The 57671-nt window shown below is 40.6% G+C and carries 49 protein-coding genes and 1 pseudogene (2 of these 50 cut by a window edge); 40 read left to right on the top strand and 10 right to left on the bottom strand.

The window, feature by feature from the left end; all coding sequences use genetic code 11:
• Positions 1-330, top strand: the final stretch of a protein-coding gene (locus C825_RS02915; RefSeq protein ID WP_081615922.1) for a lipopolysaccharide kinase InaA family protein. The gene continues 378 nt to the left of window position 1, outside the view; the window shows 330 of its 708 coding nt (coding positions 379-708); its start codon lies beyond the left edge, outside the window; it ends in the stop codon at positions 328-330.
• Positions 331-555: 225 nt separating this feature from the next.
• Positions 556-1275 (top strand): hypothetical protein, encoded by a 720-nt coding sequence (locus tag C825_RS02920; RefSeq protein WP_044215000.1) that lies wholly within the window; start codon positions 556-558, stop codon positions 1273-1275.
• Positions 1276-2695: 1420 nt separating this feature from the next.
• On the opposite strand, the gene C825_RS02925 is transcribed toward C825_RS02920, so the two are convergent.
• The 3 genes from C825_RS02925 to C825_RS02935 are packed head-to-tail and all read right to left on the bottom strand — an operon-like array spanning position 2696 to position 5007.
• Entirely contained in the window at positions 2696-3451 is a 756-nt protein-coding gene (locus C825_RS02925) for a hypothetical protein (RefSeq protein WP_010801350.1), read from the bottom strand.
• Positions 3452-3459: 8 nt separating this feature from the next.
• Positions 3460-4233 carry a glycosyltransferase family 2 protein gene (locus C825_RS02930; protein ID WP_010801351.1) on the bottom strand — a complete coding sequence of 258 codons (774 nt, stop codon included), beginning with the start codon at positions 4231-4233 and terminating at the stop codon, positions 3460-3462.
• A 6-nt stretch (positions 4234-4239) separates the two neighbouring features.
• Positions 4240-5007 carry a DUF5672 family protein gene (locus C825_RS02935; RefSeq protein WP_010801352.1) on the bottom strand — a complete coding sequence of 256 codons (768 nt, stop codon included), beginning with the start codon at positions 5005-5007 and terminating at the stop codon, positions 4240-4242.
• A gap of 99 nt (positions 5008-5106) precedes the next feature.
• Between C825_RS02935 and C825_RS02940 the strand changes: the two genes are divergently transcribed.
• Both C825_RS02940 and C825_RS02945 read left to right on the top strand, forming a co-directional pair.
• Positions 5107-6399 (top strand): nucleotide sugar dehydrogenase, encoded by a 1293-nt coding sequence (locus C825_RS02940; RefSeq protein WP_010801353.1) that lies wholly within the window; start codon positions 5107-5109, stop codon positions 6397-6399.
• A gap of 21 nt (positions 6400-6420) precedes the next feature.
• A complete protein-coding gene (locus tag C825_RS02945) occupies positions 6421-7281 on the top strand; it encodes a hypothetical protein (RefSeq protein WP_010801354.1) in 861 nt (286 codons plus the stop codon).
• A 27-nt stretch (positions 7282-7308) separates the two neighbouring features.
• Here the strand turns inward: C825_RS02945 and C825_RS02950 are convergent, their stop codons facing one another.
• Positions 7309-7944, bottom strand: coding sequence for a ribonuclease H1 domain-containing protein (locus C825_RS02950; RefSeq protein ID WP_010801355.1), 636 nt, complete (start codon positions 7942-7944; stop codon positions 7309-7311).
• 113 nt (positions 7945-8057) lie between these two features.
• Between C825_RS02950 and C825_RS02955 the strand changes: the two genes are divergently transcribed.
• The 10 genes from C825_RS02955 to C825_RS03000 all read left to right on the top strand — a co-directional run bounded on the left by C825_RS02955 (position 8058) and on the right by C825_RS03000 (position 23029).
• Positions 8058-8579 (top strand): shikimate kinase, encoded by a 522-nt coding sequence (locus tag C825_RS02955; RefSeq protein WP_010801356.1) that lies wholly within the window; start codon positions 8058-8060, stop codon positions 8577-8579.
• 46 nt (positions 8580-8625) lie between these two features.
• Positions 8626-9837, top strand: a complete 1212-nt coding sequence (locus tag C825_RS02960; RefSeq protein WP_010801357.1) for an alanine dehydrogenase — start codon at positions 8626-8628, stop codon at positions 9835-9837.
• A gap of 87 nt (positions 9838-9924) precedes the next feature.
• Positions 9925-11778 (top strand): 2-oxoacid:acceptor oxidoreductase subunit alpha, encoded by a 1854-nt coding sequence (locus C825_RS02965; RefSeq protein WP_010801358.1) that lies wholly within the window; start codon positions 9925-9927, stop codon positions 11776-11778.
• Positions 11779-11781: 3 nt separating this feature from the next.
• Positions 11782-12792, top strand: coding sequence for a 2-oxoacid:ferredoxin oxidoreductase subunit beta (locus C825_RS02970; protein WP_009860693.1), 1011 nt, complete (start codon positions 11782-11784; stop codon positions 12790-12792).
• 123 nt (positions 12793-12915) lie between these two features.
• A complete protein-coding gene (locus C825_RS02975; protein ID WP_010801359.1) occupies positions 12916-14118 on the top strand; it encodes a FecR family protein in 1203 nt (400 codons plus the stop codon).
• A 243-nt stretch (positions 14119-14361) separates the two neighbouring features.
• A complete protein-coding gene (locus tag C825_RS02980; protein WP_232434145.1) occupies positions 14362-17670 on the top strand; it encodes a TonB-dependent receptor in 3309 nt (1102 codons plus the stop codon).
• 11 nt (positions 17671-17681) lie between these two features.
• Positions 17682-19538 carry a RagB/SusD family nutrient uptake outer membrane protein gene (locus C825_RS02985; RefSeq protein WP_009860701.1) on the top strand — a complete coding sequence of 619 codons (1857 nt, stop codon included), beginning with the start codon at positions 17682-17684 and terminating at the stop codon, positions 19536-19538.
• A gap of 15 nt (positions 19539-19553) precedes the next feature.
• A complete protein-coding gene (locus tag C825_RS02990) occupies positions 19554-20963 on the top strand; it encodes a BT_3987 domain-containing protein (RefSeq protein ID WP_010801361.1) in 1410 nt (469 codons plus the stop codon).
• A gap of 11 nt (positions 20964-20974) precedes the next feature.
• Complete coding sequence (locus C825_RS02995) at positions 20975-22315, top strand: Gfo/Idh/MocA family protein (protein ID WP_009860703.1); 1341 nt, start codon at positions 20975-20977, stop codon at positions 22313-22315.
• A 21-nt stretch (positions 22316-22336) separates the two neighbouring features.
• Positions 22337-23029, top strand: coding sequence for a 3-keto-disaccharide hydrolase (locus C825_RS03000; protein WP_010801362.1), 693 nt, complete (start codon positions 22337-22339; stop codon positions 23027-23029).
• A gap of 67 nt (positions 23030-23096) precedes the next feature.
• Here C825_RS03000 and C825_RS03005 read toward each other — a convergent pair whose 3' ends face one another.
• Positions 23097-23690 (bottom strand): RNA polymerase sigma factor, encoded by a 594-nt coding sequence (locus C825_RS03005; RefSeq protein ID WP_228100060.1) that lies wholly within the window; start codon positions 23688-23690, stop codon positions 23097-23099.
• Between the two features lie 390 nt (positions 23691-24080).
• Here C825_RS03005 and pckA point away from each other — a divergent pair, with 390 nt between their 5' ends.
• The 26 genes and pseudogenes from pckA to C825_RS03135 all read left to right on the top strand — a co-directional run bounded on the left by pckA (position 24081) and on the right by C825_RS03135 (position 53568).
• A complete protein-coding gene (gene pckA / locus C825_RS03010; protein ID WP_009860706.1) occupies positions 24081-25688 on the top strand; it encodes a phosphoenolpyruvate carboxykinase (ATP) in 1608 nt (535 codons plus the stop codon).
• A gap of 181 nt (positions 25689-25869) precedes the next feature.
• Positions 25870-26973 carry a TlpA disulfide reductase family protein gene (locus tag C825_RS03015; protein ID WP_009860707.1) on the top strand — a complete coding sequence of 368 codons (1104 nt, stop codon included), beginning with the start codon at positions 25870-25872 and terminating at the stop codon, positions 26971-26973.
• Between the two features lie 38 nt (positions 26974-27011).
• Positions 27012-28550 (top strand): YifB family Mg chelatase-like AAA ATPase, encoded by a 1539-nt coding sequence (locus tag C825_RS03020; RefSeq protein ID WP_009860708.1) that lies wholly within the window; start codon positions 27012-27014, stop codon positions 28548-28550.
• Positions 28551-28593: 43 nt separating this feature from the next.
• On the top strand, positions 28594-30633 hold the full coding sequence (gene metG / locus C825_RS03025) for a methionine--tRNA ligase (RefSeq protein WP_010801364.1): 2040 nt from the start codon (positions 28594-28596) through the stop codon (positions 30631-30633).
• 217 nt (positions 30634-30850) lie between these two features.
• Positions 30851-32020 (top strand): DegT/DnrJ/EryC1/StrS family aminotransferase, encoded by a 1170-nt coding sequence (locus tag C825_RS03030; protein WP_044214995.1) that lies wholly within the window; start codon positions 30851-30853, stop codon positions 32018-32020.
• Positions 32017-33036 (top strand): Gfo/Idh/MocA family protein, encoded by a 1020-nt coding sequence (locus C825_RS03035; protein WP_010801366.1) that lies wholly within the window; start codon positions 32017-32019, stop codon positions 33034-33036. The genes C825_RS03030 and C825_RS03035 overlap by 4 nt, the downstream gene beginning before the upstream one ends.
• Before the next feature lie 196 nt (positions 33037-33232).
• On the top strand, positions 33233-34162 hold the full coding sequence (locus tag C825_RS03040; protein ID WP_009860713.1) for a UDP-glucuronic acid decarboxylase family protein: 930 nt from the start codon (positions 33233-33235) through the stop codon (positions 34160-34162).
• Between the two features lie 22 nt (positions 34163-34184).
• Positions 34185-35498 (top strand): UDP-glucose dehydrogenase family protein, encoded by a 1314-nt coding sequence (locus C825_RS03045; RefSeq protein ID WP_010801367.1) that lies wholly within the window; start codon positions 34185-34187, stop codon positions 35496-35498.
• Positions 35499-35529: 31 nt separating this feature from the next.
• Entirely contained in the window at positions 35530-36072 is a 543-nt protein-coding gene (locus C825_RS03050; protein ID WP_010801368.1) for an ORF6N domain-containing protein, read from the top strand.
• Between the two features lie 539 nt (positions 36073-36611).
• A pseudogene (locus tag C825_RS03055) lies at positions 36612-36895 on the top strand (BRO family protein); the annotation flags it as partial.
• 67 nt (positions 36896-36962) lie between these two features.
• On the top strand, positions 36963-38399 hold the full coding sequence (locus tag C825_RS03060; protein WP_009860717.1) for a lipopolysaccharide biosynthesis protein: 1437 nt from the start codon (positions 36963-36965) through the stop codon (positions 38397-38399).
• 18 nt (positions 38400-38417) lie between these two features.
• Positions 38418-39245 carry a class I SAM-dependent methyltransferase gene (locus C825_RS03065; RefSeq protein WP_009860718.1) on the top strand — a complete coding sequence of 276 codons (828 nt, stop codon included), beginning with the start codon at positions 38418-38420 and terminating at the stop codon, positions 39243-39245.
• 1 nt (position 39246) lies between these two features.
• Positions 39247-40092, top strand: coding sequence for a glycosyltransferase family protein (locus C825_RS03070; RefSeq protein ID WP_009860719.1), 846 nt, complete (start codon positions 39247-39249; stop codon positions 40090-40092).
• Positions 40092-41177, top strand: coding sequence for a glycosyltransferase WbsX family protein (locus C825_RS03075; RefSeq protein WP_009860720.1), 1086 nt, complete (start codon positions 40092-40094; stop codon positions 41175-41177). The genes C825_RS03070 and C825_RS03075 overlap by 1 nt, the downstream gene beginning before the upstream one ends.
• A 5-nt stretch (positions 41178-41182) precedes the next feature.
• Positions 41183-42085: a hypothetical protein gene (locus C825_RS03080; RefSeq protein WP_009860721.1), complete on the top strand. Its 903-nt coding sequence runs from the start codon at positions 41183-41185 to the stop codon at positions 42083-42085.
• A gap of 18 nt (positions 42086-42103) precedes the next feature.
• Positions 42104-43537 (top strand): NDP-hexose 2,3-dehydratase family protein, encoded by a 1434-nt coding sequence (locus C825_RS03085; RefSeq protein WP_009860722.1) that lies wholly within the window; start codon positions 42104-42106, stop codon positions 43535-43537.
• 1 nt (position 43538) lies between these two features.
• A complete protein-coding gene (locus C825_RS03090) occupies positions 43539-44507 on the top strand; it encodes a Gfo/Idh/MocA family protein (protein ID WP_009860723.1) in 969 nt (322 codons plus the stop codon).
• 9 nt (positions 44508-44516) lie between these two features.
• A complete protein-coding gene (locus C825_RS03095) occupies positions 44517-45401 on the top strand; it encodes an NAD-dependent epimerase/dehydratase family protein (RefSeq protein WP_010801369.1) in 885 nt (294 codons plus the stop codon).
• A 17-nt stretch (positions 45402-45418) separates the two neighbouring features.
• Positions 45419-46684, top strand: a complete 1266-nt coding sequence (locus tag C825_RS03100; RefSeq protein ID WP_009860725.1) for a glycosyltransferase — start codon at positions 45419-45421, stop codon at positions 46682-46684.
• A gap of 39 nt (positions 46685-46723) precedes the next feature.
• Positions 46724-47659 (top strand): hypothetical protein, encoded by a 936-nt coding sequence (locus C825_RS03105; RefSeq protein ID WP_228100059.1) that lies wholly within the window; start codon positions 46724-46726, stop codon positions 47657-47659.
• A gap of 81 nt (positions 47660-47740) precedes the next feature.
• A complete protein-coding gene (locus tag C825_RS03110) occupies positions 47741-48499 on the top strand; it encodes a glycosyltransferase family 2 protein (RefSeq protein WP_010801370.1) in 759 nt (252 codons plus the stop codon).
• A 26-nt stretch (positions 48500-48525) separates the two neighbouring features.
• The gene (locus C825_RS03115; RefSeq protein WP_010801371.1) at positions 48526-51042 is read left to right on the top strand and encodes a YfhO family protein; all 2517 of its coding nucleotides are present in this window, start codon (positions 48526-48528) and stop codon (positions 51040-51042) included.
• Positions 51039-51887 carry an AlbA family DNA-binding domain-containing protein gene (locus tag C825_RS03120; protein WP_010801372.1) on the top strand — a complete coding sequence of 283 codons (849 nt, stop codon included), beginning with the start codon at positions 51039-51041 and terminating at the stop codon, positions 51885-51887. Before C825_RS03115 ends, C825_RS03120 begins: the two co-directional genes overlap by 4 nt.
• Complete coding sequence (locus C825_RS03125; protein WP_010801373.1) at positions 51872-52300, top strand: hypothetical protein; 429 nt, start codon at positions 51872-51874, stop codon at positions 52298-52300. Before C825_RS03120 ends, C825_RS03125 begins: the two co-directional genes overlap by 16 nt.
• 51 nt (positions 52301-52351) lie before the next feature.
• Complete coding sequence (locus C825_RS03130) at positions 52352-52561, top strand: hypothetical protein (protein WP_135033535.1); 210 nt, start codon at positions 52352-52354, stop codon at positions 52559-52561.
• A 5-nt stretch (positions 52562-52566) separates the two neighbouring features.
• Positions 52567-53568 carry a glycosyltransferase gene (locus C825_RS03135; protein ID WP_010801374.1) on the top strand — a complete coding sequence of 334 codons (1002 nt, stop codon included), beginning with the start codon at positions 52567-52569 and terminating at the stop codon, positions 53566-53568.
• Here the strand turns inward: C825_RS03135 and C825_RS03140 are convergent.
• The 5 genes from C825_RS03140 to ahcY form a co-directional block, all read right to left on the bottom strand.
• Complete coding sequence (locus C825_RS03140) at positions 53550-54095, bottom strand: D-glycero-alpha-D-manno-heptose-1,7-bisphosphate 7-phosphatase (RefSeq protein WP_010801375.1); 546 nt, start codon at positions 54093-54095, stop codon at positions 53550-53552. The two genes, C825_RS03135 and C825_RS03140, sit on opposite strands and share 19 nt — an antisense overlap.
• A complete protein-coding gene (locus C825_RS03145) occupies positions 54073-54777 on the bottom strand; it encodes a nucleotidyltransferase family protein (protein ID WP_010801376.1) in 705 nt (234 codons plus the stop codon). The genes C825_RS03140 and C825_RS03145 overlap by 23 nt, the downstream gene beginning before the upstream one ends.
• Before the next feature lie 3 nt (positions 54778-54780).
• Positions 54781-55368 (bottom strand): D-sedoheptulose-7-phosphate isomerase, encoded by a 588-nt coding sequence (locus C825_RS03150; protein ID WP_009860734.1) that lies wholly within the window; start codon positions 55366-55368, stop codon positions 54781-54783.
• Positions 55350-56384, bottom strand: a complete 1035-nt coding sequence (locus C825_RS03155) for a GHMP family kinase ATP-binding protein (protein ID WP_010801377.1) — start codon at positions 56382-56384, stop codon at positions 55350-55352. Before C825_RS03155 ends, C825_RS03150 begins: the two co-directional genes overlap by 19 nt.
• A 147-nt stretch (positions 56385-56531) precedes the next feature.
• Positions 56532-57671 carry the 3' portion of an adenosylhomocysteinase gene (ahcY, locus tag C825_RS03160; RefSeq protein ID WP_010801378.1) on the bottom strand. 279 nt of this gene lie beyond the right edge of the window, so the window shows 1140 of its 1419 coding nt (coding positions 280-1419); its start codon lies beyond the right edge, outside the window; its stop codon occupies positions 56532-56534.

A 57671-nucleotide genomic window follows, 5' to 3' on the forward strand; every position in this document is an offset into this window, starting at 1 on the left:
GAGATAGGAGAACGGCGTCCCGTATTAAAAGAATTTGGGATATTTACAGCACAGATGCATGAGAAGGGCATTTTGCATCTTGACTATTCTGCTGGGAATGTTCTTTTTGGTATGAAAGATGGAAATGTTTCTTTTGATATAATAGATATTAATAGGATGCGTTTTGATAAGGTATCAGAGGAGGTTGGATATAAAAATTTTGCACCTTTATGGTTGACAGATGATGCTTATGTAGAGATTGCAAGAGCGTATGCAAAAGAAAGAGGTTTTAATGAAAATAAGGCGGTAGAGCGAATTTTATATTATAAGAATCAGTTTATGGGAAAATAGGAGTTGAATAGATGTAAAAAGAACCAAAAAAAGAGTAAAATGGATGAATCTTCGTAAGTTTAAAGGCTTATCTTTGACATAATAATTAAAAATAAAATATGATGAAAAAAAAAGGCATTTTATTGGGCGTTTTCTCTTTTTGCAGTAAGTTTAATTTCTTGTAATCAAGAAATAGATGAATCTATAAAAAAATTAGAGTTAGATGTTGCTCAGAGTACAAGATCTTTGAATATAGTAAAAGAAGACACCTTGGTTCAGAATTATGAATTCTTGTATAAGGGAAAAGCTTATGAAACATCTTTATTGGTTGTTGATGATTCGATTGTGTCTGTTGAAAATAAAGAGGTTGAGGATTTGTTTCTAAGTTTAAATGCATTACCTGATTTGGTTACTTACGTACATCGTAATGGTGAAATTGAATATTTTGATGATAGGGAAGAACTTCTTTTGGTGTTACCATCTATAGTTAAAAATGAAGAAAATGATGTTAAACTATCTAAGGTGATATCTAATGGAATTGTAGACAACCCGGCTTGTGATCCTATAATGAATGGCTATTATGCTAATTTGTTTTTGTGTGATGATCATAATTATGGAGGAAAGGTTCGTCATGTCCTTTTATCTACAGCAAATAGGGATACTGTTGTCAATCATTTGAAGCCTGGCTATGATATGAATGATAAGACTACTGCTTTTTGTGCTTATAGTTTCGGTGGAAATACTTTGTTTGAATTATATGAAGATGATCATTTGAAAAGTCATTGTTTGTCTTTTACATGTTATAGTAAAGATGCACAAGTTATGAATGGTCCATACTCGACGTCGTTTCAATGGTTGCCTTATGGAGCTGTTATTGCTCCAAATCTGAAAAATATACAGGTAGAGGGAACAAAGAGGTCTACTTGGAATGATCGAATAACTTCAGTAAAAATAACTAGGCTTTAATTAGACAAAGTGGAAATTTAGTGGAAGGATGCAATAGAAAGTAGTATCTTGAAGGTTTAAAGTCAAGTATAAAAAACAGGCTCATAAAAGTTTTTACAACTTTCGGAGTCATGCCTTCATTGAAATGATTTTATAGTATGATATTCAATACACACATGGGGTATGCTACCTTTTTTTCGGCGTCACCTTGGCTTTGGAGAGGTGACATTGTAGGGTGACGCTGAAAAAGAGGAATGGAGTCTTTGTTTATATAATGAAAATCAAAAGGTTTGATTAAAAAGATGAAGGGCGACGCTGAAATTTGTATAAACATTTATTGTGTAGATAGGTAGGAGTGGCGAACAAGTACCTACCTGTTCGTTATTCTCTGCCTACCCGTTGGAAGAAAAGCGTAAGTTTCTCAAAAACTGACAAGTGATTTTAGGAATAGACTTCATATCCTATCAGCGCATACCCTAATAAAGTATGGTTCAATATTCTATAAAAAGTGAGGGCGTACGTTATAGGTAATGCAAACAGTATCCTTATCAAATTCTCTAAGCTATATTGGAAACAATAGAAATTGAGTGAAGATAGGCGTATGTTCAGGGCAACCACACCAAATTGTTTGAAAAGGGGGCAGCAAAGACTTTTGGAGATTCAAAAAGCCCTCGTTTTTTGTAAAAAATCAATCTCCCAATGGAGTTTTATAAATTTAATTTCACCTTTCACTGCCTATAACATATTGTAAAGCAGTTATTTGCTGTGAAGGGAGAGTGAAGGGGTGATAAATGTTGTTTCGAACAAAAGCGTACGGCTTTTCCCAAGAATACGTACGGTTTTTCCCCTATATTCCGGCAGATTATACCCTGTAAAGTAGCGTCCGGTCCCCTATATCCTATTGGTATGTACGTTACATCATGCTGGTACTACTATCCCATCCGGTCGGCATCGTAGTGTCAGCACAACTTACATGACTGTGTGAAGGAGGGTGGTTTCCCAACGGACAGGCATCGGTTGGCCAACGGATAACTATCCGTCCCTAAACGGATGCCTACTCACCGGAAGGTTTCCTGTTACGGTTCACCAAACAGTAGTAAAAAGGCTGGGTTTACTACAAGAAGTTATAATACAGTATGTTACATGTGTGAAGGGAGAAGTGTGAAAATCATGGAGGGGGAAGATTGTTTCCGTCGCGGACTTTCTTATGGCTTTAAACTACCATTTCAATCATATAAAACGGTGTTTTGTGTCGGCAAAAACGGCACTTATCAGAAAAAGAACAGTTCCCCATCCGTTTTCTTTCGGGCGAGAACTGTTTTGGTGCGGTTGCCCTGGCGTATGTTTGGGTGTATTTCAATTATTCAGAAACTAGGTGTAAAAAATAATGATCTCGCAAAACAAAGATTTGTATAGGTAGGCATATGTATGTTTTTTCTCCTTATATCCGGTAGGTTATGCTTCTAATCTTTTTCAGCATGGGGTTTTGGGGAAAGTTTTGATGAATATAACTGACTTGTTTGTGGGTAAGGCGTTTCATTTCATGATTTCTCATAAAGCTATCGACTCTTTTTTCAAATAATTCTCCACCATATACAGGATATCTGCTGGACTCTTCATTATATTCATTATAAATGGGTTGTTTGAATATGTCGTTTTTAACCAGGTAGCATTGGTCTGAAAAACCATATCCAATATAAAAGTTTTCTGTTTCATCAATGGATTCGTGTGCAGCTTCTTTATATTTATGGTTCCATACAGGATTGGCAACGGCAAAGTCCGTATGTTCGTTCATTAGTTTGATTGCCTCTGAAATCCAATCAGTAGAAGGTGCTTTCTCCATTCTTGCGTCACTTGAGAAATGTAGATGATAAGTTGTTTTACTTAGGTAAATCCCAACAAGTTCAGCTATCGAATAGTAATATCCTTTTCCAAATGAATTTTTGTCAATCTGAAAGAAATCAAGAGCTTCCTGGGCATAATTTTCAGCAACATAGTAGGCGTCGATAACTCCTTTTCTAATTTTCTTATCTGCGAATTTGCATACCAAAGGAAGGTCGTTGACATTATTGATAATTAATTGTTTATGTTGAAATACCGTATTACATCTTTGTATCATTTGATCCAAATAGGGAGTTTGTAAAAGGAACTCCCAGTCATTCTCATAACATTTGGTTTCGAAAGTAATTGTATCCATTTTCTATTTTATTTTAATTCCGGGTCTATCTCGTTTTCAGAAATTCTGGATTCCCATATTTTGGCAATAGTTGCAAATTTATAAAATGCATTTAATCCGCAATAAGTTAATCCAGCTTTGCCATCTCGAAAACCACCTTTTAATATATAAAGTTTGAAAAAGCGAAAAGTCGTTTCTCCGATTAATGACCAGAAAGGATATTTATTGTTTTTGCGCTTATCCAATTCATTGTCAGTATATTGGTTGGTTTTTCGTATATTTGTTGAAACAGAATCATTTGCCAGATGTATAAAAGCCAGGTCTTTTCTATTTGAAGGGATGACTTCTATTTTCCCTTTTATTTGTGGCTGAGAATGTATGGAAGAAGGCCAATAAGTATTTTCCTTTTTTACAAAACGCAGCAAGTAACTTGGATAAACACAATGCATAAAGCGTCCCATGAAATAATTTTTCATAGGGATGCGAATACCAGAAAGACAGTTTTCTTCTTGAATTCGTTTGTATAAATAATCTTTTAATGCTGGAGGAACTATTTCGTCTGCATCAATGATCAATACCCAAGGATATTTGGCAGATTGTATAGCGTAATTACGTGCAGGCTCAACATATCCGATATTCTCGTGATAGATAATTTTGCAATTATATTTTTGTGCAATTGGAATTGTATTATCTGTACTGTACATATCACAGATAAGTATTTCGTCAAATCCTTTTACAGCTTTTAATACTCTTTCGAGATATTTTTCTGCATTATAAGTATTTATGACAACGGAGATTTTCATATTTGATCAAAATTGTATAATCGGTTTCCAAAACTTTTTCATTTTTCTTTTGTACCATGAATGACATCCGAAGGGGAGTTGATGGTTGTTTAATTTATAGCAATATCTCGGATATTTATCGAAAGCAAATCGAAGGGCTTCCTTTACTTCCGGATAAATAAAGCCGTCTGCTTCAGTTGCCCAGAATACATCTTCATTATAAAGATGATGCCGCTTTTGTGACAAGTAAAAACGGATTAAGTCAACCTGTTCTTGAGTGACTCGGTAATGGCTGGCTACTTTGCGTAAAGATAGTCCTCCATTGCCTATTTTATTGTATAAGTCTTGTTTGGATGGTTTGCCTGTTGATTTTTGATACCGATGTATAAGAGACATAATGATTGAAATAATCGGCAATCGGTAGACCGGTTTTTGAAGCCAGGGAGCACCGATATAATCATATCCTTTATTACACCAATCCGACAGCTCGTCATGAAAGACAAACGCATCTAATTGATAAATCAGTATGTATTGGCTGTCAAGAAAACGTTCGTAAAACTCGGATGTGAGCATCAAATGGTTGTAACCGCTGATTCCTTTGAAATAGTTATCATCGAATGAGGTTACTATCAATTTCGGAAATTCAACTTGTAATTCAGACAGGTTCAGGGAAAAAGGTTTGATTACAACTAATGGATAAGAATGCAAAACTTCGTATGCCTGCGTTAATGAACGCATTTCCATTTTGGAAAACGTATTCTTATAAATGGGTATGACAACTTTCACTAAATCCACTTTTGTTCTTGTTAAATAACTTGTTATTGAGGACAAAGATATAGTTTTTCTTTGTTTTAATTATCTTTGTGCAATTTTGATATGAAAGTTTCATATATAATGGACAAAATGAGAATAGCAATTATCGGCCTCGGATATGTAGGTTTGCCATTAGCGCGTTTGTTTGCTACTAAATATTCGGTTGTTGGTTTCGATGTGAAACAAGAACGGGTTTCAGCGTTGAGTTTAGGGGAAGATACCACGAAGGAGGTGTCGGAAGAGTCGTTGAAATCGGTTTTATCAGACCATTTGCCGGAAGAAGGGGAAACAGGACTTTATTTTACTTCTGATCCGGAAGATCTGGTTTCCTGTAATTATTATGTAGTGGCTGTTCCTACGCCAGTCGATACGCATCACAGTCCTGATCTGACCCCATTGTACCGTGCCAGTGAAACTGTAGGTAAAGTTTTGAAGAAAGGGGATATTGTTATCTATGAATCAACTGTTTGTCCGGGCATTACAGAAGAGGAATGCGTTCCGATTCTTGCAAAGACTTCAGGATTGGTATATAATGAAGACTTTTTTGCCGGTTATTCTCCTGAGCGTATCAATCCGGGGGATAAGGAACATACGGTAGAGAAAATTATGAAAGTAACCTCCGGCTCCACACCGGATGCGGCGGAGAAGGTAGATGCGCTATACCGTTCTGTAATTACAGCCGGAACATTTCCGGTATCCAGTATCCGCGTGGCAGAAGCATCTAAAGTGATTGAAAATACGCAGCGGGATATTAATATTGCTTTTGTAAACGAGTTATCTAAAATTTTCCATCTGTTGGATATAGATACAAACGAAGTGTTGGCTGCTGCCGGAACGAAATGGAACTTTCTGCCGTTCAGACCGGGGCTGGTTGGAGGTCACTGCATTGGTGTCGACCCTTATTACCTGATCCGGAAAGCGCAGGATTACGGATATCATCCCGGTCTGATCCTGTATGGGCGTCGTATCAATGATACGATGGGCGAATATATAGCTAACCGTGTGGTGAAATGTATGATTAAAAAGGATGTACCGGTTAAGAATGCGGAAGTGCTGGTGCTGGGTTTTACATTCAAGGAAAATTGTCCGGATGTGAGGAATACAAAAGTAGGGGATGTTGTCCGTGTATTGAAAGATTACGGCATCAATGTCTCCGTGTATGATCCTTGGGCTCGTGCGGAAGAAGTCCGGGATGAATATGGAATAGAGTTGACCGGCTCTTTATCCAAAGGCAGGAAGTATGATGTGATTGTACTGGCTGTGGCTCATAAAGAATTTCTGGAACTTGACATCCCGTCGCTTGTCAGTGAAAATCACGTAGTATATGATGTAAAAGGTTGTCTGAATCCGGAATGGGTGGACGATCGGCTGTAAATTAAATCCACAACATATAGAATGAAAACAAACATACTTTTTTCCTTCCTTGTTTTTTGCTGTAGCTTTTTTACAATCTTTCCTGCCAATGCAGATTGGAGGGATAAAATACCCTTGTTAAAGTATTCTCCCCGTTATTTTGGAGCGAATGCCTTCCCTTTTCCGGAATTGATGGGCGGGAAGTTATCTCCGCGCTGGGAGGTCGAATTAAGAGGTGAATATCATAAAATGACCGGGGATAAGACGAAAGACGTTTTTGCCCGTTTGTATATCCCTATAGCCAAAGGACGTGCCGGTGTATCGCTTTACGGGGTGATTCAGGAATGGTACGAAACATCACCGGAAGTGCGTGACGAGCGTAATGCTGTCGATGTGAAATCTCCGATCCCTTGTCATGGGGATTTTATATTGAGTTGCCATTATCAGGTGCTGAAAAGTGAGAAATGGGTGGATATCGTGGTAAATGCAACTCTGAGAACAGCCAGTGGGGGACGTTTGTGTGATGCCCGTTATACAGATGCGGCTGCTTATTGGTTCGATTGTAATATCGGACGGACGTTGTGGCAGAATCCGGAAAAAAATGCGTCTGTCCGTTTACAGGGAATGGCCGGTTTTTACTGCTGGATGACGAACGATCTGATACATCGGCAGAATGATGCTTTGACATATGCGATAGGGGCACAGGCTACTTATCGTGGTTTTACATTGAATTGTGACTATACAGGCATAAAGGGGTACAGAGGAGACGGGGACAAACCGATGATTGTCCGCTCAAAACTCAATTATGAGATAAAAAAGAACATTATCTCTTTCGGTTATAAACACGGTATACAAGATTATCTTTACGATAGTTTTTCGTTGGCCTATATCCGCTGTTTCTGAAAACCATCTTGAAGGAGGATTTTTCTGTTATTTCCGTCCGAAATCAGCCGGAATTTCCCCCCACACCGAAGTCTCCCATTTCAGGATCGTTGTAGTATAGGTGTTTGTATTCAGCCATTTCTCGGCACGTTCGATCAGATCGAAGATTTGCTCGTTGACAGGTTCACGTTCCAGCAGAGTCTTGCATTTCTTCTTTTTGACCCAACTGATCGCATTACGGCTATCCGAATAAATAGGCAGGTTGCTTCCTTTTTGCTTTAACAGTGCCAGGCCATGAACGAGTGCCAGAAACTCGCCGACGTTGTTTGTCCCTTTTTTCAAAGGTCCGATATGGAAAATCTCTTGTCCGGTGGCTGTGTAAACACCCCGGTATTCCATATCCCCCGGATTTCCGCTACAGGCGGCATCTACCGCCAGGCTTTCGTTGATCGGTTTTCCGACAGGTGCTTTCGGTGCCAGATTGGCGGCAGCTTTGGCTGACGAAGCAGTTCTCAGGTAATGGGTATATCCTTTCTCAAAGGCTTCAACGGCCTCTTCGCGGGTTTCGAACGATTTGTATTTCGCTCCTTCTTGTCCTTCCACCTGCATTTTACACTCTGCCCAGTTGTCGTAAACACCTGGGTTAAGTCCTTTCCACACGACATAATATTTGTTCTTCGCCATCTTCTGTATTCTTCGGATATGATTTGCAAAGGTAATATTTTGTTACTTTTCTATTGAAAGAAAAGTAATGAAGAAAAAAAACTTTACATTTGCGGTAAACAATCATATACGAGATGAAGCGTATTTTTTTGATAGGTTATATGGGAGCCGGAAAGACGACGGTCGGCAAAGACCTGGCCAAACGAATGGGGCTTTCTTTTATTGACCTGGACTGTTACATAGAAGCCCGCTACCATAGAACGGTCGGGCAGATATTTGCTGAAAAAGGGGAGGCGGCTTTCCGTGATATTGAACGGCGGATGCTCCACGAAGTGGCCATGTTTGAAGATGTACTGATCTCCACTGGCGGTGGTGCTCCCTGCTTTTTTGACAATATGGAGTTTATGAACGAAACAGGCTCAACCGTTTATCTGAAGGTGTCGGTGGAAGAGTTGGCTAAACGTCTTGAAATCTGTAAATCGACTCGCCCCGTACTGAAAGGACGTTCCGGTGATGAGTTGGTTGCATTTATTGCCGAAAGCCTGGAGAAAAGAACTCCCCATTATATGAAAGCTTCAATCGTGTTTGATGCCGAAGTGATGTTGACGGAAACGGATGTGCATGAGATTTCGGAAGCATTGGAAAAAATAGTATAATATATAATGTAAGGCAGTTAGGAATTGCCGGCCGTGGAATCGTATTATGGAAGCAACAGGAGACAAACAGCTTCAGGGTTCATATATTACCCAGGAACTGTTGAAGGAATTGAATAAGGTAGGTAATCGTTTACTGATTGGTATCCCTTGTGAACGGAAAGAGGGGGAAAAGCGGCTTGCGCTTACTCCTGAGGCTGTTGACATGTTGACCGATCGCGGACATCGTGTATTGGTAGAGTCGGGTGCCGGGTTGGGGATCAATTACTCCGATAATCACTATTCCGAGGCTGGTGCCGAGATTGTCGCTACTCCGGCGGAAGTTTTTCAGGCGGATATTATTTTGAAGATACTTCCTCCTTTACCTCAGGAAATCCTGTTGATGAAACCTCGTTCTACTGTCTTTTCCATGGTGCAACTCAATCTGTTTGCTCAGGAAGCTTTTGAACTGATGATGGCCAAACGTATTACGGCAATCGCTTATGAACTGATGTCGGACGATCAGAAAAGGTGTCCTATCCTGAATGTTATTTCAGAGATAGAAGGGACAGCTTCTATTACCATTGCTTCCGAATTGCTGAGTAATACCCAGGGAGGAAAAGGTATTTTGCTGGGAGGAATCCCCGGAGTGTCACCGACTGAGATTGTGATCGTCGGTGCAGGAAATGCAGGAACCGTGGCTGCCCGTGCTGCTTTGGCGCTAGGTGCATCCGTTAAGGTTTTCGATGATGATATCAACAAGCTGCGCACGATTCAGCAAGTATTGGGGCAAGGTTTGTTTACTTCGACTTTTCATCCGAATGTATTGCATAATGCTTTCCGTACGGCGGATGTAGTGATCGGAGCTATGCGGTATATCAATACACGTTACCGTTATGTGATTGCGGAAGAATTGGTCAGGACTATGAAACGGGGTTCTCTGGTGATTGATCTGCGTATCAGTCAGGGTGGTTGTTTCGAGACAACCTGCTGTCTGGCTAAATCCGATCCGACCGTTTTTGAGCAATACGGTGTATTACATTATTGTATACCTAATATAAGTAATCGGGTGGCACGTACCACCTCGATGGCTTTCAGTAATATATTTGTACCCATCTTTCTTGCTTTGGGAGATGCCGGGACAGTCCAGAATATGATAAAGTCGGATGATGGCTTTCGTTCAGGTGTTTACATGTATTGTGGGAAACCTGTAAACAATTACGTGTCTAATCATTTTAATTTATCATCAAATAACCTGGATCTATATCTTTCTGCTTTTTAAGCCTCAAAAGTTTTGAACAAGCCAAGTTTATTCTTTACTTTGCGGAAATCTAACTACAAACAAGCGATTAAGCTAATATAAATAATTATGGCAGAACAAACAAAAGTAACAACGTTGGAGAAGGTTGTGATCCGTTTTTCGGGTGACTCCGGAGACGGTATGCAGTTAACCGGAACGATCTTTTCTAATCTGTCGGCTATTTTTGGAAATGAGATTTCTACATTTCCCGACTATCCGGCGGAAGTACGTGCTCCTCAGGGAACACTGAGTGGTGTATCAGGATTCCAGGTGCATCTGGGATCACGTAAAATTTTTACTCCTGGTGATAAGGCGGACGTTTTAGTCGCTATGAATCCCGCCGCTCTGAAAGTGAATGTGAAGCATATCAAACCAAATGCAATTGTTATTATCGATACCGATTCATTCAAGAAGAGTGATCTGGATAAGGCTTTGTACACAACGGACGATCCGTTCAAAGAACTGGGTCTGAACAGTGTGCAGGTTGTCGCTGCCCCGATCTCTACGATGGTGAAAGACGGTTTGGCAGAGTTTGGTTTGGATAACAAGTCTGCGCTCCGTTCAAAGAATATGTTTGCCCTGGGCCTTGTTTGCTGGTTGTTTGACCGTCCTTTGGAAGAAGCCATGAACATGCTTCAGAATAAATTCGCCAAGAAGCCGGTGATCGCACAGGCTAATATCAAGGCGTTGACAGACGGTTATAACTATGGTCACAATATCCATGCGTCAGTTTCTACTTATCGTATTGAAAGTAAGAAAGCTGAACCGGGATTCTATACGGATGTAAATGGAAATAAGGCTACTTCCTACGGTCTGATTGCTGCTGCCGAAAAAGCCGGCCTGCAACTTTTCCTGGGTAGTTATCCTATTACTCCGGCGACTGATATTTTGCATGAATTATCTAAACGGAAAGATTTGGGCGTAATTACCGTTCAGGCTGAAGATGAAATTGCCGGTATTTGTACGGCTATCGGTGGTAGTTTTGCCGGTTGTCTGGCTGCTACATCGACTTCCGGTCCGGGTTTGGCGTTGAAGAGTGAAGCGATCGGTCTGGCTGTAATAGCTGAATTGCCGCTGGTTATCATCGACGTACAGCGTGGAGGTCCATCAACAGGTATGCCGACAAAGAGTGAGCAGACCGACCTGATGCAGGCGCTTTACGGACGTAACGGTGAAAGTCCGCTGGTAGTGATTGCCGCTTCTACTCCGACAGACTGTTTCGATGCAGCTTACTGGGCTGGTAAGCTGGCTGTAGAACATATGACTCCGGTTATCCTGATGACGGATGCTTTCATTGCAAACGGTTCGTCTGCCTGGAGATTACCTGACCTGGACAACTATCCGGAAATCAAACCGAACTACGTGTCCAACTATCAGGGAGAAAAGCCCTGGAAGGCATATCGTCGTGATAAAGATACACAGGTTCGTTACTGGGCTATCCCGGGTATGGAAGGATTTGCACACCGTTTGGGTGGTCTGGAGAAAGATTACGATACAAGTGCTATCTCGACCGATCCTATCAACCATCAGAAGATGGTTACCACCCGCCAGGCAAAGATCGACAAAATTGCTGATTTCATCCCGGAACTGGAAGTGCTCGGAGATCCCGATGCCGACCTGTTGCTGGTAGGCTGGGGCGGTACATACGGTCATCTGTATGAAGCAATGGAAACAATGCATGAACAAGGCAAGAAAGTGGCTTTGGCCCACTTCAAATTTATCAGTCCGCTTCCGAAGAATACGGTAGAGGTACTTTCCAAATATAAGAAAGTGGTTGTTGCTGAACAGAATAACGGACAGTTTGCCAACTACCTGCGTGGTAAAGTTCCCGGATTCAATCCGTACAGATTCAACCGCGTGAAAGGACAGCCTTTCGTTGTTGCGAGATTAGTTGAGGAATTCACTAAAATATTGGAGGCTTAAAAAATGACAGATATAAAATTCGAACCGAAAGATTATAAAAGCGACCAGTATGTACGTTGGTGTCCGGGTTGTGGAGACCATGCCGTATTGAACTGCTTACACAAAGCGATGGCGGAAGTAGGAGTGGCTCCTCATAATATGGCCGTTATCTCGGGTATCGGGTGTTCTTCCCGCTTACCTTATTATATGAATACATACGGTTTCCATACCATCCACGGACGTGGTGCTGCAATAGCAACAGGTGTGAAGACTGCCCGTCCCGACCTGAGTGTCTGGCTGATCACCGGCGACGGCGACTGTCTGGCTATCGGTGGTAACCATTTTATCCATGCCGTACGTCGTAATGTCGACCTGAACATAGTTCTTTTCAACAATAAAATTTATGGTCTGACCAAAGGACAATACTCCCCGACTTCCGAACGTGGCTTCGTTTCCAAAAGTTCTCCTTACGGAACAGTGGAAGACCCGTTTATCCCGGCTGAACTGGCTTTGGGAGCACGCGGAAACTTCTTTGCCCGGGTGATCGATGTGGATTTGAAGAATACAACTGAAGTATTGGCTGCTTCTGCACGCCATAAAGGTGCTTCTGTCACGGAAGTGCTGGTAAACTGTGTAATTTTCAATGACGGCATTCATAAGAGTATCGTTGATAAGGAATATCGTGCAGACCGTACCATCTTCCTTCGCCACGGCGAAAAGATGATTTTCGGAAAAGAAGGTAACAAAGGTCTTGTGTTGGATGGTCTTAAACTGAAAGCCGTTACGATCGGTGAAGGTGGCTACACAATGGATGATGTGCTGGTTCATGATGCCCATGAAAAAGATACGACACTTCATATGATGCTGGCTATGATGAAAGATGATATGCCTATTGCCCTGGGTGTTATCCGCGATGTGGATGCTCCGGTATACGATGAAGCCGTTCATCAACAGATCGAAGAGGTACAGGCAAAGAATCCTACCCGTAAACTGAAAGACTTCTTAATGAAGGGTGAAGTTTGGGAGGTGAAATAAGATTTTATTATAATAACTGGAATAGGAGGGGTGATCATATGGTCATCCCTTTTTATTTTTATAAGAAAAAGTGAGTATAAATGATCGAAACCTGTGTTTTGAAAGAAAAACGTTATTGGAACAATGAATAAAGATTATACAAAATATACTGCGGAAAAATTGTTGGAAGATGATTTTTTTATCAAATCCAATACTTCTCCGACGTTGGATACGATCAATTTCTGGAAAAGACAGGTTGTAGACGGACTGGATGAACAGGAATATCAGTTAGCTATATTCTTTTTGCGTTCCATAAAGGTAAAAAAAGAACAAATGACAAATGAACGGCAGGATTTATTATGGACAAAGATCAAGGATTCGAATAAGATCCTGCAACTGCAGCGTAGCCGTCGCTTTCGTTCTTTTATGTGGATGGCTGCCGCTAGTGTCGCTGTTTTGATTATATTCTCTATTTCATATATATATACCAATGTAAATAAGACTCCGGATGTAGAAGCTGTTGCCCGGGAAATGGCTGTTACTCCGGATGAGGGAGAGATACAATTGGTTTTATCCGACAAGCAGATTCCGATTAGCGGACAGGAATCTCAAATCGAATATGATGCGAAAGGGACAGTGGCCGTTAATTCGGAAAAGATTGTTGATGTATCTCTGAATTCTGCCAATTCCTCTAAACGGTTGTCAGAGTTTAATCAGTTGATTGTCCCGAATGGAAAACGTTCCACCCTGATTTTAGAAGATGGGACTAAACTCTGGGTGAATGCCGGCAGCCGGATTGTGTACCCGGTTACATTCGCTGATAAAAAAAGGGAGATCTATGTAAACGGCGAAGTTTTTCTGGAAGTGACACCGGATAAAAAAAGGCCTTTTATCGTAAAAACGAAAGAGATGGATGTACAGGTTTTGGGTACTTCTTTTAATGTAATGGCATACGAAACGGACGAATCTTCTTCAGTTGTCCTGGTTACAGGGGCTGTACAGGTGGATACTAAGGATGACGAAGATTTCCGTTTGGAACCTAACAGGATGTTCTCTTATTACCAGGGAGAATGTGACATAAAGGAGGTTAATGTGAATGATTATATTTTATGGAAAGATGGGTTATATACATACAGAAGTGAACATTTGTCAGTAATCCTGGATCGTTTATCCCGTTACTATGGAAAAAAGATTAGCTATAAATTTGATGTGGCAGATTTAAAGTGCTCGGGAAAACTTGATATGCAGGAGGATCTGGAGGTTGTCCTAGATGGGCTGAGCCAAACAGCCCCGATTCTCTATAAGAAAATAGATGAAGAGTATATAGTAGTCAAAGAAGGTAAATAAAAGATTGTATATTAGGTTATTAATTTTTGAATCATATATGTTAACAACTTAAATTGGAAAGCCTATGGAAAAAGCTCGGATGGAAAAATGACAGATCTGTAAATACTAACAAAACCGGATAACACTGCCATGTTATCCGGTTGGATCTCTAAATTAACTAGTTGAAAATAACCATTTAAAAATCAATACAAAGATATGGTAAATAAACGATTCTCCAATCCCTGGAGTGTTAAATATCGAATTATGAAAATCGCTGCCCTATTCCTGATCTTAGGAATAAATGCAAGTTTGGCCAGCAGCACTTATTCGCAATCGGCAACATTGTCTTTGAAAGCGAATAATAAGACAGTGCAGGAGATCTTCTCTGAAATAGAAAAACAAAGCGAATATGTTTTTTTCTATTATGACGGCATATTGGATGTAAACCGGAAAGTGAAATTAGATATCACTGATCAGACTGTGGATATTATATTAAATCTGTTGTTTACAGGAACGGATAATACCTATGTAATTAAAGACCGCCAGATATTTATATCAAAGAAAAAGAATACCGGTTTGATCGGCCCATTGCCATTGAAAGCCCAGGACAGAAGTTCTTTTCGGGGAAAGGTACTGGATGATTTGGGCGAACCTTTGCCGGGAGCGGCTATCCTGGTTGCAGGAAGTACCCGCGGGGTGACGACTGACCTGGACGGTTCCTTTGAACTGGAAGTAAATAAATCGGATAAACTGGTCATTTCTTATTTGGGGATGGAAGATCAGGAAATCGTTATCGGTAATCAGAATGATGTTGTGATCAGAATGAAGCCAAAGGCCGATGAACTGGAAGAAGTGACTGTTGTAGCTTATGGTAAGCAAAAGAAAACCAGTGTGATAGGTGCTATATCAACTATCACCTCCGAACAACTTCAGGTACCGGTTGCGAAACTGAGTACAAGCCTGGCCGGACAGATGGCCGGTATCGTTGCCATACAACGTACCGGTGAGCCTGGTGCCGGAGCAGATTTCTGGATACGGGGTATTAGTTCTTTCGGGGCAAACAATACACCGCTTATACTGGTGGATGGAATAGAACGTTCGATGGATTTGGTTGATCCGGAAGATATTGCTACTTTTTCAATATTGAAGGATGCGACTGCTACGGCTTTGTATGGGGTTCGTGGTGCAAACGGGATTGTTCTGATTACGACAAAGCGAGGAAGGGAAGCCAAGCCTGCTATCAATGCCCGGGTGGAATACGGAATTTCCAATCCGACCGTAACTCCCAAAATGGCGAATGCCTCTCAATGGATGGATTATTATAATGATATCACATTGCAGGGGAACGGACAACTGGCTTATCAGCCAGTAGAATATGATAAACACGTCAATCATACGGATCCTGATTTATATCCGAATGTGGACTGGTGGGATACTACTTTCCGCAATATATCCAACAATATCCGTGCGAATGTAAATGTTTCGGGAGGTGGAAAAAGTGTCCGCTATTATGTTGCCGGTTCGTTTTATAGTGAAAATGGCATTTTTAAACCGGTAAAAAATCCTCAGTATGATCCTCAGGTCGGATATAAGAAAATTAATTTTCGGGCCAATGTCGATATCAATGTAACCCGTCTGACAGAACTGAGCCTTTCGTTGTCGAACCAATATGAAATAAAAAATCGCCTCGGGGTTGCAATGGAAAGTGTTTATAATAATACGCTGGCTGTCCCTTCTGTTGCTGTTGTGCCCGTATTTTCAGATGGTAGTTTATCCCGCCCTATTGTAGGTACTAATCCTTATCTGGACTTGAACTATACAGGGTATTCCGCTGATTTCTGGAACAATGCCCAATCTTTGATCAGCTTGACACAGGATTTTTCATTCATTACTCCCGGCTTGAAAGGAAATGCAAAATTCTCGTGGGATGCCCGTAATGAATCGACGCTGGATAAACGTAAGTCGCCGGTTACGTACGATGCCCTGGGAAGGGATAAGGAAGGAAATCTGATTTTACATCAGAACCGCGACGGTAATGATTTTCTTTCTCTGGCTCGTTCTAACAGAGGGGCACAAACCTGGAATTTTGAAACATCGCTTACTTATGATCAGGTATTCAACGATGATCATCGGGTGAACGGCCTGTTTTTATTCAATATCCGGGAATATACCAACAATTTCCCGACTGATTATATTGCAGCTTTTGCCAATAGAAATATCGGTATTGCAGGTCGTGCTGCCTATTCCTTCAGGGATAAGTATTTCGCTGAATTTAATTTTGGTTATAATGGTTCTGAAAACTTCGCTCCTGGAAAACGTTTCGGTTTTTTCCCTTCAGGTGCTTTGGGCTATATGATCAGCAATGAAGATTTTTGGAAATCCCTGTCGTCTGTGATCTCCTTATTGAAGATTAAAGGCTCTTACGGAGAGATCGGAAATGATAAGATCGGCGGTGATCGTCGTTTTGCTTATAATACCGAGATGCAGTATACGGGAGGTTGGAATTTCGGACGTGATCAGGCAAAGTGGATCGGAGGTATCGCAACCGGACATCCCGGTAACCCGAATGTATCCTGGGAAACTGCCAAGAAGACGGATGTCGGTTTTGAATTGGGACTGTTCCATCGTATTAAACTGAGTGCCGATTATTTTAAAGAAAAACGCGAAGGTATTTATATTCAGCAACAAAGTATTCCTTCGGTAGTCGGTATTAACGTGACGCAGTATGTGAATTTAGGTAAGATGCAGAATCAGGGGATAGATATGACGCTGGAATATGAACAGCAGGTAAATGATGAGTTATATATATCCGGACGTGGAAACTTTACCTTTAACCGTAATAAAGTATTGTATGATGATAAACCGAGTCAGCAATGGCCTTATTTGAATGATGTAGGTTTTCCGATGGATCAACATAGGGGGCTGGTTGCTATTGGTTTGTTTGAGTCGGAGAAAGATATAGCGAACAGTCCGACACAAACCTTCGGTCCGGTACGTCCGGGAGATATCAAATACCGGGATATAGACGGGAACGGGATTATCGACTCAAACGACCGGGTTCCGATGGGATATACGACAATCCCTGAGATCAACTATGGTTTCGGTGTGAGCCTGCGATGGAGACGTTTTGATTTATCCGTATTCTTTCAGGGAGCTACCCATGTAGGGCGTATGATCGGAGGAAGCCAGGTGTACGGTAGTGACGGCAGTATTCTGTCTCTTGGAAACTTCTATGAAGAGGTAGCAGAGAACCGTTGGACTGAATGGAATCCGGATCCGAATGCGAAATATCCCCGTATGTGGATGTCTGCTTTCGACAATAATAAGCAACAGTCCTCCTATTGGTGGCGTGATATGAGCTATATCCGTTTGAAAAATGCGGAGATAGGATATTCATTGCCTAAAGAACTGATACAAAAGATAGGTCTTTCGACAATACGTTTTTATATACAGGGTGTCAATCTTCTGACGTTTAGCGGCTTCAAATTATGGGATCCGGAACTGAATACCGGAACCGGAGGGTTATATCCTCAAATGCGTACGGCTGCTATAGGAATGAATGTTAACTTTTAATTATTAAGCATATGAAAAAATATAAGCATAAATATACAGTAATCAGTCTGTTATACATGATTGGTATGTTGTTTACCGGTTGTGACGGTTTTCTGGATGTAGAGTTGGATAATCAGATTAAACTGGAGGAAGTATTCAATAAACGTTCCACAACCGAACAATATCTGGCACAGGTGTATGGCTTTGTTCCACAGACATATAATTGGCACGAAAATGCAGTCGGAGCTAGTGTTCCCATGAGTGATGAAGCTTTGTTTTCCTGGATGTCCGGGTTGGGGTATCATAGTTTTTTGAATGGAACATGGAGTGTCACGACAACTTCCTATGCAATCTGGAAAAATATGTATCAGGCCATTAATCAGGCTACCGTATTTATGAACCACGTAGATGAGTGTGTGGAGTTGACCCAGAAAGAAAAAGATATAATGAAGGCGGAGGCTCGTTTTTTGAGAGCTTATTTCTATACGCTCTTAATAAATCAGTACGGACCTGTTTATGTTTGGGGAGATCAGGATTCTGATTCCAGCATTCATGCGGAAGATATTGATCGCCACCCGCTGGAAGCAAATGTACAGTTCGTGCTGGAAGAATATGATAAGGCTGCAGAGGTTTTACCTTTACAGATAACGGATCTCAGTTGGTACGGACGTGTAACGAAAGGAGTTGTGTTAGCTGCTAAGGCCCGTTTCTTGTTGTATATGGCGAGTCCGTTGTTTAATGGTTGCTCTTTATATCAAGGGATGCAGAATAAAGACGGAGAATTATTGTTCCCGCAGTCACCAGACCTTGAAAAGTGGCAAAAGGCGGCTGATGCAGCTAAAGCTGTCATCGATCTGGGAATTTATGATCTGGTACGGAATACGGCGGAGACTGATCCGTTCAAACGGGCAATCCGGTCATATATGGGGGTAACATTGGAAAAGTGGAATAAAGAGGTTATCTGGGGGCAATGGCAGACTGATGGAATGTTCATTGTGGTCCGCTGTAATCCTCCTAAGTTCTGTAAGACCGGCTACGGTGGATATTGTCCTTCTATCCGTTTGGTCGATACTTATCCTATGGCTGCTTCGGGGCGCTTCCCTGTCACGGGATATAATGCGGATGGTTCTCCGGTCATAGATCCGAAGTCCGGTTATGTGGAGGATGGTTTTAAGGATAGTTATAAACACCCGTTAGATACTTTCCTACTTGTAAAAGCACATAACAGCTGCGTCGGACGTGATGCCCGTTTTTATGCTTCTGTTTTGGCGAATGGATTTCCTTGGCTGAATCCGGCGATGAGAAAAGATGCTGTTACATTTTTTGATGGAGGTACTTCTTCCTATTCAGGTAGTGGCGATTGTGTAAAGGCCGGATATTCCTGGCGCAGAATGACCGACCCGACTTTGAATACGGACCAGGGTAACTGGGGGCAATTGGTCGCTCTGATCTTTCGTTTAGGTGAAATTTATCTGAACTATGCGGAAGCCTGTAACGAAAAACCGAACCGGGATGAGGCCGAAGCTTTGAAGTATATCAACCTGATCCGTGAACGTTCCGGTTTGAATAAATTGGAGGATGCTTATCCGGAAGTCAAAGGGAATAAAAACTTACTTCGTGAGCTGATCCAGAAAGAACGTATGGTCGAATTGGCTTTCGAGACACTCCGGCTATCGGATCTTCGTCGGTGGATGACCGCTAAAGATGTTCTGAACGGAAAAGTATGGACAAGGAATGTCGCTGCGAAAAATTATGAAGACTCATGGCACAGGACTACGTCTATCTGGGCTTCAGGAGACAGGGTATTCACAGACAAAAATTATCTGTTCCCTATTCCTCAGGAGCAATTGAATGAAATGCAGAATTTGACACAAAATTATGGTTGGTAATAAAAAATGAAGAATATGAAATTCAAATATAATATATTTCTGATGGCCTTATCGGTATTCTCGTTGTGGTTTGTTTCATGTGACGAATACAGGGATGCCGATGAACTGGATGATCAGCTTTACCTGCAAAAATCGGGTTTGCTGGAAGCTAAGGTTTTTAATTGGGGTACTTTTACCTATGAACTGCCTGTGATAAAGAGTGGTAAAGGAAATCATTCCGCAACCGTCCGCCTGTCGGTGGATGAATCCGTTTTGGCTGCTTATAACGAAACGAACGGTACCGATTATAAACTAATGCCGGATAATTGTTATTCGCTGAAAGAGGGAAGTTTATCTTTTACGGAAGATGATTACAGAAAGTTCTTTCTGATTGATTTTGATCCCGCCTCCCTGACTGATCTGGGCAACGATGGTTTGCAATATGTACTGCCCTGTTTGTTAGTGACCGATAACGCGGATATTCGGATTGCAGAGGAGGGTAAGGCGCAGATTTTGATCAAGCCTTCTGTCTATCAGCCTTATATTGGTTTCGAAACTCCGGGTATATACAGGACGGGATCTGAGTTCAGCATAAAAACGGATGACGATGATGTTCTGGTCATTTATCCTAAGGTACAGGTCAATTATTATAATGACTGGGATATTTCTTATGATGTCGAGGTCAATTCAGCTGCACTGGATGAATATAACGGTTCCCTGAGTGCAGGTGCCCGAAAATATAAATTACTGCCGGAAGGTGCGTATACGATAGATCGTTCGACTTGTATCCTGAATAAGAACCGGGATTATGAATATCTAAAGATCACATTGGAGGAGAAAGCATTTAAAGTGGATGAAAATAATTATGCTTTCGGGTACTATGCCCTTCCTCTCAAAATAGCTTCTGTCTCAAAGTATGGAATCGATCCGGAGGCGGATGTGACAATCTATCCGATTTCTATCCAACCCCCGGTTATGGAGAAAACCGGCTGGACGATAGAAGAGTGTAATTCTATTATTACGGATGAAGTCGAGAACGCTTCGTCGATGGATATACCGGATAATCTACTGGATAATAATAATAACACTTATTGGTGTACAAGAGCTATCAAGCCGATAGAATTTCCTTATTTTGTCACTATAAACTTGCAGGAGAATTGTAGTTTGTATCGTTTGGGATTCCAGTTGCCGGAAGATGAATCACTTGGAAATATCAAATCAGGTTATTTTGAAGTTAGCACAGATGGTGAGAATTGGACAAAAATTGTAGATTGGAGCCGCAAAAGCAATCTGGAGGATCGTTCGATGGAACTGGATTTCTCAATGCAACAAGCCAATTATATCCGTTTTGTTATTACGGATGCGTTTGAATATGCAGATCCGGCATTGGGCAAAGCAAGTGGTGCGGTTTGCCAGGTTGCAGAGATTAATGGTTGGGGTATTTAATAACAGATGTTATGTCAAATAGAAGAACTTTTATTAAACAAATGATGGCTGGAGGTATATTATTACCTTCAGCTCCCCAACTTCTGGCGGAGGGAAACTCTTCCGGAGTGGTTGGAAATGGGGAATCTGTCGGTTCCAGCGAGATACGCATTGCTTTAATCGGTAAAGGCGGAATGGGGACTGCTGATGCGAATTGTGCTTTACGGGTACCAGGGGTAAAGATCACGGCCGTATGTGATGTTTATGAAACGCGTTTGGAGGATGCTAAAAAACAGTGGGGAGATCATATTTTCATAACAAAAGATTATAATGATATTCTGAAACGTAGTGATGTCGATGCCGTACTGATCGGAACTCCCGACCATTGGCATCAACCCATTGCCATTGCAGCCATGAAAGCTGGTAAGCATGTATATTGTGAAAAACCGGTTATCCATAAAATAAGTGAGGCGGAAAAACTGATTGATGCGCAGCGGGTAAGCGGTATGTATTTTCAGGCCGGGAGTCAGGGTATGGCTTCTTTAGGGAATAGAAAAGCCCGGCAACTGTTGCGATCCGGAGCTATCGGCAAAGTTAATTTCATAGATGGGCAGTTTACGGGTGCTCCGGGAACATTGGGATATTATCCGGTAGCTGATAATGCGTCTGAAAAAACAATCTGGTGGAAACGGTTTTTAGGAAATGCACCTAAGCATAAATTCGATCCCCAACGTTTCTTTTATTGGAGGAACTGGAAAGATTACGGAACCGGCATTGCCGGAGATCTGTTCGTGCATGTGCTGGCAAGCCTTCACTATATAACTGATGCTATTGGTCCGGAAAAAGTTTATACGACAGGTGGTATCCGGCATTATACAGACGGATACCGGGATACTCCTGATGTGATGCTTGCTTATCTGGATTATCCGGACAGGGAGGATCTGGGAGCGTTCACCGTACAGTTGGGTGCAAACTATGTCGACGGTGTTTCGCGTAAATGGGGAAGTATGGACTTTCGTATTGTCGGTTCGGAAGGAACTCTCGATGTGGCATGGGATAAGGTCACTTTGAAAACGTTGCATAAGGCTGATACAGCTTTCTTGCAGGCATTGGAACCGATTGGGCAGGGGATCGATACGCCGGTTGTCAAATCGGAAAAGGAGATAGAATTCATTGCTTCATCGGACTATAAGGGGGGGCATTATGATCATTTTGAAAACTTTTTTACGGGTATCCGTAATAAAACCCCGCTTGTTTGTGATGTCATGTTTTCTGTAAGATCTGCTGCTCCGGCCTTATTAAGTTATGAAAGTTATGAACGGGGAGAGGCCGTTTATTGGGATGCTGAGAATCTGAAAGAAAGAAAAAAATAAACTTAAAAAAGAGATTTGTCTATGAAAATTATAGGATATGCAGTCTTGTTGTTGCTAATAAGCTGTCCTTTGTTCGCATCGAATCCGGTTCTTTCGTCGACAGCGGAAACAGTTGTCCCATACCGGTTATCGGAGCAGGAGAAGAAAGATGGTTACCGGTTGTTGTTTGACGGAACTACTCTGGATGGATGGATTAACAACTCTGATGAGTATATATTGGAAAACGGTTGTATTGCTAAAAAAGCCTCGGGATTCGGAAATCTTTATTCGGAAGATAGTTTCTGTAACTTTGTATTGAAGTTTGAATTTCAACTGACACCCGGAGCAAATAACGGATTGGGGCTTCGGCACATCATAGTTCCGGAAGGTTATTTGGGAATGGAACTTCAGATACTGGATAATGACGATCCTCAATATAAGGATCTGAAGCCCTACCAGTATCACGGAGGTTTATATAATTATGCTCCGGCCAAACGCGGGTATTTAAAACCAGTGGGCGAATGGAATCAACAGGAAGTGATAGCTCGGGGAGCCAATATTAAGATCATTTTGAATGGGACCGTCATTCTCGATACGAATATCAAGAAAGTGATTAAGGATATTCCGTATGATAAGGTACAGTCCGGATTGCGGAACTCATGTGGTCACATCGCTTTCTTGGGGCATGACTCGGTAGTCAGGTTCAGATATATCCGTATAAAAGTTCTCGAGTGAGAACCACGCAATTGCTTATAAAACAACGACAGACTACTGATTGACTTGTTTTATAGGCAATTGTAAGTTACATGCTGATAAGAAGGAGCAGGACAAATTGCATTTCTGCCTGTGAGAAAGTGGTACGTAGCTTTTTTAAAGACCTTTGTATCAGATTCTGGGTAGATTGGTAATTCATATCCATGATCTGGCAAATCTCTTCATAAGATAATCCTTCTACAAAACGATAATAGATGATTTCTTTCTGGCGTGGCGATAAAACCTCGAGCATCCGGATCATTTTCTCATTCAGGAATTGTTCTCTTTCATTTTCGATAATCTCATCCTCAATCGTATATTCTGCCGCAAAAACAGGTTCCAGCGAATCGATCTGACTGTATTTTATGTCTTTTCTGAATATATTGAATAGCTTGTTTTTCAAGGCAATAAAAAGGTATAGTTTGATGTTGTCTGTAGACTGGAGGTGTCTGCGGTTCTGAAATATCTTTATAAACACATCCTGTATACAATCCTCTACCAGCCCTTTATCAGAGGTAAAATGCATGCCATAAGCATATAGCGCCTGCGAGTACTCTCTATAAATATATGTATAAGCTTCATCATCTCCACAAAGAAAATTCTCCCAGATTATCTGATCTGAGTTTCTCTTTTTTGTAGTCATGGGGGTTGACTCAGTGTTTTTTCTCATAAGAATGCTACGTGGTTAGACCTTGTTCAGAATCAGAACACAAAAATTTGGGAAAACTACTCATCTTTTTCTGTAAATATATTCACTTTTTTCTAAGTGACTACTTTAGTTGACACTTCTGTCGCAGATTGTAAAGTCTAGTTGACAAATAGACTGCCCGGATTGTTAATTGCATGGAAAAGAGCAATTATTACTGAAAAATTTCCTTAATAGAGTACCAGCTATAAAAAAATGTATTACTTTTGTACCGGTCTTAACAAGGCGCGATAATAGCAAGTTAGATGTAGGTATTGGAGCCCTGTTATTTTAATTTCGCGAGAGAGAAAAGTTATATAAAGTCAATCATTTAAATTATTATCAAGAATGGCTAATTTAGATTTAAGCAAGTACGGAATTACCGGTGTAACAGAAATTTTACACAATCCGTCTTATGATGTTCTGTTCGCAGAAGAAACAAAACCATCTTTGGAAGGTTTTGAAAAAGGTCAGGTAACAGAACTGGGTGCTGTAAACGTAATGACAGGTGTTTACACAGGTCGTTCACCTAAGGATAAATTCTTTGTAAAGAATGAAGCCAGCGAAGACTCAGTATGGTGGACTTCTGAAGAATATAAAAATGATAACAAGCCTTGTACTGAAGAAGCATGGGCTGATCTGAAAGCTAAAGCTGTAAAACAATTGTCAGGCAAACGTCTGTTCGTTGTCGATACATTCTGCGGTGCAAACGAAGCAACTCGTATGAAAGTTCGTTTCATCATGGAAGTAGCTTGGCAGGCACATTTCGTAACTAACATGTTTATCCGTCCGACAGCTGAAGAACTGGCTAACTACGGTGAACCTGATTTCGTTTGTTTCAACGCTTCTAAAGCAAAAGTTGACAACTTCAAAGAACTGGGTCTGAACTCTGAAACTGCTACAGTTTTCAACTTGAAGACTAAAGAACAGGTTATCCTGAACACTTGGTACGGTGGTGAAATGAAGAAAGGTATGTTCTCTATCATGAACTACATGAACCCGCTTCGTGGTATCGCTTCTATGCACTGCTCTGCTAACACGGATAAAGAAGGAACTAGTTCAGCTATCTTCTTCGGTCTGTCTGGTACAGGTAAGACTACTTTGTCAACTGACCCGAAACGTCTGTTGATCGGTGATGACGAACACGGATGGGATAACGAAGGTGTATTTAACTACGAAGGTGGTTGCTATGCTAAGGTTATCAACCTGGACAAAGAAAGCGAACCGGATATCTACAACGCTATCAAACGCGATGCTCTGTTGGAAAACGTAACAGTTGCTGCTGACGGTACTATTGACTTCGCAGATAAGAGCGTAACAGAAAATACTCGCGTTTCTTATCCTATCTATCACATTGAAAACATCGTTAAGCCGGTATCTAAAGGTCCGCACGCAAAACAGGTTATTTTCCTGTCTGCTGATGCATTCGGTGTATTGCCTCCGGTATCTATCCTGACTCCGGAACAAACTCAGTACTACTTCCTTTCTGGTTTCACAGCTAAATTGGCAGGTACAGAACGTGGTATCACTGAACCGACTCCTACATTCTCTGCTTGTTTCGGTGCTGCATTCTTGTCATTACACCCGACTAAATACGGTGAAGAACTGGTTAAGAAAATGGAAATGACTGGTGCTAAGGCTTATCTGGTTAACACTGGATGGAATGGTAGCGGTAAGCGTATCTCTATCAAAGATACAAGAGGTATCATCGATGCTATCCTGGATGGCTCTATCGACAAAGCTCCGACTAAGGTTATTCCTTACTTCGACTTCGTTGTTCCGACAGAACTTCCGGGTGTTGATCCGAAAATCCTTGATCCTCGTGACACTTACGCTGATGCTGCTCAGTGGGATGAAAAAGCTAAAGATTTGGCTGCTCGCTTCCAGAAGAACTTCGCTAAGTTCACAGGTAACGAAGCTGGTAAGGCTTTGGTTTCTGCCGGTCCGAAATTGTAATTCAAACGCCGGAGGTAAATCTTACCAAAGGTTAAGAATAATATCATCAAAAAGCGTGGAACATACCGTTCTGCGCTTTTTTTTGTATATCTACTTAATTTTATCATAAATGTTAGTTTGTTTTAAAATCTATTGTTATCTTTACCGCGTATTATCCGTTAATGTGTGGGTTTAAGGTATAATGATAAAACGTTTATTACTGATTTTAGGAGTCGCATTGTTTTTGTCGTCGTGCGGCAAGGACGTCTCTTACCGAATTGAAGGCAAGTTGTCTAATTTGGAAGATGAGACGCTATATGCTGTTTTTGAGAATGACAATTATAAAGTTGTTGATACCATCACTTGCGAGAAACCCGGACAATTCTCCCTGAAACGGAACGAAGGAGACTTCAATACCGTAACGATTTTCTTCGATAATAAAAAAAGCTGGACCACGGCTTACCTGATGAAAGGAGAGAAAGTCACCATAACCGGTGATGCTCTTTATCCGGCTTTGCTTCAGGTGAAAGGCGGACGTGTCAACGACCAGTTGAATTCTTTTCGTAAAAGTGTTACTCCCCTGCTGAAGGAGCAGGCAGACCTGATCAAGATATTAACGAGTAAAAGCAGTCAAACAAATACAACGGAAGATACTGATATTCCTTCTCGTCTGACGAATGTAAACCATACCCTGAGTGAACGGGCGATGGAATATATACAAGAACATCCGGATGAAGAAGCTTCGGCTGTTTTATTGCAATATTATTTTATGAATCCGGATGATACCCGCAAAATGGATGAATTGCTGGCTGTGTTAAGTCCGAAATTGAAAGATTTTTATCTGATTCGTAAAATGCAGGATTACAGTATGAAAGCACAGCGAACTTCTTTGGGCGCGGAAGCTCCGGGTTTTAATGTAAAGAATGTATATGGACATACTGTGAGTCTGGATTCGTTCCCGCAGCGATATTTGTTACTTGCTTTTACGGCTCCTTGGTGCGATATGTGCCAGACAGAAGATCTGTTTTTGGATAAGGTTGCGATGAAGTACCCGAAAGAGAAAGTCGATATGCTGTTGATCAGTCTCGATGACGACCCGCAGGAGGTACGCAAGTTGTTGGCAAAGGATAGTATCAACTGGAATTTGGTAACCGATTCTGCCGGACAAGCAACAATGCTGGTTGATCTGTATAATGTGAATGCACTTCCTCGCTGTTTTCTGATCGATGAGGAAGGAAAGATCATTATGAAAACGGACAATGGTGTAGAAATAGAACAAACACTTGAAAAACTGGTAGAAAAATGAGATAACGAATTATAAACTTCCAACCAAAATCATTAATTATGTTAGTAAAATCTTATGCCGCCGCGGTGCAGGGCATCTCTGCAACCATTGTCACCATTGAAGTAAATTGTACAAAGGGAATCCAATTCTTTTTGGTAGGTCTTCCCGATGTTGCTGTGCGTGAAAGCCACGAACGTATCATTTCTGCGCTTCAGGTGAGTGGATATAAATTCCCCCGTAATCGAATTGTGATTAATATGGCACCTGCCGATATCCGGAAGGAAGGTTCTGCTTATGATCTGCCACTGGCTGTCGGGATACTGGCAGCCGCCGAGGAATTGGACGCTTCGCGGCTGGATAAGTTTATCCTGATGGGCGAACTATCGTTGGACGGAAGCCTGCAACCGGTAAAAGGCGTGCTCCCTATTGCTATTAAAGCGAGGGAGGAAGGCTTTAAGGGTTTCATACTGCCCAGACAGAATGCCCGTGAGGCCGCTGTGGTTAATAATCTGGAGGTCTATGGAGCCGATAATATCAAAGAGGTGATTGAATTCATGGGCGGAAAACGCGAACTGGAACAGACTGTTGTTGATACGAGGAAAGAGTTTTATGCCCGTCAGGAGCAATTCGAGTTTGATTTTTCAGATGTACGCGGCCAGGAAAATGTAAAACGAGCTTTGGAAGTCGCTGCGGCAGGAGGCCATAATCTGATTATGATCGGTCCGCCGGGAAGCGGAAAATCAATGTTGGCCAAACGACTGTCCACGATCCTTCCACCATTCACCTTACACGAATCGTTGGAGACGACTAAGATACATTCTGTAGCCGGAAAGATAGGGGTGGAGACTTCCCTGATGGTGCAACGTCCCTTCCGTTCGCCGCATCATACCATTTCAAATGTAGCAATGGTGGGAGGCGGTGCCTATCCTCAACCGGGTGAAGTGAGTCTGGCTCATAACGGCGTGCTGTTCCTCGATGAATTACCGGAATTCAACCGGAGTGTTTTGGAGGTGATGCGACAACCGTTGGAAGATCGAAAGATTACTGTTTCTCGTGCCCGTTTCTCGGTCGATTATCCGGCCAGCTTTATGCTGGTTGCCTCGATGAATCCTTGTCCCTGCGGTTATTATAACCATCCGGACAGGGCTTGCCTTTGCCCTCCGGGGGCAGTACAGAAATATATGAACCGTGTATCCGGCCCGTTGCTCGACCGTATCGACATACAGGTGGAGATTGTACCTGTTCCTTTTGAAAAGATATCCGAACAACGTCCGTCTGAACCCAGTGCTGCTGTTCGTGAACGGGTTGTTAATGCCCGTGCAATTCAGGAAAAACGTTTTGCCGACAACGAAGGTGTATATTGCAATGCACAGATGACCACGCAACTTCTGCATAAATATGCCGTACCCGACGCCGCTTGCCTGTCTCTTCTTAAAACGGCCATGCAACGTCTGAGCCTTTCCGCCCGTGCTTACGACCGTATCCTGAAAGTAGCCCGTACCATTGCTGACCTTGATGCCTCTGAAAAGATAGAAACACGCCATCTTGCCGAAGCCATTAATTACCGGAATCTGGACAGGGAGAGCTGGGGATTGTAAAAATTATTCCGTACCTTTGCCCCTCAAAAAGAGAACACAAGGTATGGAAAAACATTTTAAGAGAACGCTGATAACTACGGCGTTGCCGTATGCGAACGGACCGGTACATATCGGACATCTGGCCGGGGTGTATGTACCGGCCGATATTTATGCCCGCTACCTTCGTCTGAAGGGGGAAGAGGTATTGATGATCGGGGGATCGGACGAACATGGTGTGCCTATTACCCTCCGTGCTAAGAAAGAAGGTGTTACACCGCAGGATGTGGTGGACCGTTTTCATGGCATTATCAAGAAGTCTTTCGAGGAGTTCGGCATCTCGTTCGATATCTATTCACGCACAACTTCGTCTACTCATCGTCAGGTAGCGTCGGACTTTTTCCGTACCCTGTATGAAAAAGGAGAGTTTATCGAGAAGACCAGCGAACAATATTACGACGAGGAAGCCAAACAATTCCTTGCCGACCGTTATATAACCGGTACATGTCCGCATTGCGGTAACGAAAAGGCTTATGGTGACCAGTGCGAAGCCTGCGGTACATCGTTGAATGCTACAGACCTGATCAACCCGAAGTCTGCCATTAGTGGTAGCGAACCGGTGATGAAGGAGACCAAACACTGGTATCTGCCCTTGGATAAGCATGAACCGTTCCTGCGCAAATGGATTCTGGAAGATCATAAAGAATGGAAACCGAATGTGTACGGACAGTGCAAGAGCTGGCTGGACATGGGATTGCAACCGCGTGCCGTAAGCCGCGACCTGGACTGGGGTATCCCTGTTCCGGTAGAAGGAGCGGAAGGCAAAGTGCTTTACGTATGGTTCGATGCCCCGATCGGTTATATCTCCAATACAAAAGAATTACTTCCCGACAGTTGGGAGACCTGGTGGAAAGATCCTGAAACCAAGATGGTACATTTCATCGGAAAGGATAATATCGTGTTCCATTGCATCGTATTCCCAGCCATGTTGAAGGCGGAAGGTACTTTCAATCTGCCGGAGAATGTGCCAGCCAATGAATTTCTGAACCTGGAAGGCGACAAGATCTCTACTTCCCGCAACTGGGCGGTATGGTTGAACGAATATCTGGTGGATATGCCGGGAAAACAGGACGTGTTACGTTATGTCCTGACCGCCAATGCTCCGGAAACAAAAGATAACGACTTTACCTGGAAAGACTTCCAGGCACGCAATAACAACGAGTTGGTTGCCATCCTGGGTAACTTTGTAAACCGTGCTCTGGTGCTGACTGAGAAATATTTCGAAGGAAAAGTGCCGGCAGTAAGCGAACTGACTGACTATGACCGTCAGACTTTGAAAGATTTCGAAGATGTAAAAGCAAATGTGGAACGTCTGCTCGACACCTATCATTTCCGTGATGCCCAGAAAGAAGCCATGAACCTGGCCCGTATCGGTAACAAATACCTGGCAGATACGGAACCCTGGAAGCTGGCAAAGACGGATATGCCCCGTGTGGCAACGATCATGAACATCGCTTTGCAGATCACAGCCAACCTGGCTATTGCTTTCGAACCCTTCCTACCGTTCAGCATGGAGAAACTCAACAAGATGCTGAATGTAGAACCGTTAGGCTGGAGCCGTCTGGGTGCAACCGACTTGTTGGAAGCCGGACATCAGCTAGGCAAATCCGAACTGTTGTTTGAAAAGATCGAAGACAGTGTGATCGAAGCGCAGGTTCAGAAGTTGCTGGATACAAAGAAAGCGAACGAAGAAGCCAACTATAAAGCGAAACCGATACGCGAAAACATCGCGTTCGATGATTTCACAAAACTGGATATCCGTGTGGGAACGATCCTGGAATGTACAAAGGTGCCTAAGGCCGACAAGTTGTTGCAGTTCCGTATCGATGACGGTCTGGAGAAACGTACGATCGTTTCCGGTATCGCCCAGCATTATTCTCCCGAAGAGTTGGTCGGAAAACAAGTTTGCTTTATTGCCAATCTTGCTCCGCGTAAGTTGAAAGGCATCGTATCGGAAGGTATGATCCTCTCTGCTGAAAACTTCGATGGCAAGCTGTCTGTCATCACTCCGGAAAAGGAAGTGAAACCGGGTAGCGAAGTAAAATAACATAAGATCTCCGGTGCTATGGAACGTAAGAGTACCGGAGATATGAATGATAATAGAGCCGGTATTCTTATCTGTAAGAGTCCCGGCTCTCTCATAGGTAAGAGTCCCTAAGCTCTCACTTATCATAGAAAAGAATGTTAAAGGTCTTTTATGCAATAAAAGATTATTTGAAACGTTTTAATCTTCATAAAATAAACAGTGGTATACAATAGGAAAGATGCTTGAAAGACATATACAAATGGTTGACTTGCAAGGTCAGTATCATCGCCTGAAAGAGGAGATAGATGCAGCCATGCAAACTGTTATTGAAAGCAGTGCCTTTATCAACGGTCCTCAGGTGAAAGCTTTTGGTGATCATCTGGCTGATTATTTGGATGTTCCCTATGTGGTTCCTTGCGGGAACGGTACGGATGCTCTTCAGATCGCTTTGATGGCGTTGCAGTTGCAGCCGGGGGATGAGGTGATTGTTCCGGCATTTACCTATGTGGCGGCTGCCGAGGTGATCGCTTTGCTGGGATTGACTCCTGTGCTGGTGGATGTAGATCCGCGAACCTATAATATCGATCCCCGTAAAATAGAAGAATCTATTTCCCGTAATACCAAGGCAATCATTGTTGTTCACCTGTTCGGCCAGTCCTGCGATATGGCTCCGATCCTGAGAATAGCCGGCATGTATCATCTTCATGTGATAGAAGATAATGCGCAGTCTGTTGGTGCGGAGTATACTTTCCCGGATGGGCAGGTGAAGAAAACAGGGACAATGGGCGTTATCGGTACAACTTCGTTTTTCCCATCCAAGCCGCTGGCCTGTTTTGGTGACGGAGGCGCTTTAATGACTTCTGATGAGAGTCTGGCAAAGCGTATCCGTATGATCGCAAATCATGGTCAGGAAGTTAAATATCACCATAAGTTGATAGGATGTAACTCTCGTCTGGATACCCTGCATGCCGCTGTTTTGGATGTGAAGCTGAAGTATATCGACGAGTTTACGAAAGCCCGGCAAGTCGTTGCCCGAAGATATGACGAAGGTTTGGCTTCATGCGAGCAGTTGATTCTTCCGAAGAAGAGTGATTTCTCTACACATGTCTATCATCAATATACGGTTCAGTTGAAACCGGTTCCGGAGTATTCGGATACGGCAAAGCATCGGGAGGCATTACAAGTGGCTCTTAAAGAGAAAGGTATTCCTACCATGGTATACTACCCCGTTCCTTTACAAGCACAAGATGCTTATAAATGGATGGCACGTACCCCCGGAAGTATGGAAACAGCAGCCCGTTTAAGCAACTGTGTTCTATCTTTGCCGATCCATACGGAGATGACAGTGGAAGAACAGGAATATATAATAGATGTATTGGTAAAGGAGTTAGAGAATAGAAAAATATGAAAGAAAATAAGATAAAATTCGCCGTAGTCGGTTGTGGTCATATCGGAAAGCGCCATGCCGAGATGGTAACCCGTGATCAGGATGCCGAATTAGTCGCTTTATGCGATATCCGTCCTCGCGAAGAATTGGGAATAGAGGGGTATGAAGTCCCTTTTTTTGCCGGTTTGCAGGAATTATTGCAGAGTGGCATTCAGATAGATGTCATTAATATCTGTACTCCGAACGGTTTGCATGCGTCTATGGCGGTACAAGCTATCGAAGCCGGTTGTAATGTGGTGATAGAAAAACCGATGGCGCTGACACTGGCTGATGCGGAGAAGGTAGTGTATGCTTCTTTGAAATACCGTAAACAGGTATTTTGCGTCATGCAGAACCGCTATTCCCCTCCTTCCGTGTGGATTAAGGATATGATCGACTCCGGCAAGTTGGGTAAAATATACATGGTTCAGTTGAACTGCTATTGGAACCGTGACGAACGCTATTATAAACCCGGTGGCTGGCACGGTGATGCTGCGCTGGACGGAGGAACGCTCTTCACCCAGTTCTCCCATTTTATCGATATCATGTATTGGTTGTTCGGGGATATCTGTAATATCCAGGCCCGTTTTGCCGATTTCAATCATGATAAACTGACCTCTTTTGAAGATTCCGGCTTTGTGAACTTCAATTTCGTGAACGGAGGAATGGGTAGTCTGAGTTATTCGACTGCTGTCTGGGACAAAAATATGGAAAGCAGCATGCTGATCGTGGCAGAGAATGGCAGCGTAAAGATCGGTGGACAATATATGAATGAAGTGGAATATTGCCATGTGAAGGAGTATGAAATGCCTGAACTAGCTCCAACCAATCCGGGTAATGATTACGGTCCTTACAAGGGATCGGCTCAGAATCATAATTTCGTGATCCGCAATGTGGTCCGTGTCCTTTCCGGCTCCGGTTCGGAATGTATTACAACGAATGTATTAGAAGGTATGAAAGTCGTAGATATAATACAACGTATCTATGCTCAAAAGTAACGATTCTGAATAAGAAATAATGATCGGTAATTTCCCTTTTATATAAATAACGATTTTAGAAGGGAAAGAATCCCTTCAAATTCCTATCTTTGTGGAAGTTTTGTCATTTCCGGCATGGGACTGACCAACATTGTTGTGCTCTCATTCTTATGAAAAGGACTGAGATATATAGAGAAACTCAAATTGAACAGATAGCATGAAACAGATTTTAGTTACCGGAGGAGCCGGTTTTATCGGCTCTCATCTTTGCGAACGCCTGCTGAAAGACGGGAACAATGTGATTTGTATGGATAATTATTTTACAGGTCTGAAACAAAACATTGTTCATTTACTGGACAATCCCTATTTTGAGCTGGTTCGCCATGATGTGACATTCCCGTATTATGTGGAGGTCGATGAGATTTATAATCTGGCTTGTCCGGCATCTCCGATACATTACCAGTTCGATCCGGTGAGTACAACTAAAACATCTGTTATCGGTGCCATCAATATGCTTGGGTTGGCTAAACGTACCAAAGCACGTATTCTTCAGGCTTCTACCAGTGAAGTTTACGGTGATCCGATCGTTCATCCCCAGGAAGAAAGTTATTGGGGAAATGTGAATCCGATCGGTTTGCGCAGTTGTTATGATGAGGGCAAACGTTGTGCGGAAACTTTATTCATGGATTATCATCGTCAGAATAAGGTAGATGTCAAGATTATCCGTATTTTCAATACCTATGGTCCCCGTATGCGTCCGGATGACGGCCGGGTTGTTTCCAACTTTATCATGCAGGCGTTGAAAGGCGAAGATATTACTATTTACGGTGATGGAAAGCAAACCCGTAGCTTCCAGTATGTCGACGACCTGGTGGAAGGTATGATTCGTATGATGGCTTCCGAAAACTTTACCGGACCTGTCAATTTGGGAAATCCGAGAGAATTTACCATGCTGGAGTTGGCCGAGTTAGTATTGAAGATGACTAATTCGAAATCAAAAATAATATTTACCCCTCTTCCTTCTGATGATCCGAAACAGCGTAAACCGGATATTACTTTAGCAAAAGAAAAACTGAATGGCTGGGAACCTAAAATCCGTTTGGAAGAAGGTTTGATAGATACAATTAAATATTTCAAGAGCCTTTAATTTTGCATTTTGATTATAAATTATGAAAATAGCGATAGTAGGAACAGGCTATGTCGGCCTGGTTACCGGAACCTGTTTTGCAGAAATGGGGACCGAAGTTTTTTGTGTAGATGTTAACACCGAAAAAATTGAAAACCTTAAAAAGGGGATAATCCCTATCTATGAACCCGGTCTGGAAGATATGGTCCATCGTAACCAGCAGGCCGGAAGATTACACTTTACAACCGATCTTACTGAATGTCTGGACGAAGTGGAAGTTTTGTTCAGTGCCGTAGGTACGCCTCCCGATGAGGATGGTAGTGCCGATTTGAAGTATGTGCTTGAGGTAGCCCGTACTGTCGGTCGGAATATGAAGAAACATATTCTGGTCGTAACAAAGAGTACGGTTCCCGTCGGCACGGCAAAGAAAGTACGCCGGGCTATCCAGGAAGAACTGGATAAACGTGGAGTAGAGATCGAGTTCGATGTCGCTTCTAATCCTGAATTTCTGAAGGAAGGAGCAGCGATCAGTGACTTTATGAGTCCGGACCGTGTTGTTGTTGGTGTAGAATCTGAGCGTGCCGAAGAGCTGATGACTCGTCTGTACCGTCCTTTCCTTTTAAACAATTTCCGTGTAATTTTTATGGATGTGCCATCTGCCGAGATGACTAAATATGCTGCGAATGCCATGTTGGCTACCCGTATCAGTTTTATGAACGATATTGCCAACTTGTGTGAGATTATCGGTGCGGATGTAAATATGGTACGTAAAGGTATCGGTTCCGACAATCGTATCGGTAACCGTTTCCTGTATGCCGGCATCGGTTATGGCGGTTCATGTTTTCCTAAAGATGTGAAAGCATTGATCAATACAGCCAAGCAAAATAATTATCCGATGCGTATCCTTCAGGCAGTCGAGGAAGTAAATGACGAACAGAAATCTCTTTTGTTCCATAAACTCGAAAAGCATTTTAATGGAGACCTGAAAGGTAAACGTATCGCTATCTGGGGACTGGCCTTTAAGCCTGAAACAGACGATATGCGTGAAGCTCCTTCTTTGGTTTTGATAGAAAAACTGTTGGCGGCAGGTTGTGAAGTATATGCTTACGATCCTGTAGCAGTAGAAGAATCAAAACGTCGTATCGGAGATGCGATTCATTATGCAAAAGATATTTATGATGCAGTAGTGGATGCCAATGCCCTGATGCTTGTAACGGAATGGAAAGAGTTCCGTATGCCTTCCTGGTCTGCCATAAAGAAACTGATGGCTACTCCACTGGTTCTTGATGGCCGTAATATTTATGATATCAAGGAGATGGAGGAGAACGGGTTTGTTTATCATTGTATAGGGAGGTAGAATACATATTGTAAACTAAAATTAATTAACTATGAAAGAAAATGTGATTAGATTCAGTGATGTAGAAAGTTGCATAATTGAATTACGGGATCAAAGAGTTCTGCTTGACAGGGATGTCGCTATGCTTTATGATGTAGAAACAAAAGAAATAAATCAGGCAGTCAAAAATAATCCGGATAAATTTCCTGCCGGATATTTAATCGAATGTAATAAAGTTGAGAAAGCCGAACTGGTCAAAAATTTTGACCGGTTCAATCCTTTAAAACATTCAACAGCTCTTCCGACAGCTTTTACTGAAAAAGGACTTTACATGTTGGCAACAATCCTGAAAAGTAATAAGGCAACGCAGACAACAATCGCAATCGTTGAAGCTTTTGCAAGAATCAAGGAATTGTCCAGAACTGTTTTACAGTTACCTACCGCCGATGAAGCACAGCAGAAAACACTTATGCAGCGCACGAGTGAGTTAATGGCTGACTTATTAGATGATGAACCGAAAGTAACAGATTCGGAAACGACAATAGAATTGAATCTGGCTGTTTTAAAGTTTAAGCATACGGTGAAAAGAAGATAAGAGTGGTTGGTCATAAAGAAGTTTTTTGAAAAATAACTATCATACTATCATATTTTGTTTGTACTCTTTGATTTACGGGATGTGTAACTATGATGGTTGATGAATTTATCTATCATAGAACTATCATAAACTGTCATTACCGTCTTACTCTCTGTCTGTTCTGTGTTAAGTATGGCATTTAATTTGTCAAAGTAGTTATCTTTTTTAGCTAAAACAGGGAGAAAATTGTCCCGGGACCCCTATTTCGACAGTTTTTATACCCCGGTCTGAGTGATGCTGACACCCGGGTGTGGAGATGGTTAAGACCCGGGTCTCAATGAGTTTATATAGTTATATCTTTGAAAATAAGCAATATACTGTTTGAAAAAAGATAGCTGTTTTTATGATAGTATGAGAGGGTAATTTGTATCTATCATGTATACTGTCATTTGTTGTAATGATTGATTTGCAATAGGTGCAAGGATGTTTATGATAGTATGACAGTTGTTTTGCAAAATAAATTAGAAATAAATGGAGAAAAATAAATAAAAACCAAGACAATGACGAAGAAAGAAGCTATTAAAATTTTCGGGAGAAGAAAGTTCGTACTCTTTGGGACGACGAAACGGAAGAATGGTATTTCTCCATAGTAGATGTGGTGAGTGTATTGACAGAGAGTGTAGATGGTCGGAAGTATTGGAATAAGCTCAAACAAAGATTGAAAGCTGAAGGAAGTGAGTTGGTGACAAATTGTCACCAACTGAAATTACTGGCAGCAGACGGTAAATATTACAAAACTGATGTAGCCACCACCGAGCAACTATTTCGTTTGATTCAATCCATTGGTCATTTCTCCGCTTAATGCAAAAACTGGGTTGAGATTGGATAAAGGTGATGATAGGAAAGAATAAATGGCTGAGGAAACTTTGAAAGATAAAACGGCTAAAGGCCTTTTTTGGGGAGGGATTAGTACATTCTTCCAACAAATAATAGGAATGGTATTTGGGATTGTGATAGCCCGTATACTTAGTCCGGATGACTATGGATTGGTGGCTATGCTTGCTATTTTTAGTGCTATTGCCAATACGATTATGGATAGCGGCTTTACTACGGCGTTGATTAATAAAAAGACTATTCGGCATGAGGACTATAATGCTGTCTTTTGGTTTAGTGCGTTTTGTGGAATCGTTATTTATATGATTTTATTTCTTGCAGCTCCTCTGATTGCCCAATTTTATAATAAACCGGTTCTTCTTAATCTTTCTCGTGTACTATTCTTAAGTTTCTTGATTTCAAGTTTTGGGATAGCACATAATGCTATTTTATTTAAGAAGTTAAAGGTCAAGCAACGCGGTATTATTGATGTCGTAGCTGTATCTGTTTCAGGAGGAGTTGGCTTAATATTTGCATTGCTGGGTTTTGCCTATTGGGGATTAGCTATACAATTAGTTTCTCAATGCTTGGTTGCTACTTTATTGCGTTGGTATTTTTCTGGGTGGAGACCAACCCTTTCTTTTGATCTTTCTCCAATCAAAGAAATGTTTGGATTTAGTTCTAAAATATTATTTAATAATATTTTAGGGCAAGTGAATATGAATATTTTTTCTGTACTGTTGGGTAAATTCTATACAGATACAGATACGGGTTATTATTCACAAGGGAATAAATGGATGGTCTTAGGGAATATGACAATAAGCAATATGATACAGGGGGTGGCACAACCTGTTTTGGTTGAGGTCGCGGATGATAAAGAACGACAGAAGAAAGTTTTTAGAAAAATGTTACGATTTGGTGCTTTTATTTCTTTTCCTGTATTATTGGGACTGGCTTTTGTCGCCAAAGAGTTTATATTACTAACAGTTGGAGAAAAGTGGCTCAATAGTGTTCCTTATCTTCAAATTCTGACTATTGCGTATTCATTTAGTTTTATTACTAATTTATATTGGGCAATACTATTTTCTCATGGCAAGTCGAACATTATACTTTATGTAAGTTCTACTTTTTATGGTCTTAATTTATTATTGGCTTTATTTTTAGCATCTTATGGGATTTTCCCGATGATAATAGGATGTTCCGCTCTTACTCTTTTATTAAATTTTGGATGGCATTTTTGTGGTAAAAAATATATTGGTATTCAAACAATTGAGTTATTGCGGGATATTTCTCCTTATTTATTACTCGTTTTTTTCTGTTTTTCTATATCTTGGTTTGCAACAATAGGTATTAATAATTTGTATTATTTGCTTACTGCCAAAATTGTTATTGTAGCGGTACTGTATATTTTGATATTGTGGCTAACGAGGTCTGTTGTATTGAGAGAGAGTATTTCTTTTATTTTTAAAAAATAAATAGAAACAGCATATTGTATGATTGTAAAACTGTATAGAAAACTTCCTGTAGGATTCAGGTTGATAATTTATAATTGTTTTTTAGGGACCATATTAAATTATATCCGTAATCCTCAAGCTCTTAAATATTGTTTCAAGGAACCTCAGATTAAACGGAAGCTGATAGAATTTTTACCGTTGTTTAAGAATAAGAACGGCTTGGAAGTAGGCGGGGGATCTTATCTTTTTAGTAAAGAAGGTAATTTGCCGATCTATTCTGTGGCTAATAGGGTAGATGGATGTAACTACTCTTATCAAACGGTTTGGGAGGGTAATTTGAGTCAAGGTACATACAAATACAAAGGTGTAAATTTAGGAACTCAATTCATAGGAGAAGCAACAGAAATAGAAATGATTGTCGGTAAAATGTATGATTTTATCATTTCATCAAATTGCTTAGAGCATGTCGCTAATCCACTCAAAGCCGTTAAAAGTTGGTTGAACGTATTGAATGCAGGTGGATATATCCTTCTTATTTTACCTAATAAAATTTCTAATTTTGATCATAGAAGACCCGATACTTCCTTTTCTCATTTGTTGGAGGACTATGCAAATGATGTGAATGAAAACGATATGACGCATTTCGATGAAATAATAGAATTGCATGATCTGGATAAGGATGTTGTGGGTAATAACAAAGATGTTTTCATAGGACGTTCTATGAAAAATGATGAAAATCGTTGTTTTCATCATCATATTTTTACTGTTAAGCTATTGGAAGAGATTTTCTCATACTTTAATTTGGAGATTATATATTCTCAGGAAGGCTGGGATAATATTTATATACTAGGGCGTAAGTTGAAATAATATGAAAACGCTTGGAATCGTGATATTTTATTACCCAACTGATGAAGTTTGGAAAAATATCGCATCATATATAGATTTACTTGATAAGTTGATTATTTGGAATAATACCCCTGGAAATCAATTAGATTTGCATTTACCAACTTGGGAAGAGAAAATCGTTTTGATGGGAGTAGGTAAAAATCTAGGAATAGGAAAAGCTTTAAATAAAGCTATCTTATATGCGAAAGAAAATCAATATGACTATTTATTGACGATGGATCAGGATAGTCATTTTGTGAAAGAAGATTTCAAGCTGTATTTGAAAGCGATCAAGGAATCAAATATCAGGTCTATTTTCTCCCCGAACTATTTGCTTCATGACAAAGCATTGTATACATCTATAGATGACGGCTTTATTGAAGTAGAAACAACGATGACATCTGGAAGTGTATATCCTGTAGAAGTTTTTTCTAAAATCGGCTTGTTTCGGGATGACTTTTTCATTGATGCGATAGACACTGAGTTTTCTTTGCGTGCAAAGAAAAGTGGCATCACTACCCGTGTGATGCCACAAGTATACTTAGTTCATGGTGCCGGATACCAAAAGACAAAACATAAATTTTTGTGGAAAACATTCTTTCCCAATGAATATTCGCCAGTAAGATCTTATTATATTGTGAGAAATGGTATAATAACAAAACGCTTATATCCATGGGCTAATTGGAAAGGATTTCTGTACTATTGGTTCTATAAAAGATTATTTTTTGTTATATGTTACGAAGATAATAAGTTCGCTAAGATAAAAGGCCTATTGTATGGTTTTTATCATGGTATGATTGGAAAAACAGGAGAACAAACGATTTTTTAATGAAACAAAATAATAAAGCAAGAGTATTAGCTTTCTATCTACCTCAATATCACCCTATACCGGAAAATGACAAGTGGTATGGTAAAGGTTTTACAGAATGGACAAATGTAGGTAAAGCTAAACCATTATTTAGAGGGCATTATCAACCTCAGATACCTGCGGATTTGGGCTATTATGATCTTAGAGTTTCTGAAACAAGAGAAGCTCAGGCAGAGATGGCTAGAGAATATGGTGTTGAAGGTTTTTGCTATTGGCATTATTGGTTTGGTAATGGACGCAGATTGTTAGAACGCCCATTTAATGAAGTATTATCTTCGGGAAAGCCTGATTTCCCTTTTTGTCTTGCATGGGCTAATCATAGTTGGCATGGTATTTATTGCGGGTTAAAAACAAAAGAACCTGTAATGAAACAAACTTACAACGGGTTAGAAGATTATAAAATGCATTTTTATGATGTATTACCAGCATTGAAAGATGAGCGTTATGTAACAGTTGATGGTAAACCGTTCTTTCTGATTTTTTCACCCCAAGACATACCTAATTCTAAAGAATTTATAGACTGTTGGCAGGAACTTGCCTTACAAAATGGATTAAAAGGAATTCATTTTGTTGCTCATACCTATCGACCAGACTATATAGACTCTTTATTATCGTTGGGATATGATGCTGTTAATGTGGTTCGATTATTTGAGTATCAAAGGGTAGGGTTATCTTTGTTTAAAATGGCATTTAATAAAATTAATAGAGATATATTTAAACAGGGTTTTTGGTATGAATATAAAGATGCCATGCGATATTTTTCAGGACCAGAAGATTCTCTGGAAAATGTATATCCTACCTTAGTTCCTAATTGGGATCATTCTCCACGTACAGGTAAATATGGTTCTATATTAAAGAATTCGACACCCCAATTATTTCAGAAACATGTGGAAACAGTGGTAAGTTCTGTATCTACTAAAGCTGAAGAACATAGAGTTGTAATATTAAAGTCGTGGAATGAATGGGCCGAAGGAAATTATATAGAACCTGATTTAAAACACGGTAGAGGTTATTTAGAAGCTTTGGCAAACGGTTTAAAAAAATAAGAAATATGTATCAGACTCCTATATTATTTTTGATTTTTGCTCGCCCGGATACAACTCAAAGAGTTTTTGAACGTATTAGAGATATCCGACCGTTAAAATTGTATATTGCAGCGGATGCGCCACGGAAGGATCGTCCAAACGAAATAGTTCGGAGTCAAGAAACACGGCGTATTGTTGATAAAATTGATTGGCCGTGTGAAGTGCATACACTATTTCGAAATGAAAATCTGGGATGTAAAAGTGCTGTATCTTCTGCTATTACATGGTTTTTTGATAAGGAGGAGTATGGGGTTATATTGGAAGATGATTGTTTACCGGATTTGTCGTTTTTCCCCTTTTGTGAAGAGTTACTGATAAGATACAAAGATGATGATCGGATAGGACATATTGGTGGAAATAATTTTTTGACAAGAGTAGATAATAATTTGAGTTATGACTTTTGTTCTATTGCTCATATTTGGGGCTGGGCATCATGGAGAAGAGTTTGGAGGAATTATGATGTAAATTTGGGGTATTGGAAAAAAGCTCTTGAAAATACAACAATGATGGATTCCCTATTTAAAAGTTTAAAGGAAAAAATCTATTTTTCATCATTTATTTCTGATACATTATCTGGAAATAAAGGTTTGAATACTTGGGATATTCAATATTACTTTATGTTAAGAGTTCAAAATCAGTTATCTATTTATCCATCAGTGAATCTTGTAACTAATATCGGATTGAGTGATCCTAATGCTACCCATACAACAAAAAAGAGTTTGAAAAACTATATAGATTCGACCTCAATGTCTTTTCCATTAAAACATCCTGAGTATATTATTCCGAATAAATGTATAGATGATAAAACTGTTACAAGGATGTTTTTTTCTTACAAAAGATTATTTCGTTATGTACTAGGTGCATATTAATATAGAATATTAACGACTATGAATAAGATAGAGTTAGCTCGATTGGATTTTCTTATATCTGCTTTTCATTCAGGCTTTTTTCATTCAACAGAGAATGTTTTGAGTTGGATGAAAAAAAAGAATAGTGAAGTGTTTTCAGATATATCTCAAGTTCCTATAATGGATTTAAAGGATTGGGATTTTAGCAATGATCGTATTTCTCATAAAAGTGGCAAGTTTTTTAGTATCGACGGTATACGTGTTAAAACAAATTATGGATTAGTAAAAGACTGGGAACAGCCCATTATTAATCAACCGGAGATAGGTTTCTTAGGATTCATTGTGAAAAAAATAAATGGTGTACTGCATTTCTTATTACAAGCTAAAATAGAACCTGGAAATTTGAATATTGTCCAATTGTCCCCAACTTTGCAGGCTACTCGTAGTAATTATATGAGAGTACATCAAGGAAGTTCTCCTAAATATTTAGAATATTTTACTGGAGAAAAGAAGGTTGAAGTACTGATCGACCAACTGCAATCAGAACAGGGAGCTCGTTTTTTGCAAAAGCGGAATAGAAATATTATTGTCGAAATATCAGAAGATGAAGATTTACCGGTATATGATAATTTTGTGTGGTTGACTCTTAGGCAAATAAAAGAACTACTTAGATCTCCTAATGTTGTTAATATGGATACAAGAACTGTCATCTCTTGTATTCAGTTTGGTAGTTATAAAGATGTAGATCTGCGTTTTTTGATAGCTTTTAGAAAATTGTTAGATATAAATGTTGATCGAACATCCTCTTTCTTAGTTTCAGTTTTAAATGAAGAAAATCATTTGCATGATTTGCAGCATATAATTCATTGGATCACATCTTTAAAATTTAAGTATGAATTGCAGATAGAGAAAATACCTTTGTCTAAAATGAAAGATTGGATTTTTGATGATGGAGTTTTACGCCATAAGGATCATAAATATTTTTCAGTGATAGGTGTAAATGTTGAAATAGGAAATCGTGAAGTTATTTCATGGGATCAACCTATGGTGCAGTCAGCGCAAGATGGCTTAATGGGATTTCTAGTTAAAAGGATAAATGGAATATATCATTTTTTGGTACAAGCAAAACTAGAAGCTGGAAATTTTGATATTGTAGAGATGGCTCCAACTGTACAATGTTTGACTGGTAATTATAGAAAGGGTAAGAATGAGTATGAAATACCTTATCTTGACTTGTTTCTTAATGCTAAACAGGAAAATATTTGGTACTCTACTTATCAATCGGAAGAAGGAGGTCGGTTCTATCATGAGCAAAATCTGAATATGATTGTTGAAGTGCACGATGATTTTCCAGTAGATGTTCATGAGAATTATTGTTGGATGACATTGAATCAGATGTTATCATTTGTGACATACAATAATTATTTGAATATGGCTGCAAGAAGTCTTATTTCTGTAATAAATTTCAGATAATATGGAAAAAATCAGAATAGGAGTTATGGGATGCGCTGCAATAGCACAGCGGTCTGTTATACCTGCGATTATAGAGTTGAATAAACTGTTTGAATTAGTGGCTGTTGCTAGCCGAACAAGGGAAAAAGCGGAACAATATGCTTCTTTGTTTAATTGTGAGGTAGTTGTTGGTTATGAAGAGTTATTAAAAAGACAAGATATTGATGCTATATATATGCCTCTTCCAACAGGACTACATAGAGAATGGGTAATTAAAGCATTAAAAGCAGGAAAGCATATATATGTTGAAAAGTCTATAGCGAGAACTTATGAAGATGCCCGAGAAATGGTAGCTTTGGCAAAATCAAAAGGATTGGCTTTGATGGAAGGATATATGTTCAGATATCATGCCCAGCATAAAAAAGTGTTTGAATTATTGGATAGTGGTGTTGTTGGAGAAATCAGACAATTCAGCGCGTCTTTTGGTTTTCCTCCCTTAGCTTTAGATAATTTCAGGTATGATCCGGAAATAGGAGGTGGTGCTTTAATGGATTGTGCCGGATATACTGTAAGTGCTTCTTTGTTTATTTTACAGCAGAGGTTGTGTGTTAAAGCTGCGGATATATTTTACAATGAGAAGGGTACCAGTCTTTATGGTAGTGCTTTTTTGCAAGGAGAAAAGAAAGTATCTGCTTCCATTTCATTTGGATTTGATAATTTTTATCAATGTAATTATGCTATTTGGGGGAGCTTAGGACGTATCTATTTGAGGAAAGCTTTTACCCCTAAAGTGAATGAAGTAACGATTGTTAGATTGGAATTACCTTCTGGTATTCAGGAGTATGAAATTCCGGCAGATAATCATTTTATACATGCTTTTGAAGAGTTTTATCGGATTATTTTTTCTGCGGAAAAAGATAAATGTTATAATTTGATATTAGAACAAAGTGAAATTTTAAATGAGATAGAACGAATCTCAAAATTAGCATAGAGTTTAAATATGAAGTGTGCAGTTATTGGTTCGGAAGGATATATTGGTCGGCATTTAGTCTATTTTCTAAAAGAAATGGGTGCTGATGTTTTTTGTTATGATCTTAATATTTCGAGTTCCCATCAACAATATAAAAGGTTAGATGTAACAGATCCAATCTCGCTTAGAGATTTGAATTTAGATGTTGATTATTTATTTGTATTTTCTGGGATAACTGGAACATCTGTTGGATTCGAAGAATATGAGCGTTTTGTACAGGTTAATGAAATAGGATTATTAAATATTCTTACGTTGATAAGAAAATCTGTGTTTATGCCACATGTTGTTTATCCTTCTACCCGTTTGGTTTATAAAGGTATGGATCTTCCTCTAAAGGAGGAGGATCCATTAGAAGCAAAAACAATTTATGCCGCGAACAAATTAGCTTGTGAAAGACTGCTTTGGTCTTATCAAAATAGTTTTGGTATTAATTATACAGTATTTAGAATTTGTATTCCGTATGGAAATTTGTTAGATTCGAATTATTCATACGGAACGATTGGATTCTTTTTAAATCAGTCAATCAAAAAAGGGACTATCAATTTATATGGTGATGGGACATTGAAAAGAACTTTTACTCACATCTATGATGTATGTAACCAAATAATAAGCGCATCTTTTTCCTCACAAGGCAAAAATGAAATATTTAATATTGGTGGTGAGACATTTTCTTTACTAGAGGTTGCAACGGCAATAGCCAATAAGTATGCAGCATCGGTAACTTTTTCTGAATGGCCGGAGAAAGATCTATTAATAGAATCGGGAGATACTTATTTTGATGATGCTAAAATTCTTAAGATTTTGGGAGAGTATCATTATAGAGAGTTTCTCCATTTTGTTTCAGGACTAAATTAATATAAATTGCACAATTAATGGTTCAAAATATATCTTCTGTAAAAATATTGCACCTATCTGCTAGTCGTTTTCGCGGAGCAGGTATTGCGACGGTAAATTTATGTAAATATCTGGAACAGGCCGGTTTTGAGTCTTTCTTATATGTGCCAGAATCTCAGGTTAAAGGCTTGTTGGGAGAAAAGATGGCTCAGATGAGAAAGAGGCTAATACCAGATAAAACATGGAGTAAAATTAAAAAGCTGGTTGGGAAAGATAAAAAAGAGGATGCAGCTTATAATATGCATAGTTTAGGAGATACATTATTGAATACTAATATTGAAAATATACTAAACAAAGTACCTTTTGTTCCGAACATTATTGTTCTTCATTGGGTTGGAGGATTTCTTAATGCAGAAAAGATTCAGCAGTTATCTGTTTTGACAAAGGCAAAAATATATTGGTTGATGTTGGATGATGCTCCTATTACAGGAGGTTGTCATTTCCCTTGGGATTGTTTGGGTTATACTGCTCAATGTGGTTCTTGTCCTGGTATTTATTCAAATGATAGATATGATATAACTTATAAACAACTTCAACAAAAGAAAGAGTTATTTGAGAAGATTGATATTTCTGCTATAGCAACTTCAGAAGGAGATTATTTACGTGCTAAGTCTTCTAGTTTGTTTAAGGAAAAATCAGTCTTTAAAATGCTCCTACCAGTGGACTCAAATAGATTTGTACCAAATGGCAATAATCAACAATTACGGAAGCAGTTGGGTATACCTATGAATAAGAAGGTGGTTTTGTTTGGTGCTAGTAATATTCAGGATAAAAGAAAAGGAGGAGCTCTATTTCTTAGAGCATGGGAGTTGTTAAGTAAAGAAAATGTTTGCCTTTTGCTAGTGGGTAAAGTAGATAAAGAGTATCTGAATCAATTTAGTGGTGAGGTTATTTATCTGGGAACTGTCGATGAGAAAAAGTTGATTCAATGTTATCAATGTTCTGATTTTTTTGTCTGCCCAACTGTTGAAGATTCAGGTCCATATATGATAAATCAATCGTTAATGTGTGGTACTCCTGTTGTTTCTTTTAATGTAGGGGGAAGTATTGATTTAGTTGTTACGGGACAGACTGGATACAACTGTGGAATACCATCTGTTGAATCTTTGTTAAAAGGAATGAAGTATATTGTAGGATTGAATGATTCTGAGAATTTTATGCTTCGTCGGACATGTCGGAAATTTGCTTTGGAAAAATTAAGCGTAGAACGATTTGTAGATAAATTTAATCATATAATTTCTTGATTGTTGCTGAATTTGATCAAGAATCACAATAGCTATATTATGAATATCCCAATTATAGTAATACATCGAGGAACTCCTTTTTATTTATATCCGGTATTGAAACAGATGAGGTTGTTTAATCCAGATAACAGAATTTGTTTGATTAGTGATGGTATACCTGATGGATGTGATTTTGTTGAATATCATGATATAAATGATTATTGGGATAGTTCTGTTGAATTTGATAAGATTTATCTGCATTTATCATCGAATCCTAGAGATTATGAAATGTTCTGTTTTCAGCGCTGGTTTGTAATCCGTGATTTTGTTCAGAAACAAGGATTTGAATACTTTCTTTGTGTAGATTCAGATGTTTTGTTATATTGTGATGTCAATAATTTATTCGGAAAATACTTAAAGTATGATGTGGTGATTTGTAATGAAGTAGAACTACATTGTTCTTTATTTAGTGTTGATAGTTTGATAAGGTTTTGTGATCATATGACTTATATGTATACTAATGAACAGTCATTAACTGCATTGAAAGATATTTATCAGACTTTTTTGGTTGAGAAAAAATTAGGAGGAATTTGTGATATGACAGCTTTTTCTCGGTTTAAAAGTAATGTTGATCATATTTTTGATATAGGGATTCCTGTTGATGGAGCTTGTTTTGATGAAAACATATCTGTTTCGACCGGTTTTGAAATGGAAGGTGATAAAAAGAAGATCTATTGGAATGATAATCTTCCGTACGGAAGATCAGTGAGTGATAACTCCATGATTCGGTTTTATTGTCTGCATTTTCAGGGAAGAGCGAAATATTCTATTTATAAATATCTTTTGGATGAGCATAAAGTTCACCATTCTGGTTTTTGGTATAATTTAAAATGGTCGTTATCGAAGGAAATATTGGGTGCCAGATTGAAGGGGATAAAGAAAGCAATTCAGAATCCACGAATGGTGGTTAATTTTGTAAAGGCGAAATTGAAATAAAATATCAAATGATCCGACCCAGACTTATGAGATGGTTTAGTTTGTTTTTATATGTTTTGCGAAGTAAATCTTAAGTAAGATATGCAACAACCAGTTTTCTCAATCATAACAATCACCTATAATGCTTCCCGTTGGTTAGAGCAGACTATTCTTGGGGTGCTGAGCCAATCGTATCCGAATATTGAATATATCGTTATTGACGGAGGTTCGACGGATGGGACGGTGGATATTATAAAGCAATATGCTTCCGGAATTTCTTATTGGATAAGTGAGCCGGATAAAGGTATTTATGATGCAATGAATAAAGGTCTTCAGAAGGCTACGGGCGACTATGTATGGTTTATTAATGCCGGGGATTCTTTATTTACCTCCGATATCGTACAACGGGTTGCCTCTTTAGTCCAGAAGAAGAAAGTTCTGCCTGATATTATTTATGGAGAAACGGTTATTGTTGATGAAAAAGGTAAATCGTTAGGACAACGGAGATTGAAGGCCCCAAACAAACTTACATGGAAAAGCTTCCGGATGGGCATGTTAGTTTGTCATCAGTCATTTATAACAAAACGTAGTATTGCTCCGTTATATGATTTAACATACCGCTATTCTGCTGATTTCGACTGGTGTATCAAATGTATGAAACAAGCAGGTAGAATATATAATACGCGAATGACATTATCTAACTTCCTGGATGGCGGGGTTAGCACGACTCAGCGCAAAGCCTCTTTGAAAGAAAGATATGATATTATGTGCCGGTATTATGGAGTAATATCAACATCTTTACTCCATGTCTGGTTTGCTATTCGCTTTTATTTTGCTAAGTGGTTCAAAGGTAGAGTGTAAACGAAAATATATAGAAGATACATATTATGCATAGTATGATGAAAAATGTGGGTAAGCATGTGGCTGCCCTTGTCTTGTTTTTAGGGTTGGTGATGGCTTATTTCTCTCCTGCAGTGTTTGATGGAAAGGTTATCATGCAAGGTGATAATGTGAAAGCTGCCGGTATGGGAGGAAGTCAGGTCGATAAATATGCAAAGACTGCTGAACCGGGTGAGTTTAGTGTATGGTCGGATGCTATGTTTTCGGGGATGCCTTATGGACCGGGATATGGAAGTCCGGCTCCGGAATTGCCCTCTTATGGCATCGTTGACGGATGGTTGAAGACTCCGGGATATACTCATGCTGCCATGGTTTTTACCGGGTTAGTCTGTTTCTATCTGTTGATGTGCATCATGGGAGTGAACTGGTGGCTGGCGATAGCGGGAGCGATTGCTTTTGCTTTTGCTTCTTATAATATAATCATTATTGAAGCGGGACATATTGTAAAGGCTTATGTGATAGGGTATATGCCTGTAACGTTGGCGGGTATGTTCTTGCTGTTTAAACGAAAATGGCTTTGGGGAGCAGTCCTGTTCCTTTTAGGAGTAGCTTTCTCTTTGTTAAACGGGCATGTTCAGATAACTTATTATCTGGTTTTGTTATGCTTCTTCATCTATTTGGGATATTCTATCAGGATGCTTAAGGAAAAGCAGACTGCAGACTGGCTTAAAACGTCTTTGATTATGCTGGCATGTGTAGTTTTAGCAGTCCTTCCCAATGCAAAACACATGTATTCCAACTGGGATTTGGGACAACATTCTATCCGTGGAGCCTCTGAACTGACGCCTAAACCAGACGAAACGGGAAAAGTGGAGAAAGCCTCTTCCGGTTTGGATAAAGATTATGCTTTCCAATGGAGTTATGGCTGGAAGGAGTTATTGACTGTCATGATTCCGGATGTATATGGAGGTAGTTCGGGAGGTACATTAGGCAGTTCTTCCGAGTTGTATAAGGAATTGAAGAAAAACGGTGCCCAAGTAGGAAAAGAGGTTCAGACTTATACTTATTGGGGGGATAAACCATTTACATCAGGACCTGTTTATTTTGGAGCATTGGTATGTTTCTTGTTTGTATTGGGGATGTTCGTGGTGCGTAACCCGATGAAATGGTGGTTGTTTGGCGGGGCTGTTTTCCTTACATTCCTGGCTTTAGGACGTAATTTTGATGCATTCAATGATATAATGTTCCATTATCTGCCGTTGTATAATAAGTTCAGAACAGTAGAAATGGCTCTGGTGATTCCAGGATTGGTATTTCCTCTTGTTGCCATTTGGGGATTACGGGAAATATTCAGGGGAAATGTGGATGATAAAACGATGAAAAAAGGCTTTTTATGGTCTTTAGGCATAACTGGTGGTATTTGTCTGATTGTGTTCCTGATACCTTCATTATTGTTGAATTTCCATTCTGCTTATGATGCACAGTTCCAGAACCAGGTTCCGGAATGGTATTACACTGCTTTGTTGATGGACCGTGCTTCGCTGGCTTCGTCGGATGCATTGCGTTCTTTGATTTTTATTTTGTTGGGAGCCGGTTTATTGCTTTGGTACTGGAAGGCGAAAAAAAAGACGACTGCCTCTATGATTGTGAGTGCAGGTATGGCCGTATTGATATTGGTTGATTTATGGTCGGTCGATCGTCGTTATCTGGACGATAGTAATTATGTAAAGGAAAAAGCGGAAGAATCCTATAAGGAAAGTGTTGCCGATAAAGAGATATTTAAGGATACGGATGAATCTTTCCGCGTGTTTGGACTGAATAATCCGTGGCAGGATACAAACGTTTCTTATTTCCATCATTCGATTGGAGGATATCATGCCGTTAAATTACGCCGTTATCAGGAATTGATTGATTATCGTCTGGATGGTGAATACCGTAATATTATCGGTGCTTTGCAAAAGGCACAGAGCATACAGGATATAATGCCTGTCCTGGCGGCCTCTCCTTCTTTGAACATGTTGAATACACGGTATATTATTTATAATCCGGACCAGGCGCCGATTCGAAATCCGTATGCTTACGGAAATGCATGGTTTGTAGATAAGGTGGATATTGTAGAAAATGCAGATGCAGAGATTGATGCCTTGAATACGATTGACCCGTTGAAGACAGCGGTGGTGGATAAGCGCTTTGCGAAAGACCTGGAAGGCTTTACTCCGCAGGTAGATTCCACGGCAACGATTGTGTTGGAAAAGTATCGCCCTAATCGGTTGACATATAAAACGAAAGCATCTTCGGAACAACTGGCAGTTTTCTCCGAAATCTATTATCCGGGCTGGAAAGTTACAATAGACGGAAAAGAAGCGACTCATTTCCGTGCCGACTGGATTTTACGTGGAATGCTGGTACCCGCGGGAGAACATACAATCGTTTTTGATTTCCATCCGGATACTTATGTGCTTGCCACTAACGTGTCAGCTTATAGCTCTTTCCTAATCTTGTTATTGTTGATTGCTGCGGTTGGATGGTCCGGCTGGAAATATTGGCAGAAGAGTCGTGAATGAAAGACAATTATAGTTCCATAGTGGAATTTCTGGAGAATAAAGGATTGCTGACGGAATCTTTTGATCTGGAGTTTAAAAGTGCGAAAGGTGGATTTCCTAAGAGCTTTTGGGAAACTTATTCTTCTTTTGCAAATACCGAAGGCGGCACCATCATCCTAGGCATTTCAGAAAAGGATGACCAATGCTTCTATAATGGTCTGCCACAGATGGTGATGCGTAAGTTTCAAGATGATTTTTGGAATCAGGTTAATAATAGGGAAAAGGTTAGCTTTAATCTATTGCTGGAAAATGATGTACAGATGCTTGAGATACAAGAAGGACAATTTATTTTAACCTTCCGTATTTCTTGTGCTGATTATAGGAATCGCCCTGTTTATATCGGCTCAGATCCGATGAAAGGTACTTATAAGCGTTGTCATACGGGAGATTATAAATGTACTCCGGACGAAGTAAAAAGAATGCTTGCCGATAGCTTGCCAGACAAACCGGACTCCAGAATTTTGGAGAACTATACATTGGAAGATCTTGATGAAGTATCTGTCGCTCAATATCGTCAGTTGCTGGGTAGTGTAAGACCGGGTCATCCTTTTTTAAAATGGGATGATAAAGGGTTATTACTGAAATTAGGCGGTTGGAAAAAGGATAGGTATACAGGAAAAGAAGGCTTGACAGTTGCTGGTTTATTGATGTTTGGTAAAACAGAAAGTATAGTAGAGGCTTTTCCTGATTATCATGTAGATTATCAAGAGATACCGGAAAGCGGAGAACGTTGGATAGACAGAGTTTATCCGGATGGGACCTGGGAGGCTAATCTATTTCAATTCAAACAATGTTTCTGCTTTTAGGGTATGGAGAAAAGGCAGGTTCCGGAAGCACTCGGATTATGAATGCCTGGGAAGGAGCACATTGGAGAAAGCCTCTGATAAATGTGTTGCCCCGTCCGGATAGAGTTGAGTTGTGCCTGAGTATGGAGCAGTTATTGCCTCAAAAAAGTATAAACAAACTTATCTCTGTTTTTGGGGAAGAAATTACCCATTTATATGGTGACGGATTAATTGCACTCACGACTGCCGAAATGGAAGGATGTGTGTCTAATGTCAGATTACAGCAACTGATAAATAAACATTCAACGGAAATATCTCAGTTATTGAAAGATTTATGCAATGAGGGATATTTGGTTGCAGAAAATAAAGGACGATGGACTGTCTACCATTTGAATTTACGCGAAGAGAAAAAACTTTCAAAAGAATCTTTTTGAAGAAATGATGACACCTCGGGAGAAACGATGACACCTCGGGGAAAGAAATGGATGAGGAATGAAGAACTAATGACGTTGGTTGTTGAGATTTGTTGCGATACATTTAAAAGCGTTGATGAGATTGCAGCAGTGATTCTTCGTACACCAACTTATTTGAAGAATAAGATATTGCCTCTCCTTTTGGCTCAGGAGCGTTTAGAGCGTCTTTATCCGACCATTTCAAATCATCCAAACCAAGCTTATAGAAAAAAACAAAAGTAAAATTTATGATATCTTACTCAATCATAATCCCCGTATATAACCGTCCGGTTGAAGTTCGGGAATTGCTTGAAAGTTTATTGCATCAGACTTGCAAGGATTTTGAAGTGCTGATTATTGAAGATGGTTCAGCGGTTCGTTGCGACGAGGTAGTCAAAGAATATGAAGACCAGCTGAATGTACGTTACTTTTTCAAACCGAATTCGGGCAGAAGCCTGACCCGGAATTATGGTATGGAACGTGCCGAAGGTAAATATCAGGTCTTTTTCGACTCGGATTGTATTATTCCGGAAGACTATTTCGAGAGGGTTACGAACTATCTGAAAGAGACGAATGCGGATTGTTTCGGCGGGCCGGACAGGGCACATGCCTCTTTTTCCCTGATGCAGAAAGCTATTAGCTATTCGATGACCTCTTTTCTGACAACCGGCGGTATCCGTGGAAGTAAGAAAGGACTGGAGAAGTTCGTGCCCCGTACATTCAATATGGGATTCTCGCGGGAAGTTTATCAGAAGGTAGGCGGCTTTAAGGATATGTTCGGAGAGGATATTGATTTAAGTACCCGTATCCGTAAAGCCGGTTTTACTGTAGAGCTGTTTCCGGAAGCCTATGTATATCATAAGCGCCGCGTGAGTCTGAAATCATTCTACAGACAGGTGTATGTTTTTGGAATGGCGCGTGTGGATTTATATCAGATGCATCCGGACTCGTTGAAGCTGGTTCATCTGTTGCCTGCCTGTTTTGTACTGGGAGTGTTGTTTTTATTGTTATCGTCGTTAATCTGTCCCTGGGCTTTACTGCCGTTGGGTGTTTATATACTGGCGCTGTTCCTGGAATCTCTGTTTGTCAATAAAAGCCTGTCGATCGCTTTGCTTTCCATCGTGACCAGCTTTATTCAATTAGGCGGTTATGGTATGGGATTTATCGGTGCATTTGTCCGCAAAGTGATTTTAAAGCAGAAAGTAAACGTTGAGGCAGAGCTGAAGAAGCATTATAAGAAGAAAGCCTGAGCAAAACTCAGCAAATCCGCATAATGGGCCTGGTAGAGTGTTTTTGATACTTCTCCCGGGCCATATTTGTTTCCTATAAATACTCCCCTCATCCCGGCATTTTTGGCAAACAGCATGTCACTGATGCTATCTCCTGCCATTATACTTTTCGTGAAATCAATGTCCGGAAAATCATCTTTGGCCTGAAGTGCCATGCCTGTGTTGGGTTTACGGTTCTTGCAGTAATCGCTGGTATCGGTACAAACATATATCTTATCTATCCTTCCTCCCTGTCCGGAGACTTCATTTATCATATAAGCATGTATCTCTTCCAGGTCTTTCCGGGTCATTATGCCTTTTCCGACTCCGCGCTGGTTAGTGACAATTATGATATGTTTGAACAGGGGGGAGAGTAACCTCAGGGCTTCCAGTGCTCCGTCGATAAAGATAAATTCCCCGGTTGTTTTGACATAGTCGTACGGACGTTGCTGGTTGATAACCCCGTCGCGGTCCAGGAATAATGTGTTATAAGGCTTTATATCTTCCATCTTTGAAATCTGTTTGAGCTTGTGCGTAATCGTCGGGGATACCGATGTCTATGAAATATCCTTCCGATATATATCCGGAAAGGATGGAGGTGGTGACTTTTGCCTCAAAGAAATCCTTTTCGAGTGAAAATTTTGCCGGATAGCCGTCCAGTTCATGGCGGTTAATCAGATAGATGCCTCCGTTGATAAGGCCCGATTCGCAATATTGCTTTTCGTTGAAACGCAGGATACGGCGAGATTCTTGTTCGATGTCGACAACCCCGTATCTGCTGAACTTCTCCATTCTTTTCAATGCGAGGGTTGCTGATGCGCTGGTTTGCCTGTGGAGGTTTAATAACTCCGGATAATTCACTCCGAAGAATGTATCGCCGTTCAGGACGAACACATTTTCTGTGCGGGCTTTTGAAAGTGCCAGCTTTACTGCTCCTCCTGTTCCGAGCGGGACTTCTTCGACTACGGTCGATATGTCGGCGGAGAAGCGGTTTGCCCCGAGCCATTCCTCGATAATCTCATGTTTGTACCCTAAGGAAAGGATGATATGTTTGAAACCGGCTTCAATCAGCGTTGTAATCAGGTAATGCAGGAAAGGATGCCCGGCTACCGGAGCCATGCATTTGGGAACGTCAGACACTACACTTTGCAGCCGGGTACCCATTCCTCCCGCCAGTATGATACATTCCATTCCTTATTCCTTTCCGAATATTTCTTCTTCTACCAATTCACAGATGATATGCCCGATGGTGATGTGCGCCTCCTGGATACGTGGAGTATCGGTAGACGGCACATTGATGAGGAGCTTCGTCAGTTCACGCATGCGGCCACCGTCGGCACCAGTAAAAGCTACCGTTGTAATTGCTTTTTCATGGCATGTCTCGAACGCCTTTACGATGTTGGCGGAGTTGCCCGAAGTGGATAAGCCGACCAGGACATCGCCTGCCTTTCCGATACCCGAAATCAGCCGGGAGTAGATGATCTCGAAACTCAGGTCGTTGGATACGGCCGTGATGTAAGAAGAGTTGCAGTGTAATGCTTCAGACGGCAGAATGTCACGTTCCAGATAAAACTTGCCGGAGAACTCGGCAGCCAGGTGCTGTGCATCGGCGGCACTTCCACCGTTTCCGCAGAAGTAAACCCTTCCACCGTATTTAAAACAGGTGACAATCGTGTCGGTAATCTGTGCAATTGTGTCCTGCAACTTCTCGTCCGCCAGTATCTGTTCGATAATGTCGCGGTGTTGCGCTAGCCGTTTTCTGATTATTCCTTTACTGTCCATGTAATCAATCCTTTCTTACAAAATTCAAATTGTTGTATATGTCCGATATGCATCTTGTCCAATGCTTCGGACACTTTGTAGCAGCTATTGCCGGGACAGTAGAAGAACATGAATCCTCCTCCTCCGGCACCGGAGATTTTACCGCCCAGGGCACCGTTGGCCATGGCAGTTTCGTATATATGGTCGATAAATTCGTTGGAGATGTTGCGGGCCATTTTCTTCTTACTGGTCCAGCTTGTGTTGAGCGCTTTTCCCAGTTCCTGCAATTCTTCCCGCAGCAGGCAATTCTTCATGCGGAATGCTTCATGCTTGACATTGTGCATGGCTTCCAGCGAGTCGTTTTTATTGTTTTTGACGTTTTCGGCCTGTTCTTCGATAATCTTTCCGGAGCAACGCTGTTGTTCGGTGTAGAAGAGAACGGTGTTCATGGCCCATTCCTGCAAGATATCATCGCCGATGCGGAGAGGATTGACAATGACTTTGTCGTCTTCCAGAAACTCCATGAAGTTAACGCCTCCGAAGGTAGCGGCATATTGGTCCTGTTTGCCTCCTGCCATATTCAGGTCAATGCGTTCGATTTCGTAAGCGTAATGGGCAATATCATATTTCCCCAGTGGTAACCGCAACCATTCGGTGAAAGCTCCGAGGATGGCGACAACCAAGGTGGAAGAGGTGCCAAGGCCGGAACCGGATGGGACGTCCATCTGGGTGATCAGTTCAAAAGAAAGAGGTTCTCCGTTGTTATAACGCGAAACGATTGAATTGTATATACCATGTTGCAGTACTAACGGGCCGTCGAGAGGCAGTTCACTTACAGCCTCAAATTCTTCTGTAATGTTTTCATTGATATGGACAAACCTGATTTTCCCGTTGTCGAGTGGGCGGATAGTGGCATGGGCATATAAATTGACGGTAACGTTGAGGATTGCACCACCATAGAGGTTGGAGTAGGGGGAAACATCTGTTCCTCCTCCGGCAATTCCCAGTCTGAAAGGTGCTTTGCTTCGGTATAACATAATAATTTGCCAATTAGTTAATGTGCCAATATGCCAATTAATAATTAGCTAATGTGAGAATGTGCCAAAAAGCCAATGGAAATAGTAATTCATTCAATTATTTCCTAAATTGGCATATTGGCACATTCTTTTATTGGCTAATTATTTTTAATATCTGTAATGGTCAGCCTTATACGGACCTTCTACCGGAACTCCGATATAGTCGGCCTGTTTGGGGCTTAATGTAGACAGTTTCACACCGATACGTTCAAGGTGCAGGCGGGCAACTTCTTCGTCCAGACGTTTCGGAAGACGGTAAACACCCACTTCGTAAGCCATCTGCCACAAATCCATCTGTGCCAGTACCTGGTTTGTAAATGAGTTACTCATTACAAAGGAAGGGTGACCGGTTGCACAACCCAGATTCACCAGACGTCCTTCTGCCAGCAGGAAGATTGAGTTTCCTGTCGGGAACGTATATTTGTCAACCTGCGGTTTGATATTGGTATGCTTGATGTTCGGATAGTTCACCAGGTTGTCTACCTGTATTTCATTGTCGAAGTGACCGATGTTGCAAACGATTGCCTGGTCTTTCATCTGGCTCATGTGGCCGATGGTGATGATATCGCAGTTTCCGGTGGTAGTAACGAAGATATTACCTTCTTTGACCGCTTCTTCCATCGTTGTAACTTCGAATCCTTCCATAGCAGCCTGCAAAGCACAAATCGGGTCGATTTCAGTAACCAGCACACGTGCTCCGTAAGAACGCATGGAGTGTGCACAACCTTTACCCACGTCACCGTATCCGGCAACTACCACGACTTTACCTGCAATCATCACGTCGGTAGCACGTTTGATACCGTCGGCCAGCGATTCGCGGCAGCCATACAGGTTGTCGAATTTGGATTTCGTTACCGAATCGTTCACATTGATGGCCGGAACCAGCAGTTCGCCTTTTTCCATCATCTGGTACAGACGGTGTACGCCGGTCGTTGTCTCTTCGGAAACGCCTTTCATCTCTGCAATCGTACGATGCCAACGCTGGTTATCTTCTTTCAGGATGCTGTTTAATGTATCCAGAATAACCTGTTCTTCGTGGTTACTACCTTTACGATTGATGGTTTCTGCATCGTTTTCAGCACGATACCCCATGTGAACAAGAAGAGAAGCGTCACCTCCGTCGTCTACAATCATCTGCGGACCTTTTCCGTCAGGGAAGCGGAGTGCCATGTCGGTACACCACCAGTACTCTTCCAGAGTTTCACCTTTCCAGGCAAAAACGGGAACACCTGTTGCAGCAATAGCCGC

Origin of the sequence: Parabacteroides sp. ASF519, assembly GCF_000364265.2 — a bacterium.
In the GTDB taxonomy this organism is placed as follows: domain Bacteria; phylum Bacteroidota; class Bacteroidia; order Bacteroidales; family Tannerellaceae; genus Parabacteroides; species Parabacteroides goldsteinii.

What these genes read in the sequence shown, in the direction of transcription:
- C825_RS03060 (WP_009860717.1), top strand. Translation starts at nt 36,963, where the DNA reads ATGGCTGAGGAAACTTTGAAAGATAAAACGGCTAAAGGCCTTTTTTGG.
- C825_RS02945 (WP_010801354.1), top strand. Translation starts at nt 6,421, where the DNA reads ATGAAAACAAACATACTTTTTTCCTTCCTTGTTTTTTGCTGTAGCTTT.
- C825_RS03005 (WP_228100060.1), bottom strand. Translation starts at nt 23,690, where the DNA reads ATGACTACAAAAAAGAGAAACTCAGATCAGATAATCTGGGAGAATTTT.
- C825_RS02970 (WP_009860693.1), top strand. Translation starts at nt 11,782, where the DNA reads ATGACAGATATAAAATTCGAACCGAAAGATTATAAAAGCGACCAGTAT.
- C825_RS02940 (WP_010801353.1), top strand. Translation starts at nt 5,107, where the DNA reads ATGGACAAAATGAGAATAGCAATTATCGGCCTCGGATATGTAGGTTTG.
- C825_RS02930 (WP_010801351.1), bottom strand. Translation starts at nt 4,233, where the DNA reads ATGAAAATCTCCGTTGTCATAAATACTTATAATGCAGAAAAATATCTC.
- C825_RS03085 (WP_009860722.1), top strand. Translation starts at nt 42,104, where the DNA reads ATGAATAAGATAGAGTTAGCTCGATTGGATTTTCTTATATCTGCTTTT.
- C825_RS03125 (WP_010801373.1), top strand. Translation starts at nt 51,872, where the DNA reads ATGTTTCTGCTTTTAGGGTATGGAGAAAAGGCAGGTTCCGGAAGCACT.
- C825_RS03015 (WP_009860707.1), top strand. Translation starts at nt 25,870, where the DNA reads ATGATAAAACGTTTATTACTGATTTTAGGAGTCGCATTGTTTTTGTCG.
- C825_RS03045 (WP_010801367.1), top strand. Translation starts at nt 34,185, where the DNA reads ATGAAAATAGCGATAGTAGGAACAGGCTATGTCGGCCTGGTTACCGGA.
- C825_RS03065 (WP_009860718.1), top strand. Translation starts at nt 38,418, where the DNA reads ATGATTGTAAAACTGTATAGAAAACTTCCTGTAGGATTCAGGTTGATA.
- C825_RS03105 (WP_228100059.1), top strand. Translation starts at nt 46,724, where the DNA reads ATGAATATCCCAATTATAGTAATACATCGAGGAACTCCTTTTTATTTA.
- C825_RS03140 (WP_010801375.1), bottom strand. Translation starts at nt 54,095, where the DNA reads ATGGAAGATATAAAGCCTTATAACACATTATTCCTGGACCGCGACGGG.
- C825_RS02960 (WP_010801357.1), top strand. Translation starts at nt 8,626, where the DNA reads ATGGAAGCAACAGGAGACAAACAGCTTCAGGGTTCATATATTACCCAG.
- pckA (WP_009860706.1), top strand. Translation starts at nt 24,081, where the DNA reads ATGGCTAATTTAGATTTAAGCAAGTACGGAATTACCGGTGTAACAGAA.
- C825_RS03115 (WP_010801371.1), top strand. Translation starts at nt 48,526, where the DNA reads ATGCATAGTATGATGAAAAATGTGGGTAAGCATGTGGCTGCCCTTGTC.
- C825_RS03040 (WP_009860713.1), top strand. Translation starts at nt 33,233, where the DNA reads ATGAAACAGATTTTAGTTACCGGAGGAGCCGGTTTTATCGGCTCTCAT.
- C825_RS03090 (WP_009860723.1), top strand. Translation starts at nt 43,539, where the DNA reads ATGGAAAAAATCAGAATAGGAGTTATGGGATGCGCTGCAATAGCACAG.
- C825_RS03135 (WP_010801374.1), top strand. Translation starts at nt 52,567, where the DNA reads ATGATATCTTACTCAATCATAATCCCCGTATATAACCGTCCGGTTGAA.
- C825_RS03095 (WP_010801369.1), top strand. Translation starts at nt 44,517, where the DNA reads ATGAAGTGTGCAGTTATTGGTTCGGAAGGATATATTGGTCGGCATTTA.
- C825_RS03150 (WP_009860734.1), bottom strand. Translation starts at nt 55,368, where the DNA reads ATGGACAGTAAAGGAATAATCAGAAAACGGCTAGCGCAACACCGCGAC.
- C825_RS03035 (WP_010801366.1), top strand. Translation starts at nt 32,017, where the DNA reads ATGAAAGAAAATAAGATAAAATTCGCCGTAGTCGGTTGTGGTCATATC.
- C825_RS03155 (WP_010801377.1), bottom strand. Translation starts at nt 56,384, where the DNA reads ATGTTATACCGAAGCAAAGCACCTTTCAGACTGGGAATTGCCGGAGGA.
- C825_RS03050 (WP_010801368.1), top strand. Translation starts at nt 35,530, where the DNA reads ATGAAAGAAAATGTGATTAGATTCAGTGATGTAGAAAGTTGCATAATT.
- C825_RS03020 (WP_009860708.1), top strand. Translation starts at nt 27,012, where the DNA reads ATGTTAGTAAAATCTTATGCCGCCGCGGTGCAGGGCATCTCTGCAACC.
- C825_RS03100 (WP_009860725.1), top strand. Translation starts at nt 45,419, where the DNA reads ATGGTTCAAAATATATCTTCTGTAAAAATATTGCACCTATCTGCTAGT.
- C825_RS03080 (WP_009860721.1), top strand. Translation starts at nt 41,183, where the DNA reads ATGTATCAGACTCCTATATTATTTTTGATTTTTGCTCGCCCGGATACA.
- C825_RS02925 (WP_010801350.1), bottom strand. Translation starts at nt 3,451, where the DNA reads ATGGATACAATTACTTTCGAAACCAAATGTTATGAGAATGACTGGGAG.
- C825_RS03070 (WP_009860719.1), top strand. Translation starts at nt 39,247, where the DNA reads ATGAAAACGCTTGGAATCGTGATATTTTATTACCCAACTGATGAAGTT.
- metG (WP_010801364.1), top strand. Translation starts at nt 28,594, where the DNA reads ATGGAAAAACATTTTAAGAGAACGCTGATAACTACGGCGTTGCCGTAT.
- C825_RS02995 (WP_009860703.1), top strand. Translation starts at nt 20,975, where the DNA reads ATGTCAAATAGAAGAACTTTTATTAAACAAATGATGGCTGGAGGTATA.
- C825_RS03110 (WP_010801370.1), top strand. Translation starts at nt 47,741, where the DNA reads ATGCAACAACCAGTTTTCTCAATCATAACAATCACCTATAATGCTTCC.
- C825_RS03000 (WP_010801362.1), top strand. Translation starts at nt 22,337, where the DNA reads ATGAAAATTATAGGATATGCAGTCTTGTTGTTGCTAATAAGCTGTCCT.
- C825_RS03030 (WP_044214995.1), top strand. Translation starts at nt 30,851, where the DNA reads ATGCTTGAAAGACATATACAAATGGTTGACTTGCAAGGTCAGTATCAT.
- C825_RS03120 (WP_010801372.1), top strand. Translation starts at nt 51,039, where the DNA reads ATGAAAGACAATTATAGTTCCATAGTGGAATTTCTGGAGAATAAAGGA.
- C825_RS02950 (WP_010801355.1), bottom strand. Translation starts at nt 7,944, where the DNA reads ATGGCGAAGAACAAATATTATGTCGTGTGGAAAGGACTTAACCCAGGT.
- C825_RS02955 (WP_010801356.1), top strand. Translation starts at nt 8,058, where the DNA reads ATGAAGCGTATTTTTTTGATAGGTTATATGGGAGCCGGAAAGACGACG.
- C825_RS03145 (WP_010801376.1), bottom strand. Translation starts at nt 54,777, where the DNA reads ATGGAATGTATCATACTGGCGGGAGGAATGGGTACCCGGCTGCAAAGT.
- C825_RS02965 (WP_010801358.1), top strand. Translation starts at nt 9,925, where the DNA reads ATGGCAGAACAAACAAAAGTAACAACGTTGGAGAAGGTTGTGATCCGT.
- C825_RS02980 (WP_232434145.1), top strand. Translation starts at nt 14,362, where the DNA reads ATGAAAATCGCTGCCCTATTCCTGATCTTAGGAATAAATGCAAGTTTG.
- C825_RS02990 (WP_010801361.1), top strand. Translation starts at nt 19,554, where the DNA reads ATGAAATTCAAATATAATATATTTCTGATGGCCTTATCGGTATTCTCG.
- C825_RS03130 (WP_135033535.1), top strand. Translation starts at nt 52,352, where the DNA reads ATGAGGAATGAAGAACTAATGACGTTGGTTGTTGAGATTTGTTGCGAT.
- C825_RS03075 (WP_009860720.1), top strand. Translation starts at nt 40,092, where the DNA reads ATGAAACAAAATAATAAAGCAAGAGTATTAGCTTTCTATCTACCTCAA.
- C825_RS02985 (WP_009860701.1), top strand. Translation starts at nt 17,682, where the DNA reads ATGAAAAAATATAAGCATAAATATACAGTAATCAGTCTGTTATACATG.
- C825_RS02975 (WP_010801359.1), top strand. Translation starts at nt 12,916, where the DNA reads ATGAATAAAGATTATACAAAATATACTGCGGAAAAATTGTTGGAAGAT.